This is a genomic window from Hyphomicrobium sp. LHD-15 (assembly GCF_031157355.1).
Lineage (GTDB): Bacteria > Pseudomonadota > Alphaproteobacteria > Rhizobiales > Hyphomicrobiaceae > Hyphomicrobium_C.
In genome coordinates, this window is record NZ_JAVIFT010000002.1 from 394276 (window position 1) to 451946 (window position 57671).

Genomic DNA, 57671 nt, shown 5'->3' on the forward strand with positions numbered 1-57671 from the left:
ATGACCACGTACACCGACTATCTCAGAGACAGGGTTCTGGCTGCATCCGTCAGCGATCAGGGGCAGCTCGAACAGCTGATCCATGCCGAGCGGAATATCTTCTGGCAGCGGCTGGTAACTAACCCCGCGTACGACGAGCGCGGCCGCCTGACCGCGCTGGCTGCCTTCGACGAGGCGGCTGGCGTCGTGTTCGCCGAGCAGACAGCCCGTTTCAGCAGGACTTTATCTCACGGGTCTCTCAACAGCGGGCCGCCCGGTAACGGGCAGCCGCGCCATCTCCATCCCCACAATGGCCCTCTCCAGGGCGCGGGGGCTGGGCAGACCCTGCGGCCGCATGCAGCCGCGCCAGCTGGCGAGCCCGAAACATACTCGGAGCCAGAGCCCGGCCGCGGGCGATCATTCCTGCGGGATCTCGTGTTTCTGCTGATCGGAATTCTGATCGGATTCGTCGCGGCCTACTTCGTGCTGGGCGGGCTCACGCGCGTGTTCGCTGGCGGCTCAACCGCCACTCCGGCCGTGGACGGCCTTACGGCCTCCCAGAAGTCGTTCAAGTTTGTGAAGAGCAACCCGAGCGACCTCGTAGGTGAGGTCAAGGTGGACTATGCGAGTGGTGCGCGGCCGAAAGGCTACAAGTGCAAAGTTGAAGCAACCAACAAGCAGATCCTGGAATACGTGCAGTTCGACAGCGCCTGCCAGACGGTGTCGTTCAAGTTTCTGCCGCTGCCGACGCTTTGGGATAACTTCAATTATCTAGAAGGCTATATGGTCTTCTCGACCACCATAACATCCGCCGCGGGCAAGTCCTGGGAAGGGTCCGCCAGCGTCTATTTCAAGATTGATGGAACGGCATAGAAAAACGGCAGCGCCGATTTCGGAACTGCCGCCTGGGTCTTGCTAATGGATCCTAGGTCAGATCGACGAGAATCTGACGTGGCCATGGTCACTGCATGTAAGGGCTATCGCCGCCGTGCGGTGCGTTCGGCGACGAGAAGAAGAAGCCGCTGTCGAACGGGCCTGCCCGAGTTTGCTCGGTGTAAGTCGGATCGGTGAATTTGCGCGTGTTCGTGCCCTGCAGGTACTTGTAGGAGTACCCGCCGCGCTTCGGCGCCGGACGCACGACACCGCGCAAAGCCTTTTCCTTCGCCCCGGATTGCTGGGCGAGAACCGTGCTCGGTGTAGCGGGAAGCGCAAGCGCTGCCGCGACAGCCATGATTTTGAAGAGAGCGAGTTTTTTCATGGCGCTAACTTAACCCAGGTTGGGGGTGCATGTCGATGTGGGGCGTGCTGCAGACAGGCTTTCGATTGCCGAGTGTGGCTTTCAAATCCTCGGCTTGACCAGGATGATGCTTCTGCCCACCGAGGATCGGTGATTGGGCGTTGAGGAGCCGTTAACGCGGGTGCAATCTCCTCTGTTCCATGATGGTCGCGTCCGTGATGATCGCCAGGATCGGAACTCTTTGTTCTGGCTCGTGGCCTTGACCATTGGCGTTCTGCTCCGATATTGAGGGCACGTCTTTGACCGTGGTGATTTGGCCGGCCGGCTTGCAGCCACGTTAAATAAGTCGCTAAATGGGCCGTCGCGCACCCGAAACATATATCGGATGAGCCGGCCCCAATTCAGGGCCGGTGTCGAGAGCCCGCGAAAATGCGGGTCGGGAGCACGCGAGGCATGGGCACGTTTTCTGCGTCGTCCGAGGGGCTGGACCGTAACGGGGAGCCTAAAAACGAGCCGTGGCTGTCCGAGGTGAGCCGGCCGTCGAGCGCGATCGTGACCTTTCCCGAGGCCGCGCCGCTCAAGCTCGAATCTGGCCAGCTTCTGGCGCCGCTCTCAATCGCCTACCAGACCTACGGCACGCTCAATTCCGCGAAATCGAACGCCATCCTGATCTGCCATGCGCTTACCGGCGATCAGCACGTGGCGAACGCCCATCCCATCACCGGCAAGCCGGGGTGGTGGGAAACTCTGGTGGGCCCCGGCAAGCCCATCGATACGGACCGCTTCTTCGTCATCTGCTCGAACATTCTCGGCGGCTGCATGGGCTCGACGGGACCTGCGTCCCTCAATCCGAAAACCGGCAAACCCTACGGGCTCGATTTTCCCGTCATCACCATCGGCGACATGGTCGACGCGCAGGTGCGCCTCATTGATCATCTCGGCATCGACCAGCTGTTCTCGGTGGTCGGCGGATCGATGGGCGGCATGCAGGTGCTCGAGTGGGTTGCGCGACAGCGTGCGCGCGTCGCGACTGCGATTCCGATCGCGGCCGCGCCCTGGCATTCGGCCCAGAACATCGCGTTTCACGAGGTCGGCCGGCAGGCAGTGATGGCGGACCCCGATTGGCGCGGCGGCAACTATTACGAGTTCGGCGTCGTGCCGAAGAACGGCCTCGCGGTCGCGCGGATGGCGGCTCATATCACCTACCTTTCCGAGAAGGCGCTGCAAGGCAAGTTCGGCCGCAACCTTCAGGATCGCGCGGCGCGCTCGTTCTCGTTCGACGCGGATTTCAAGATCGAGAGCTATCTTCGGTATCAGGGTTCGACGTTCGTCGATCGGTTCGACGCCAACAGCTACCTCTACATCACGCGGGCGATGGATTATTTCGATCTCGAAAACGCGCACGGCGGCAAGCTCGCCAACGCGTTCGTCGGAAGCGAGACGCAGTTCTGCGTGGTGTCGTTCACCAGCGACTGGCTCTATCCAACGCGCGACAGCAAGGCGATCGTCAAGGCGCTCAACGCTGTGGCGGCGAACGTATCTTTCGTCGAGATCGAGAGCGACAAAGGGCACGATGCCTTTCTGCTCGAGGAGCCCGAGTTCCACGCGACCGTGCGCGGGTTTCTCTCGGCGGCGGCTGCCAAACGCGGGCTTCACCTCGCGGGAAGGGCATCCTGATGCAAAAAGCCGTTCCGTTTACCGGACAGCAGCGGGCCGATCATCTGCTCATTGCCGAAATGGTGGCGCCCGGATCGCGGGTGCTCGACGTCGGTTGCGGCGACGGGGCGCTGCTGCAGCTGCTTGCTGAAACGAAGGGCGTCGATGGGCGCGGGGTCGAGCTTTCGCGCGAGAAGGTCAATCTGTGCGTGAAGCGCGGGCTTTCGGTGATCCAAGGCGACGCCGATCGGGATCTGGCCGACTATCCGGATCGGGCCTTCGACTATGCGGTGCTGTCGCTCACCATCCAGGCAACGCGCGATCCCAAAACGGTGCTCGCGAACCTGTTGCGCATCGGCGAGCGTGCGATCGTTTCGTTCCCGAACTTCGGGCATTGGCTGATCCGCGCGCAGCTTTTGTTCACTGGGCGCATGCCGATGACGCCGAACCTGCCGGAGCCTTGGTACACGACGGCGGATGCGCACCTCTGCACGATCAAGGATTTCGTCGATCTCGTCGCGCTGGTCGATGCGGAGGTGGAGGAGGCGGTGGCCTTCAACGCCAAGGGGCAGCGGCTTCCGATCCGGCGGTCGCTTTCGCTGCAGAACCTGCTCGGCGAGAAGGCCGTGTTCAAGCTCAAGCGGCGGGCGTAGCGCGCTCAACGACCGTCACGCGCGTTTCTGTCTTCTTTCCGCCCGCGCGGCGAAGCTGCGTCAGCGAATGGTCACCAGGTCGCGCAGGGCCTTGGCGCGGGCGGGCTTGCCGCCGACAGGAGCCATCATCTCCTTGCTGGCCTCGACCATCAGCACACCGCCGAAGCCGGGACACAGACGCGCGCCGACGCGCTCCCAGGCGGTGGCAGAGCGCACGAGAATGCCGCGATCGAACGGCGGCAGAAAGAGCGCCGTCGACCAGTTTTGCGGTGTGAACAGAGATTGACGCAGCAGGTCGTCGAGCTGGGAACGGCTGTAGGGGCGGCCGTAGCCGAAGGGGGTCGTGTCGACGTGAGCCCATAGGCCTCGCCGGTTCGGGACGACGACGAGCAAGCGCCCCTCGGGTTTCAGAACACGCCACAGCTCACGCAAAAGCGGCGTGACCTGCTCGGCAACCTCCAGGCAATGGACGACGAGCAGCCGATCGACCGAATTGTCCCGGAGCGGGAGCGAGCCCTCTTCGACTAACGTCGAAAGCACCGGCGAGGAGGACGGCCAGACCAGCGCGCCCTGGCTTTCGGGCATCAAGGCCGTGACGGACGCTGCTTCGTTTCGGTAGGCGCCGAGGAATGGCGTGCCGAAACCGAGGCTGGCGATGGTTGCGCCGGTTGCGGGCTCCCATTGCGCGCGGATGCGGACGGCAAGAAGCCTCCGCGCGATCTGGCCCAGCGGCGTCGCGTAGAAGTCTCTCAGAGCTGCAACATCGAGATGCATTCGTCTCCGCGGATCCGGATTCGCGCTCTCTTTTCACCCGATCGGGGCCGAAATGACAAGGCGATGAGCAGGGTCGCCTCGTTTGCGTGTTCTCGCCAGCTCTTTGTTTTGTGGTCTCGCCGACCGGAAAACCGCTTTACACCATCGCCTTTGGGGGCACATGCTTTTCCGGACGCGCTCTGTGGCGCCATTCGATCCTATGGTTCGGATGGAATGCGCCGGTCGATGTAAACGCGCTCAACGGTCTAGACGTACCCTAAGTTGCCGCCCGGACCAACGGGTGGGCCAAGGAAACATGACTCAGCTCGAAATTCATCAATTCCCCTGTCTCAAGGACAATTATGGCGTTCTCGTCCATGACGGGGCGAGCGGCGTTACGCTGTCGATCGATGCGCCAGAGGCAGACGCCGTCCGCCGGGCCCTCGATGAGCGAGGCTGGCAGCTCACGCACATTCTCGTCACGCACCATCATGCCGACCATACGGCAGGCATCGCGCCGCTCAAGGCGGAGACGGGATGCCTGGTGATCGGGCCGCGCGACGAGGCGCAGCGTGTTCCCAACCTCGACCGGACCGTCGCCGAGCCGGATGTGCTTTCGCTCGGTGGGATCGAGATCAAGGTGCTGGATACTCCAGGGCATACCCTGGGCCACGTTACGTATTGGCTCGAGACGGCGAAGGTCGCGTTCGTCGGCGATACGTTGTTCGCGATGGGGTGCGGGCGCATCCTCGAGGGGACGCCCGAAATGATGTGGCAGTCGCTCAAGAAGATCGCGGCTCTGCCGCGCGACACGCTTCTCTATTGCGGGCACGAATATACGGTGGCGAACGCCAAGTTCGGCGTTTCGATCGAGCCGGACAACGCCGCGCTTCGAGAGCGGCTGGCCGAGGCGGAGGCCAAGCGGGCGGACGGGCTCGCTACGGTTCCGACGCGCGTGGATCTCGAACTCGACACGAATGTTTTCCTGCGGGTCCAGCGCCAAGAGGTGCGAGAGCGTGTCGGCTTGCCGCTGGCGGGAGACTGCAAGGTGTTTGCGGATTTGCGCGAGCGCAAAAACCGGTTCTGATACCGGCTCAGTTCCGCACGTCTCATTTCAGCAAATCACTTCGGCAAATCTTGGGGGCTGCATGGACGCCGATCAGATCATCGCTGCGCTCGGTCTCGAACCGCATCCCGAGGGTGGATACTTCAAGGAAACATTTCGTGACGGGGAGCCGGAGGGAGCCCGCGCGCATTCGACGGCGATCTATTTTCTACTCAAGGCCGGAGAGGTTTCCCGCTGGCATCGCGTGGATGCTGTCGAGATCTGGCATTGGCACGCCGGTGCGCCGCTCGCGCTCGCCATCGCGGCTCCGGGCGGCGCGAGCGAGACGTTGCGGCTCGGGCCGGCCATTCTCGACGGCGAGCGGCCGCAAGGCGTGGTGCCGAAGGGGCATTGGCAGCAGGCGTGGTCGCTTGGCGCGTGGACGCTCGTCGGCTGCACGGTGGCGCCGGGCTTCGAATTCAGCGGGTTCGAAATGGCTGCGCCGGACTTCACGCCGCTTTAGGCGGTCGATGGATCCCGGAAAAACGAATCAGCCGCGTGCGTTGCGCAACGACGTTTCAAGCTAAACCCGTCCGGGTTTGGGCTGGAGCAGAGTTTTCCACCATTCATTGTGTGAGCTCGCGGACCGCAGAACGTTGTTTTTCTTTTCCTTCAAGCAATTCCTGGGGACCGGCACCCGGCCACGCTTGCCGCTCAAACACGACTCGTAAAGAGTGCGAATCAATTGGGGAATGCGTGCGCGCAGCGGGGGTTACTAAACATGAAGGTGGAGTCCACCGGGGCTGTTCTCAGTACGGTATTTGTCGACTACGACAACATCTACCTGTCGCTGAAGAGGAAGAACGAGGAAGCCGCGAAGCGGTTTGCCAAGGACGCGGCTGTCTGGCTGCGCGAGATCGAGAGCGGGCGCCTGATCACACCGACCAACGGGTCGAATTTCACTGCGCCGCGCCGCATCGTTATGAGCCGCTGCTATGGCAACCCGGTTCCCCGGCGCAATCAGAACGACAATTCGACGGACATGAACTCGTTCCCGTTCGTGCGCCATCACTTCCTGCGCGCCGGGTTCGAAGTGGTCGATTGCCCGCCGCTTACGGCCCAGCTCAAGAATTCCGCAGACATCCGCATGGTCATGGACGTCCGCGACTTCCTCAACCACGAGACGCGCTTCGACGAATTCATCCTGCTTTCGGGGGACGCGGACTTCACGCCGGTTCTGCATCGCCTGCGTGCGCACGCGCGCCGCACGGTTGTGTTCGCCAACGATCACACGGCGCAGCCCTACACGGCGATCAGCGATGGCGAGATCCGCGAGGCTGATCTCATTTCGCTGCTGCTCGATGGCCGTATCAGCGATGACGTCAAGACGGGTGGTGAACTGCGTGCGCCGACGGCTGCAGAGCTCGAAGGCGTGCGCAAGTCGATCGTTGCGGAGGTCGTGGACACGGTTCGCGGCGCGCAGCAGCCGGTGGCGCTCGAAACGCTTGCGGATCGGGCCGTACGCGCGCTCGGACACGACAAGACGGTGGGCTGGGGCTGGGGTGGCGCAGGCGGGTTCCGCGAGCTGCTCACCCGGGCCCTTCCCAAGGACATCAAGCTGACGGATCAGCCGCCGTACTTCGCTTACGAGCCGAGCCGGCAGATCGCGCGCGATATCGAGACGCGCGCCGAACCGCAGGTGCCGCGCGAGCGCGCCCCAGAATTGCCGGAAGCTCGTTACGAGCCACGGCTGGAAGCTCCGCAGGCGCGGCGTCCGGAAGCCCGCCCCGAGGCTGCCAAGGTTGCCCGGCCGGATCCCCGCTTCGATGCGCCGAGCGTCGAGCCGCGTCAGCAGTTCGACCGCGAGCCGCGCGCGCCGGAGGCCAGGTTGGAGCCGCGCTACGACGAAGCGCGATATGCTTCGCCGCGTGACGCGCGCAACGACTTCGGGGTGCCGCAGCGGGAGCCCTTGCAGGCGCCGGTCGATCGTCGGATCGAGGCGCCGCTTCCGCGTGCCGATCGCGCTCCGGCGCCGAGCCGGGCCGATGCTGTGCCGCCGCCCTACAGCTCTTCGTCGTTCTTTGCGCCTCCGCCGGATCGCACGCAGCTCGGTGCCCCGCAGGCTCCGCAATCCGCGCCGCGCGCACCCATTGCGGAGAGCGATGCGCCGCACCAGCAGGCCCCGGCTGGCTACGGTTCCCGTCTTGCTGCCCCTCAAGCTCCGGCGAATATGGAGCCGGTAGGTGTGCCTCAGCAGGCCGCTCCCGCGCGGCCGCCGGCAAAGACCGTCGATCAGGCTTCGCAGATCCAGCAGTCGATCGCGCGTATTCACGAGGCTTGCCAGGCCCCGCCGTTGTCGCCGCCGGAGTATCGCGTGCTGTTCGAGGTGATGGCCGAGGAAATCACGGCCAACAACCTTTCCGGCCAGCAGACGTTGATCAACATCGTGCAGCGCGCCCGCGAGATGGGTCTCGAGGTTCGTCGCGACGACGTTCGCTTCGTGCTCGAAGTCGTGAGCGAAGCCGATCCGTGGTTCGAGCAGGGCGCTTCGGCAAACCTGTTCGCCAGCCGGTTCCGCAATTTCGTGGTGGCGCGTTGCCGCTCGCAGAACCTCAACCTGTCGGCTGACGAGATCGATCTGATCGATGCGTGGTTCGGCGGTGCGCCGGCTTCGCAGCGCACGGCCGCTCCGGCTCAATCGCAGGCGCCTCAGCGCGCCCCGGCTCCGCAGAGCTATGTGCCGCCGCCGGCTCCTCCCGGTGGTGATCGCTGGCAGGCTCAGGATAGCCGCACGTTGCCGGGTGGACCGCAATCGGCGTCCGCATTCGGCAGCGAGCCGGACGACGAGTTCCCAAGGATCGTGCGCTCGCGGCTGCGCGGATAAGCGCGCTTCGGATGCATTAGAACAAAAGCCGGCGGTTCCGAGAAGGAGCCGCCGGCTTTTTCTTTGGCGATCGCAAGATCGATTGCGGCGCAAACAAAAAAAGGCCGCGAAGGGGTTTCCTTCGCGGCCTTTCGATTTCGAAGCGTGACGTGCGATTAGACGGCGATGTAGTGGCCGCCGTTGACGTCGAGGCAAGCGCCGGTGATGAAGCCGGCTTCGTCAGCAGCGAGGAAGGCAACTGCGCGCGCGATTTCCTCTACGGTGCCGAGACGGCCAACCGGGATCTGCGGTAGGATCTTGGTTTCGAGAACTTCCTTCGGCACGGCGGCGACCATCTCGGTGTTGATGTAGCCCGGCGCGATGGTGTTCACGGTGATGCCCTTGGAAGCACCTTCGAAGGCCAGCGCCTTGGTGAAGCCGTGCATGCCGGCCTTGGCGGCGGAGTAGTTGGTCTGGCCCATCTGGCCCTTACGGCCGTTGATCGACGAGATGTTGATGATGCGGCCGAAGCTGCGGGCGCGCATGCTGTCGATGACGTTGCGGCTCATGTTGAAGACCGAGTCGAGGTCGACGTTGACCACTTCGCGCCACTGCTCGGGCGTCATCTTGTGGAGCATCGCGTCGCGGGTGATGCCGGCGTTGTTGACGACGATGTCGATGGGGCCGAGGGCCTTGGTGATTTCGGCAACGCCTTTAGCGCACTCGTCGAAATTGCCGACGTTCCACTTATAAACGGGGATGCCCGTCTCGACCTGGAACTGCTGAGCTGCCGTATCGTTGCCTGCGTAGTTCGCGGCGACACGATAGCCTTTGTTCTTGAGTGCGATGGAGATGGCGTGGCCAATGCCACGTGTGCCACCGGTTACAACAGCGACGCGCGTCATGAGTGAAGTCTCCCTAGAGCAAGCTTCTGATTGATTGCGGGTAGCGGTGAATAACCTCACTGCTCACGGAGCGTGAAGCGAACAAAATGAAGCAGGGTTTACGGGCGGGATCGGGCGGCGTTGAACGGGTAGGCGAGGGCTCCCCCTGACGGGTAGGAAAGAGCCCTCGGGCTGTACCTTAGTCGCGCGCCACGCTCATTCCTAATCGCGTTCGACGCAGAGTGCGACGCCCATGCCGCCGCCGATGCAAAGCGTCGCGAGGCCCTTCTTGGCGTCGCGGCGCTGCATTTCATAGAGCAGCGTCACGAGAACGCGGGCGCCGGACGCACCGATCGGATGGCCGATGGCGATGGCGCCACCATTGACGTTTACCTTGTCGGTATCCCAGCCGAGGCCCTTGTTGACCGCGATGGCCTGGGCGGCGAAGGCCTCGTTGGCCTCGATGAGATCGAGGTCATTGATGGTCCAGCCGGCCTTTTCCAGCGCCTTCTTCGAAGCGGGAATGGGGCCGGTGCCCATGATCGACGGATCGACGCCGGCGTGAGCCCAGGAGACGATGCGGGCGAGCGGCTTCACGCTGCGCTTCTTGGCTTCCTCGGCGGTCATCAGAACCACGACGGCGGCACCATCGTTGATGCCGGAGGCGTTGGCCGCGGTGACGCTGCCTTCCTTCGGATCGAAGGCGGGGCGCAGTTTGGCGATGCCGTCGATCGTCACGCCGTCCTTGATGTACTCGTCGGTGTCGACGACGACGTCACCCTTCTTGCCCTTGATGGTGACGGGCGCGATCTCGTCCTTGAACTTGCCGGCCTTGCGGGCGGCTTCGGCCTTGTTCTGCGAAGCGACGGCGAACGCGTCCTGCTCGGCGCGCGTGATCTGCCACTGCTTGGCGACGTTCTCGGCCGTGGTGCCCATGTGATAGTTATTGAAGGCGTCCCACAGGCCGTCCTTGATCATGGTGTCGACGAACTTGACGTCGCCCATCTTGGTGCCGTCGCGCATGTGAGCGGCGTGCTTCGCCTGGCTCATGCTTTCCTGGCCGCCGGCGACGACGATCGAGGAGGCGCCGGTCTGAATCTGCTGGAGGCCGAGGGCGACGGCGCGCAGGCCCGAGCCGCAAATCTGGTTCATGCCCCAAGCCGGTGCGTCGACCGGAATGCCTGCCGCGATCGAAGCCTGGCGTGCGGGGTTCTGCCCCTGACCGGCCGTCAAAATCTGCCCGAGAATGACTTCAGAAACTTCGCCCGGAGCGGTCTTGGCTCGCTCGAGGGCAGCGGAAATTGCGACCTTTCCGAGCTCGTGGGCCTGAAGGGACGAGAGCGATCCGTTGAACGAACCGACCGGCGTTCTCGCTGCACCGGCAATGACGATTGTGGTGTTATCCGCACTCATGAGTGCTTCCTCCTCGGGGGGTAATCAGGGCGTTTCTTGGAGTTAGAGTGAACAAGTCGTCTTTGACATGCATCAAGGAAATGACGACCCGTCTGCACGATAGCAGCAGCGCGTCCTTGCCCGCAATTACGTCTTTGCGGCAAAACTTTGCTTGGCAGGTATGCAGTTAGGTCTGGATGCTCGTCTCAGGACTGTGCTACGATGACGCACCGCAAAGAGGTACAAGTTGATGGCCCAGCCGATGCTCAACAAATCTGAAGCCCTGCCAGAGAAAAAAGAGTCGGTCGTCATCAAGAAGTATGCGAACCGGCGCCTCTACAATACCGAAACCAGCACCTACGTGACGCTGGAAGATCTGGCGCAGATGGTGCGCAACGACAAGGATTTCGTCGTCTACGACGCAAAGTCGGGCGACGATCTGACCCACGCGGTTCTCACGCAAATCATCGTCGAGCAGGAAAGCCGGCAAGGCGGGCAGACGCTGCTTCCGATCCCGTTCCTGCGCCAGCTCATCCGCTTCTATGACGACAATATCGGTTCGATGGTGCCGAGCTATCTGCAGTTCAGCCTCGAGAACCTCGTCAAGGAGCAGGAGAAGTTCCGCACGATGTTCGCGAGTGCGTTCTCGAACCCGGCGGCTGCGTTCGAGGCCTATCAGGACCAGGCTCGCAAGAACATGGCGATGTTCGAGCAGGCCATGAGCATGTGGACGTCGTTCGGCGGAGCCGCCAATTTTCCGGGCAAGATGAGCGAGCTGCTCAACGAGGAGGCGGCTAAGGCTGCTGCCGCTGCGTCGTCGGAGGCGCCCAAGGGCGAGATCGACGAACTCAAGGCGCAGCTCAGCGCCATGCAGCAGCGTATCGAGCGGCTGGCCAAAGACCGCGACTGAAGGCGCTTTACGTCAGTTCCGAAACCGAGATGGGCATCCCGTGAAGATAGCCCTGCAGGTATTTGATGCCCGCAGCGCGTAGGATGTTCGCCGTTTCCTCGTCGCGCACCCATTCGGCAACGGTTTCCAGACCGAAAGCGTCGGCGATGTCGATGATTGATTTGACCAGGGCGCGGTTCTGGTGGTCGCGTGGCAGGCCGGACATGAACATGCCGTCGATCTTCAGCATGTCCACCTTCAATGTCTTGAGATGGCGGAAAGACGTGTAGCCGGCGCCGAAGTCGTCGATCGCGACCTTGCACCCGAGCGCATGCAATTGACCGACGAAGATCGCGATCCTGTCGATGTCGTGGATCATCGCGGTCTCGGTGATCTCGACCGTGAGACGGGAGGCGAGGTTCGCGGTATCGGCGGCGGCGCGTTGGAGTGCCGCGAGCCAGCTTTTGTCGCCGGCTGTCTGGCTAGAAATGTTGAGCGACAGTTTGAGCGAGGGGTGGTTGCCTAGCACGGCGAGCGCGAGATCAAGCGCCCTGCGGTCGAGCAAGCGCGCGAGCCCGAGCTTTTCGGCGTCCTCGATGAATTCGACGGCCGCGACGAGCGTGCCGTCGCGCTTTTCCATGCGCAGGAGCACCTCGTAGAGAGCGGGCTTTCCGCTCGAAGCTTCGACGATCGGCTGCAGCACGATCCGAAACCGGTTTTCCTCCAGCGCGGACAGGATATCGCTCGATACGGATCTCTCGTGCCCGGCGCTTTTTTTGGCATCGTGTTCCGCATGGTGCGCGACGAAGCTGCCCGGTAGGCGTTTGGCGTCATCGAGCGCGGCGAGCGCGTGAGATACGGCTTCGCCAACGGCTGTCGCTCGAGCGGGGATCGCGACGCCGCCGATCGATACGGTCGCCCTAAACGGGGCAGCGGAGATTTGAAACGTCGTGTCGCCGACGGCCGCGATCAGGCGTTCGGCAATGCTTTCGATATCTGCTTCTGCGCAATCGTCGATGAGGACTGCGAAGGTGTTCGAGCCGTAGCGCCAGATAGAGGCGCCTTGTTCGAGTTTCGATTTCAGGAGATGGCCAACTGCGGCGATCAGTTCGTCTCCGGCATCGAAGCCGATCTCGACGTTGATGGCGTCGATTGCGTTGGCTGCGATCATCAGGAGGGCAAAGGGGCGGCGCGTCGGCTCGGCGCGACCCAGCAGGGCGCCGACCGCCTCGAACACACGTGCCCGCTGAATACCCGCCGCGTCATCGCCGGAATAGGATTTCAGCAGGCGCTGGTCTTCGAGATCGTTCGCCGCTTCAAGAAGATGCGATGAGGCGCCCGGCGGGATATCGGAATTGGAGGCGCCGTTCACGAATGCAATCCATGACCATCATCGGACGGCTGGTCCGATGGTGCGCACATGCGGTGGGACACTGGATTGCCCGTCAAATCGATATCGGTTGTCGCCACGTGGGTGGTCCGAGCTGGAACCAAATCAACGGTTCGAACGGTAGCTCTATCTTGCCGATCCCACAATGAACAACGTGTGCGAATCCCGATGGGGACCGCACACGCTGAAATCCAGGCGGGTGATCGAGGCTGGCTTAGTCGGCGCTGCCGAAGCCGATGTCACGGCGGGCGACGCGGATGCCGATGGTGAAGCCAGCGATGACGTCGATGAGGAGCGCAACCAGGAACAGGAAGAACACCGAGGTGCCGGCCTGCGGAACGACGATGAACTCGATCAGGGCGGCAACGAACACGATCATCGACAGGCCATGGTCGACCAGCGAGGAGGTGGACGTATAGGTGGCTTTCAGGATCTCGATAAAGAGAATGATGAGCGTGAGGATGAGGATCAGGTCGCCCCAGGTGAAGAACCAGCGAGCGCCGCTGATCATCGGGAGGCTGAACAGCTCGGTCGCGAGAAGTGCGCGCGCGGCCGCTGCGCCATCGCTTGCGACTTCCGGCGCAGGCGCGCCGGAAAACAGAACGATGAGGTTATAGAGAATGAAGGGGATGATCGTGACTGGGATGGCGCGCAGCGACATGGTTCTCTCCTGATGGCCTACGACGACGATAGGCTGTGGCCTATCCTCTGAAAGTTTTCGAGGGACCTCAAGATAAACGACGACGCCCGTTTGGTAGCAGGCTCACCCCGTAGCCCCCGCCCGGGGCGCTTCCGATCCATTGGCTGGTTGTCGGACGTCCCGGGTTATGCTCGCTGCGATCTTCGCCGACGTCTACGACAATCTGGTGTCCGCTTTGCAGCACCAGGATGTCGGACTCAGACGTCCGACTTCGGCGCCAGGATCTGGCGGCCGTTGTACTTGCCGGTCTTGAGATCGATATGGTGGGGACGGCGACGCTCGCCGCTCTCCTTGTCCTCGACATAGGCGGGAGCAGTGAGCGCATCGTGCGACTGGCGCTGACCCTTCTTCATCGGGGTCGTCTTTTTCCTAGGAACAGCCATCGGTTAACTCCGGTCATCTCGGCGCCTGTGGGCGCAAATTCGATCTTTGCAGGTGGTTACGTTGGATGGAGCCTTAGACTTGTTCGTTCCGGCTCGCCCGCAACAGATGCCAGGATCCGAAACGATGGTAGCTTGCCGCCAAAACAAACGCGACGTCCAATCGAATTGACCGGGCGCCGCAGGCTCCAAATCCAAATATTGCGGGCCTTATACCGATAATCCCGGGCTTGCGCTAGTGTGATTCAGAGCGTGGACCTGGCGACGCAAGGGCGCCGCTGAATGCGTCGCAGGCTCGATTGGTCCGCGCTATATCATTGAAACTGATATAAAATAATCGTTAGTTTCCGAAATTCAGGATTGGCGCCCAGTCGTCCACCTTCTTCTTGGGCGGCGGCGTGCGCCGTGGTTGGGCGCGAAGGGGCTGGGGCTTGCGAATGTTCGGCGTTTTGGCCGTCGCCGGGGTGGCGGCCGATGAGGGCGCGACCACGCAGGACGCCACGGCACCGTAGGCCTTCACGCGGGACTGGATGACGCGCGCTTTCCGCGAGGTCTGCGAACCGGGGGCACCGGCGACGCGAACGATCGGGTTCGGAAGCACGGCCGCCAGCAACGCCGCCTCGCGCTCGTCGAGGCGTGCGGCGGATTTGTTGAAGTGGTGACGGGCGGCCGCTTCGGCGCCGAACACGCCCGGCCCCCACTCGGCGATGTTGAGATACACCTCGAGCACGCGCTGCTTGGGCCAGAGCAGCTCCATGATCAGCGTCAGCGGGATTTCGATGACCTTGCGGAGGTAGCTTTTCGCGTTCCAAAGGAAGAGGTTCTTGGTCACCTGCATCGAGATGGTGCTGGCTCCGCGTGGGGCGCCGCCCGCTGCGCGCTCGATGGCTTCCTTCATGGCCTGGGTGTCGATGCCGCCGTGCTCGCAGAAGCGTCCGTCCTCCGAGACGATGACGGCGCGGACCAGGGCGGGGGAAATCTCGTCGAAGGAAGCCCAGGTGCGGTCGATCGAGGTGCCGGTGAGAAGCTGCGTCAGCATCAGCATCGAGCCGGGCGGATTGACAAAGCGGAACAGGACGATCAGCACCAAAACCAGCGCCAGATAGCCCGCAACGGCGAGCCCTGCGTAGCGCGCGATCGTGTAGAGGCGGCTCTTCCACGTTGGTTTTACGGCGGTTTCGGTTTTCGGCTCGATGACCGGTGCCGTGGGGCGTGGAATGCGCAGAGACGGATCGAGCCTGCGGCCGAGGGTAACGAGATGGGTCTCATCGCCCGGGCCGCTTGCGGGGGGCCGGAACAGCCCTTCGGCGGCATCGGTAAAGGCCGTGGCGACAGCTTCTTCATGCGATGGTGCGGCCGGTTCGCCCAGCGTGGGCTCGGGTGCCGGAGCGGCGGCCTCGTCCCAAGTCGCCTTGTCCGCGGTCGGCTCGGCGACGGCTTGTGGAGGCTGCTGCTCTGCCAGCTCATTTGCCGGAGCGGCTTCCGTGGTTTCGGGCTGCGTCAGAGCTTCGGCGATAGCGGCGTGCCAAGGCTTTTCGTCTGGAGGCGACAAGGCCTCAGGCTGTGATTCGGCTGACTGTTCCGGAGTGCCGGGTGCGAGATCGCTTGCCGGTGTCTCTCCCAAACGGCGCGGACGGGTGGTGTCAGGCTCTTCCGGCAGCTCCAAGGCGCGAGATGCGGGGCCGCCTTCCGTGCGTGGGGCATCGGGCAGAGACAGCGGATCGCTGCGCGCTTCCAAGTCGTAACGGGTGTCGTTGTCCGCCACGGATGCTATATCCCGCGCCACTCGTGGTTTCCCTCAGTCAAATTCGGGTGTATCGGCCGCTTTTGAGAGCGACCCAATCCCCGGGATCTTTGACTGCACCTGCTCCTCATCGGAAAGTCGGTTCCGTCCCGTTCCCTCATCATGCAGAGCCGGTCCTTGCCATGGTGCCCGGACATAGGCGCTCAGCACTGCTTCTAGGTACTTCGTCTATGACCTTCACGCAAAGGCTCGATCGGATCGCAGGGCTAACGGACGTTCGCCTCGCAGCGTTAATCGGCTCAAAAATCGAGCAATCTGAAGGGGCCACCCCCGTTCCAGCCCGCCTGCTCGATGCCCTTCGTCATGCGACGCTCGGGGGCGGCAAAAGGTTCCGGCCCTTTCTTGTCATCGAGAGTGCGGCTCTTTTCGGGCTTAGCGAAACCCAGGCTTTGGATACCGCGGCGGCGCTCGAGTGCGTGCATTGCTATTCGCTGGTGCACGACGACCTGCCGGCCATGGATAACGACGCGGTGCGGCGGGGGCTGCCTACGGTGTGGAAGGCGTTCGACGAATGGACCGCGATCCTGGCCGGGGACGCGCTGCTGACGCTGGCCTTCGAGATTCTGAGCAGGGTAGAGACGCATCACGACCCTGAAACGCGGCTCGCGCTGATTTCCGGGCTGGCCAAGGCGGCTGGAGGGGCGGGGATGGTCGGCGGGCAGGCGCTGGATCTCGAGGCTGAACGGCGGCCGGGTGGCGCGCCGCTTTCACTTCCCGAGGTGCTTCACCTGCAGAGCCTCAAGACTGGTGCGTTGATCCGGTTCGCATGCGAAGCGGGCGCCGTTCTCGGGGGGGCGACGGCCGATCAGCGCGATGCGCTTCTGCGCTATGGCGCGCACGTCGGCCTCGCGTTCCAAATCGCGGACGACCTGCTCGATGCGGAAGGCGATGCGGCGACTGTCGGCAAAGCGGTCAGCAAGGATGCGGCGGCCGGCAAGGCGACGCTGGTTTCATTGATGGGGCTCGAAGCCGCGCGGGCCGAGCTGCGCCGTGTCGAGGCAGCGGCCATCGAGGCTTTGGCGTTGTTCGGCGCGAAGGCTGAGCCCTTGATCGAGGCGGCGCGATTCGTTGCGCGGCGGGACCGCTAGAAAGTCCTGTCGTGATAGGAGACCTGCGCTGGATTCCGGCTCTGCGCTCGGCGTCTTAGTAGAGGCCGTCGCTTGGCCGGAATGACAGCGTAGGCTCAGCGGGCGCGGAATTCGTTGGTCGAGCGCGCCTTGACGATGGTGTTGGCTGGAACCGAGCTCGTTAGCGTGGTGCCGGAGGCGATGATGCAGCGGTCGCCGATGGTCAGATACGGCTCGATGCCGACATGCATGCCGAAGCGGATCGAATTGCCGATCGTTACGCGGCCGCAAGCGGTGCAGCGGGGTCCGAAGGCGTTGTGATCGCCGACCTTCGAGTGATGCTCGATGACGTTGTGGCTGGCGAAGAAATTGTTGTTTCCGATCTCGACGCTGTGGGCAATGAAGCCGTTCGACATGATGGCGTTTCCGACGCCCATTTTCACGTCGGTGCGGATCTGCACCGACGGGTCGATGACATTGGTCATGCGGACGCCGGCCGCGACGAGGCTGTTGAACAGCTCGGTGCGGTCGTCGATGTCGTCGGTGAAAAGGATGATGGCGCCGTCGAACTGGCCGTCTTTCCAGAGCGCGGGGATGGATGTGCGGTCGCCGAGCACCGGCACGCCGTGGATGATCTGGCCGTGGGTTTTGGGGTTGGTGTCGATGATGCCGCCTGGGCGCTGGTGAGAGGTGCGCAGGATCGCTTCGACGGCGAGGGCACCGGCGCCGCTGGCGCCACCGATCAGTAGAATGCGCTCGAAGTGCTGGCCGAATGCGAGGCGAGGAGCGGTTGCCGGTTGAGGCGCGAGTGAAACGGGGACCGGGGCCGCGGTTGCGGCGGCTGGAGAAGGTTGCGGGGCGCCGCTCTGGGCGGCCAGCACGTCAGCTTCGGTCAGCGTAACGCCGGGCTTCGATTTGGCGAGCGCGTCGATGTCGATGCCGAGGCGGCGAGCGACGATCGCGGCTTTCTTGGTCCAGCGCTTCTCGGCCTCCGATTTTCCGGCGCCGGCTTCACCGGCCAGGGCGGCGGCGTGATCCAAATCGAGGCTGGCTTTGATCACGGCGATCGGAACGCCGACCGATTGGCTGGCACCGGCGGGCGCGAGGGGAACTAGAAAGCCATCGGCTTCGGCCTCGACCTCGACTGCGCTTTTTGTGGTCTCGATCTCGCAGACAAGCTGGCCCTTCTTGACCGGTGCGCCTTCGTCGACGATCCAGCGCACCAGCATGGCGCTGTCCTCGTTGGCGTTGACGCCGGGCATGCGCATCACATGGATCATTTAGGCAAGCTCCTCGTAGACGGCAGCCTCGATGTCGTCGGCGCTGATCAGGGTGGCGGTTTCGCCGTCCTTCGACGTCGGAATGATCTGAGGCTTGGAGGCGAGGCGGCGCACGGGGCGGTCGAGCTTTCCGAACAGCGTCTCGTGCAAGCGGGCCGCGACCTCGGCACCCCAGTCGAAACCCTGCATGCCTTCCTCGACGACGAGCGCGCGGCGGGCACGGGCAACTTCTTTCGCGATCGGTGCGATATCGAGCGGGGAGATGACAGCCGGCAGCACGATGGAGACGCTAATCTCCTCCTCGGCCAGCTTCTCGGCGACTTCGAGCATGAGAGGTGCGACGCCGCCGTAGCCGATGAGCACGGCATCGGGTTCGCCGGTCTCGAAGTTGCGAACGATGCGGGTGGCGTAGGGATCGGCGGAGGTCGCCTCGACGCTCAGCAGTTCGTTGCCGTTGAACAGCGGTAGCGGATAGAGGCTTTTGTATTCGATGAAGAGCACGGGTTGCGTTTCGTTCGCGATGGCCGTACCGAGCAGATCACCCACGCCATGAACGTGGGACGGTGAGATGACCTTTAAGCCCGGGATGCCGAAGAAGTGCTTTTCGATGCTCTGACTGTGGGTGGGGCCGTAGCCGCGGCGTCCGCCCATCGGCGTGCGGATCACCATCGGAACCGCGATCTCGGTTCCGTACATCGTGCCGAACTTCACGGCGTGGTTCATGATCTGGTCGAAGGTCAGCGTCAGGAAGTCGCCGAACATGATCTCGACGACCGGTTTCAGGCCGCGCAGCGCCATGCCGCTTGCGAGGCCGGTGATCATGCCTTCGGAGATCGGGGTGGTGTGAACGCGCTCGGGGAAGCGGGTCGAGAGACCGGCCGAAACCTTAAAGGCGCCGCCGTATGGATCGAGCACGTCCTCGCCGGCGAAGTGGACGCGCTCATCAGCGGCCATGGCGGCGTGGAGGCCGCGGTTCAAGCTTTGCAGGTAGGTCGAGGGCGGTGAGGTTTCAGGGGTCATGTGAGCGCTTCGATGATGTCGCGGACATGGGCGGCGACGGCCGCGTCGACGGCGTCGCAGAAATCGGGGGCGAGCTTGGCGCGGGCGTTTACGAGCGGCTCGCGCGTCCAGGCTTCGGCAATCTCGGCTTTGTCGCGGATGTCGTCGCCCTTGGAATGAGGCGCGAGGCGGTAGGTCGTGCAGTAGAGAACGCCGGGGCCATTGCCTGATCTGATGTGCTCGGCGAGCGTCTCGGCGGCTTCGTGGACGGCTTCCGCGTCGTTGCCGTCAGCTTCGATCACGCGAATGCCGAAGGGCTTGGCGCGATCGGCGAGGCGGCCTGCCTGCTCGAGCGCCTTCGGCGTGCTCTGGGCGTAGCCGTTGTCTTCGACGACGAGCATGTACGGCAGCTTCCAGAGCGCGGCCATGTTGAAGGCTTCGTAGAACGCGCCTTCGGCGAGCGCGCCGTCGCCAGCGAACTGGACGACGATGGCGCCGGATTTCCGGGTTTTCTCGGCCATGGCCATGCCGACGGAAACGGGCGCCATGCCGCCGAGGATGCCGTTCGAATAGAAGTTTTTCTTGTGAAGGTGCTGGCTGCCGCCGACGCCTTTGCAGACGCCGTCGGCGCGGCCCATGATTTCGGCGATGAGGCCGCGGGCGTCGCCGCAGTAGGCGAGGTAGTGGCCGTGGCCGCGGTGGTTCGAGCAGAGGACGTCGCGGTCCGGATCGAGGGCGGCGACGACGCCGGCGGCGATGGCTTCCTGGCCGATGCCAGTATGCACCGTGCCGCGCAGCTTGCCCTTGCTGAAGAGATCAAGAAGGCTGGTCTCGACGGCGCGGATCAGGGCCATCGTCTCGTACATGGCTCGAAGTGAGCCTCGTGGGGTGAGGGCTTTCTGCATCCTTGCGCGCTCGTCCGTCGATGCAACTCGTGTCGTGCACACAGGCGTAGGACGCTGAGCTTTCAGGGAGCTTACGTAGGGATCAGCAACTCGATTGACGGAGTTTTTCGTCGGGCCGCGTCAGACCGCTTCGCGCTTCTGGCCGACGCCGAAGCGGCGCTCGATGTAGTCCTCGACGAGAGTCTTGAAGTCGGCGGCGATGTTTGGGCCGCGTAGCGTCATCGCCTTCTTGCCGTCGATGAAGACGGGGGCGGCCGGGCTCTCGCCGGTGCCGGGCAGCGAGATGCCGATGTCGGCGTGTTTCGATTCTCCCGGCCCGTTGACGATGCATCCCATGACCGCGAAGTTCAGCGTCTCGACGCCCGGATAGCGGGTTTTCCAATCGGGCATCCGATCGCGAATCATATTCTCGACGTCGCGGGCCAGTTCCTGGAACACGGTGGAGGTGGTGCGGCCGCAGCCGGGGCACGCCGCGACGACGGGCACAAACGAGCGGAAGCCCATCGTCTGCAGGATTTCCTGGCCGACTTTCACTTCGAGCGAGCGGTCGCCGCCCGGCTCGGGCGTCAGCGAGATGCGGATGGTGTCGCCGATGCCGTCCTGCAGCAGGATGCCGAGCGCGGCGGTCGAAGCGACGATGCCCTTCGAGCCCATACCGGCTTCGGTGAGCCCGAGATGCAGCGCGTAGCGGCAGCGGGCGGCCAGCATGCGGTAGACGGCGATTAGATCCTGAACGGACGAGACCTTCGCCGAGAGGATGATCTTGTCGGCACCCATGCCGAGCTTCTCGGCCTGCTCGGCCGAGATGAGCGCCGATTGCACGATGGCTTCGTGCATGACCTGGCGCGCGTCCTTGGGATTGGGCGAAACGGCATTCTCGTCCATCAGGCGCGTCAAGAGATCCTGGTCGAGCGAGCCCCAGTTAACGCCGATGCGCACCGGCTTGTCGTGCTTCAGGGCAATCTCGATGATGTCGGCGAACTGCTTGTCCTTTTTGTCCTTGAAGCCGACGTTGCCGGGGTTGATGCGGTATTTGTCGAGCGCTTCGGCGCAGGCGGGATTTTCCGCGAGCAGCTTGTGGCCGATGTAGTGGAAGTCGCCGACGAGCGGTACGTGCACGCCGCGCTTCAGAAGCTGCTCTTTGATGTGGGGCACGGCCTTCGCGGCTTCGTCGCGATCGACGGTGATGCGCACCAGCTCGCTGCCGGCGCGGGCGAGGGCTGCCACCTGGGCGACCGTCGCGGCGATATCGGCCGTGTCGGTGTTGGTCATGGACTGAACGACGACCGGGGTCGATCCGCCGACCACGACGCCGCCGACGTCAACCGGGATCGACCATCGGCGCGGGACAATCGAATTTTCGTCGATATCTATCATTGGTGCTTTGGGTGTCGTCAGAGGGCTTCCGCGCCCTTCATTTAATAGAGGTTGGCCGGTTCGGCCAGCGGGGTGCGCTCAAGAGCGCCTCGCGAATGCCGCCGAGGCGACCGAAATGCCGGCAATCAGCGCCATGAACAGGACGATCGAGGGCCCCCCCGGCACGTCGAAGTTCAGGGAGAGGGCTATTCCGAGTATGACGCTCAATACCGCAATGGCGGCGGCCAGCAGGGCCATGCGCTCGGGTGTCGAGGACAGTGGGCGGGCAGCCACGGCCGGGACGATCAGGAAGGCGATCACGAGCAGCGCGCCGACGATCTTGATGGCAATGGCGATGGTAAGCGACAGAAGGACAATGAAAGCGGCCTTCACAAGGTCCCGGTTGACGCCCTCGGCGGAGGCCAGCTCCTCATGTACGGCGAGGCGCAGCATGGGCTGCCAGAGCCAGGCCAGGACGCCGAGCACCACGGCACCGCCGCCGTAGATCCAGTAGAGGTCGGTGGTGGTGACGGCAAAGATGTCGCCGAAGAGGTAGCCCATCAGATCGACGGCCGGGCCGCGCAGGCTCAAGGTGGCGATGACGCCGAGCGCCAAGGCGCCGTGGTGCATGAGGCCCAGGATGGCATCGAGCGGCACGACCTTCTGGCGCGAGAGCAGGATCAGGAGCCCGGCGACGACGAGGGTCACGAAAATGACCGGGGCGGTGATGTCGGTGCCGAGGGCGAGACCTAGCGCGATGCCGATGAGGCTCGCCTGCGAGATGGTCTCGCCGAAGTAGGCCATGCGGTTCCAGATGACGAGCGAGCCGAGCGGGGCGGCGACGATGGCGAGCGCGAGCGAAGCTGCGAGCGCGCGCAGAAGAAACGGCTCGAGGGTGCTCACTTTTGCTCGCCTCCGGCAAGACCACTCTGCGCACGTCCCGCAGGTCCACCGAGCCTGCCTTCAGCAGGGGCCGTCTCGCCGCTCAGATCGTGGCGATGATCGTGGTGGTGCTGGTATACGGCGAACGTGCGCGCCTCCTCGGGGCCGAACAGGCGCGTATACTCCGGGTGCTGGGCGACGGTTTCCGGAATGCCGGAGCAGCAGACATGCCGATTGATGCAAACCACGCGGTCGCTCTGCGCCATGACGATGTGAAGGTCGTGGGAGATGAGGAGCACGCCGAAGCCGTGGCTGTCGCGCAGGCTGCCGATCAGCCCATAAAGCTCCGCTTCGCCGACGTAGTCGACGCCGCTCACCGGTTCATCGAGCACCAGCAGCGCGGGATCGTTCAGGAGCGCACGCGCGAGCACCACGCGCTGCAACTCACCGCCGGATAGCTCGCTCAATTGCTGATGAATGACGTGGGAGGCGCCGACCTCATCCAGCACGCGGGCGATCCGGTTTTTTCGTGCGCCCGCGCCGAGGGACAGGAAGCGCTCGACCGTCATCGGAAGTGTGCGGTCGATGTCGAAGCGTTGGGGAACGTAGCCGATCGACAGGCCGGGGCGACGGGCGACGATACCGCCGTCCGGGCGTTCGAGGCCGAGCAGGGCGCGAACGAGGGTCGTTTTGCCAGCGCCGTTCGGGCCGATGAGGGTCACGATCTCGCGCGGGTGAATGTCGAGGTCGATGTCGGACAGGATGGTGCGGTCCGAGCGGACGATCTTGAGGCCGCGGGCGCTGATGAGAGCGGTGGCATCGAGGGGGCGGGCCGCGGGCGCGCCATGACTATGGCCGGAGCAGCACGAGCCATCCAGTTTATGGACGTGTGTGGTGTGAGAGGAGGCGTGGGGTGGCGCCGGAGCGACGCCCGCAGGCCCCGCCGTTTCTCCGGGTCGCTCGGTCATGCGAGAACCAGCCTAATCTTCTTTTTTCTCGTCCGCGGCGCAGCGCGGGCAGAGGCCCTGAACTTCGACGAACTTAACACGGGCGACGAATTTCGCGCTATTCGCCGCTTCGCCGATCAGGTCGAAGATGTGCTGGCCGTCCACTTCGCCGACGGCCCCGCATTTCTCACAGGAGAGGAACAGCGGGCGGCGGCCAGTCCGGTGATCCATCCGGCGGCAGGCGAAGAAGGCGTTCTTGCTTTCGAGGCGGTGGATGACGCCGGCTTCGAGCAGGGCGTCGATGGCGCGATAGATCGAGATGGGGGCGACGCGTGTGCCTTTGTCGGCGAGGCGGGCCAGGATTTCATAGGCGCCGATCGAGGCGTAGGTGGCCGCGATCTCCTCGTAGACCATCTGGCGCAATTTGGTGAAGCGCAGGTTCTTGGCCGCGAACTCCTCTCCCGCGCGCTCGACGGCCTTGGCCAAGCGCTTGCCATTGGATTTGTCCGGTGGGGGAAACGCGGTGCGATTTGCGACGTCAGACATCGGGACCTTTGTTCGTTTCTTTTGTCCGTTTGCAACAGAATATCATGACGCTTCCTCCTGCCTAGAGAAATCGCCGCAGCTGGTTTTCCGTCCGCTGAATTGATTGTGATGTGACATGTAAAGGTACAGCGGACATCGGCAGTTGGCGTGTATAGTAACAGTATTACACTTACCCGGTTTTTGCCATGTTTCTGTAGTTACTAGCGCCCATCGCTAGACCCGCATGCGTTTCGGTTGGGTTGCGTTTCTTCTTGCGGACAGCATTTCTCGTCTATGCCTTTCTCGTCCACCTACATCATCGCGGCCAGGCGTTCAGCTCTCGGCAGAATTGGCGGCTTGCATCGAAGCCGGCGGATCGCTGACCTCGCTGCCCCGGTCATCCTCGCCGCGCTCAAGGATAGCGGCTTGCAGCCGGCCGACGTCGACGAGCTGATTGTCGGAAACGCGTCAGAAGGTGGCAATCCCGCGAGGCTGATCTCGCTGGCCTCGGGGCTTCCAGAGACGGTTGCCTCCCATTCCATCGACCGGCAGTGCGCTTCGGGGCTCGATGCGATCATCGCGGCGGTGCGCGTCGTCCAGGCGGGCGAAGCGGACGTGGTGGTCGCGGGAGGGGCGGATTCGCTGTCGACGGCGCCGTGGCGCGTCGCCAAACCCAAGAGCCTCTATCAGCTTCCACATTTCCTGCGGGTCGAGCCGGCAGGCGACGAGACCTTCGACGACGCGACCCCGTTCGAGATTTCCGAGCTCTTGCCGCGCCGTCTCGGGATCACGCGCGCTCGGCAGGATATGGTTGCGATGCAGTCCCATCTCAAGGCGGAGGCGGCTCGCGTGGCGCGCCGGTTCGCCGGCGAGATCGTGCCGATGCGCGCCAATGCCGAGGAGAACCGCGACCAGAGCGCGGTCGAACCTCAAATGGACGACCTTGAGGAGATGCAGCCGTTTGCGCCGCCGCATGGAACGCTAACGCCCGGCAATACCAGCGCTCTGCATGATGGCGCCGCGTTCGTTGTCGTCGTCAGCGAGCGGATCTGGCGGGAGAAGGGGAAGCCGGCTGCCATGCGGCTCGTCTCGGCGGCCGCGCAAGGCGTTGCGCACGACAACGACGGCGAGGCGCCGATCGAGGCAATGCAGAAACTTTACAGTCGCCTCAACGGTTTCAAGCGCGACGAGATCGGCGTGTTCGAATTGAGCGAAAGCTCGGCGGCGCAAGTGATTGCGCTGTCTGAACTCTTGAACATAGACCTTGCCAAAATCAATCCCGATGGCGGCGCTGTCGCGCGCGGGCACCCACTTGGGGCGGCTGGTGCCGTGCTGGTGGTTCGCTTGTTCTCGACCCTGGTGCGCGCCGCCGGCCCTGAGAAGTCGAAATACGGTGTCGCGACGCTCGGCGCGATCGGCGGTCTCGGGCTCGCGGCGCTGTTTGAAGCCGTGCGGTGAGGGGGCAGCGGGCGACGGAACCAAAGCGCCGCTTACGTTTTCAGCAGACATTAAATAGCCTTCATGTGCTCCGATCGCCGTAATCCCGCCGCGTTAAAGCCCGGGAATGGTAAGGAATGCGCATAAGGATTCTGCGCGAAGGCACGATACTTGTGCCGCCTGCGCTCCGGGCTGGAGCGTGAGATAGGATTTGAGAGTATGGGCTGGGACGTCAAGGCTACGGCGGACGGAGTCGTTCAGTCACTTCCGTCATTTCCCAATGTCGGTCAGGACCTCTCGCTGCCGCAGGCGGCGAACTGGATCATCATGGGGCTTCTGGTGCTGGCGGTCGCAAGCGCGCTGGTGCGGTTGCTTCCGAAGCTCTGGACGGCCATCGAACAGACGCTGTTCACCAACTGGCGGCTCGCTCTCATCGGCGGCTCGGCGCTGTTGCTCTCGCTCGCTGGCGGCTGGACGACGTGGGACGGCATGCGGAACTTCACCGGGGAATCGGTGCTCTCCGCAATGTTCACGTTCGGCATTCACGGCGTGATGCTGATCGTCGCGTGGCTGATCGGCGAGAGCTTCGCGACCGGAATGAACCAGGTGCGCGGCAAGTCAGGCCGGAGCGTGAGCCCGCCGCTGGTGGCGCTTTCGGTTCTGGGCGGCGGGTTTGTGCTTGCGGCCATCACAATCGCGATCGTCCATGCCGGGGTTTCGAGCGATCAGCTGCTTTATGGATTTGCTGCTGCTGGTGCGGTGCTGCTCGCCGTTTCGGCGGTGATGATGTTCTCGACGAGCGATGTCGTGCAACCTTACGCGCAGGGCATCCGCATCGTCGCCAAGAACGCGATGCTGTGGGTGATGTTCATCGCCTGCATGGCGACGAGCGTGTTCTTCTCGTTCGACAGCCGCTTCAACGTCATCTTCCCGAAGGACCAGCGCGAGCGCGCGGCCGAGATCCGCACCAAGAACCAGGTGGCGGGCGTGGTCGCCGATATCGGCGAGACTATTTCCAGCCGCCGGATGACGGAAGCCGAGCACCTGTTCCAGAGCGAAGGCTGGAACGCCTATGAAACGCAGCTCGCAAATCTCTCGAAGGCCTCGGAAGGGGCCGAGTCGGAGATCGAGACGCATTTCACGAAGCAGATGGAGGCGCATCGCTCGTCTATTGCCGTGCAGCAGGAGCGGATCGCGACCGCGACCAGCGGACAGGCCGGGCTTGCAAACAAGAAGAACGTGCTCACGGATGAGCTGTCGCGGCTCAAGGCCGACCGGCCCGGGCTTGCGGCTGATCTTTCGGGCAAGAAGTCCGAGCTCGACACGCGCGCCAAGGAGGTCGATGCGAAGCGCGTCGAAGCCATGGCCGAAGACAAGGGCGTCGAAGGCACGCTCAAGGAAGGCAAGGGTCCAATCTATCGCCAGCGCGTGGCGGAGATGGGCAAACTCAAAGAGTACTACAAGATCGGCGAGGAGCGCGTGCGCGATGCGCAGAAGCGGCTAGATGCCGTCGATACGCGCGTGGCGCAGATCGAGCGCGAGCTTGCCGGCGTGGACGGCGAACTTGCCAAGCTCAAGGGCGAGGCAGTGACGGCCGAACAGCGTATTCAGGCGGCGGAATCTTCGCAGCTTGGCCAGGAAGGCCAGAAGGTGGATCCGGCGCGCGTGCGCGCGGCGTTCGAGCGGGCCCGCGCAGATTTCCGGCAGCAGCCCAATGCGGAGCAGCTGGCTTCGCTGCATCAACATTGCACGCAGCTCTATGATGCGATGATCAGCACGGCGGCGACCAAGGATCGCGTGCGCAACATCGATTGCGATCCCAAGCAGGCGGTGGAAGCGGCAGCGACGATTTTCGCGCTCAACGCCGGTCTCAAGGCATACGAGACGAACTGCGCGGGCGGCGACAAGGTGCCGACAACGGGCGGTGTCGATCCGCTGCTGCAGTTCGGGCGCAAGTGCCTGCAGGATTCCGGTTTGCCGAGCGGCGATTCCTCGGTAATGGGCGCCAAACTCTCGGCAATCGACCTCAATCGCGACGACAAGGCCCACAACTTCGTGGTGTCGCTCAACGCGTTCCAGGACGGCAACAGGCTTGCCTATCTCGCGCTCGCCATCGCAATCGGCATCGACAGCCTGATCTTCATGACGGGCCTGTTCGGCGCCAACGCCGTGCGCTCGCCGCTGTCGGACGTGCCGAGCATGAAGGCGCGCAACTCTCAGGAGCTAAACGCGATGATCGAGACGGCGCTGCTGCCGGACATGTTCCGCAAGGCGCGGCTCGTGTCGCAGTCGATGCATCCGATCGAGAACGTGGAAGGCTTCTCCAACGAGGTGCGGCTCGACGAACTCGATCCGGAAACCGCCGTGCAGGTGCGCGAAGTGCTGAACGCGGGCGCGATCATCGGTGCGGTGCGGCGCGGCGAGCGGCCGAGCCATTATCTCGTGCGTTCTGAGCTTTTGGAATTCCTGAATACCGTCATCAAGCGCGAACTCGAGACCAACCGCGAGAAGGCCGAGCGCGGTTTGACGCTCGATCAGCTCGAAGATCAGGTGGTCGTCGCGCTCTTGCCGGAGGTGGCGGCCAATTGCGAGGCCGTGCTTGCCGAACTGGTGCCCATCGACGATCCGAAGCAGACCGGCTTTACCTCGGTCGTTGCCCTCGACGAGGTGATGGACGAAGCCCGCGCACCTATTCTCAACGTGTTGAACACCGGTGCGACGTTCTCGGTCGTGCAGCGCGAGAAGGGCACGGACAGCTACTTCGTGCACAAGGATCTCTACAAGACGCTGGCGCGTATCCGGGCCCGCGAAGTGGCGCGGGGCGGCTATCGGCTCGAAGGCCCGGCTGCGGGGCGGCGGCGCATTGCAGCTTCGGCTGCCGGGAAAGCCGGCTATGGCGGTTCGCTCACGCCGGCAAACCCGGCGCTGACCGATCAGACCCGCAAGGACAAGCCGGCGCCCGCGCTTTCGGCCGAGCCGACGGCGGGATATCTCGAGCCGCTGCTCGGGGCGCTCGGCGTTCAGCCCGACGACTTCATGACGCTCGAAGGCATTGCGTTCGAAGCCGCGTTGCAGGCGGCGGAAACGCTTTCGAACCTGCGCCACAACAACCGGCTTCTGAATCAGTCCCTCTCGGATCGCGACGAGGAGGAGCATGCGCGCGTCACGCGGGCGTTCGAAGCGCTCGACAAGATGCTGGCTCCGGAAGACGATCTGAGGCGCCAGCATCTGGTTGCCGCCTCGGAGGAGATCTCGCAGAACTGGCAGCTGATCATGCTGTTGCCGAAAGGGCCGTACGAGCGCGAGCTTGGCGAGCTGGTCGAAGATCTCGAACCGCAGAACGGATCGGGCTCGCTCCGGAACGAGGAGCAGGCGCTGATGATCGTGGCGCGGCGGGTTTTGGGTGATCTTGCAGCCAATCCGCGCCGGACTGACAAGGACTGGATGCATCTCGATTCGAAGTTCCAGCAGCTGCTGCTCGGTTCTCAGCAGCAGGCGGCCGTTCGCGACGCCAAGCGCGCCTTGAACTAGCTACCTACCTTTCCTGAGATACGAGGCCCGTGCCGGTTCAGCCGCACGGGCCTTTTCTTTTTTTTGACACTGCTCCTGCGCCGTTCCGTCACCAGTTTCGCGTTATTCCGCCCGCGGGCGATTTTATTCTGCGTGCTCATTTTGATGAGGAGAATTTCATGTCGCCTGTGCGCACGCTTTCTTCCTTGTTTGGTTCGGCTTCCCTTTTCAGTCTGGCCGCGTTGTGCGGCGCTTTCCTTTCCCCTGGCTCCGAAGCCCGCGCCGCCGACGTTCAGATCGGCGCCGAGCTTGGCCATTCCGTGATCGATACGAAGAGCTCCGATCGCGTTTACCTGCGGCTTTCGCTCAAGACGCTCGCGGCCAAGGCGCGGAAGGATCGCGCGCCGATCAACGTTGCGATCGTCGTCGATCGCTCAGGTTCCATGAGCGGAGATCGGCTTGCGGCGGCGAAGAAGGGCGCGCAGGTGGCGCTCGACCGGCTCGGGTCCGACGATGTCGTTTCACTGGTGTCCTACAATCATGAGGTGGAGGTGCTGCGCGAAGCGGGCAAGGTCGGAAGCGATCGCAGCAAGCTTGAGCGCGCGATCGAATCCCTCAGTGCGAGCGGGACGACGGCGCTCTATGCAGGCGTCAAGGAAGGCGGCGAGCAGGTCAAGACGTTCCGCTCCGATCTTCAGGTCAATCGCGTCGTGCTGCTGTCGGATGGGCTTGCGAACGTCGGGCCGAGCACGCCGGGCGAGCTGGCGAACCTCGGCCGGGAGCTTGCGGCAAAGGGCATTACGGTTTCAACCATCGGCCTCGGGCTCGAATACAACGAGGACCTAATGCAGCGCCTGGCGGCGGCCAGCGACGGCAACCACGTGTTCGTCGAGCGGCCGAGCGATCTTGCAGAGATCTTCGATCGCGAGTTCGGAGATGCGCTTTCGATCGCGGCGCGCGACATCATCATCAACATCGAGTGCAAGGACGGCTTCAAGCCGAAGCGCGTGCTCGGACGCGAAGGGGACATTTCCGGAAGCCGCATCACGCTGAAGCTCAACCAGCTTCAGGTCGAGAACGAGCGTTATGTCGTGGTGGAGCTGGAGGCGCCGACCGGCCGTTCCACCAGCGCGAGCGACGGGGACGTCGCGAACGTCGAGGTCGACTATCTCAATCTCGAAAGCGGGACGCGTGCGTCTGCCAAGACCAACGTCCGCGCGCGGTTCTCGGATGATGCCAAGGAGGCCGAGGCGAGCGTCAACAAGGGCGTCATGAGCCAGGTTACGGAGCAGGTCGCGACCGAGAACAGCGAACGGGCGGTGGAGTTGCGCGACAAGGGTGACGTGGCGGCGGCCAAGAAGGCGCTCGAAGAGAATGCCTCCTATCTCAACCGGCAGAAGGATGTGCTGGGCTCGGGCGCGGCGGCGGCTCCCAAGGCTTCGATCTCGACGCTCGACAAGCTCGAGGAAAAGAGCCGGGAGGCGGCCGCGAGCCTCGAAGGCGAGAACTGGGAGAAGACGCGCAAGGTCATGCGCCAGGACCAGCACAAGTCGAAGGTCCAGCAGGCCTATTGATCCCGTTGGGTATTGTTCGGCGAAACCTGTCTGAACGACGGCGGAGCGGCAATGCCGCTCCGTTTTTTCAATTGGGATGTCGGATATGGGCCAAGAGCGGACGTCGACCGTGGAGCTCGCCCCCAGGGACGAGCAAAGTGTCCAAAAGAGCACACCGAGAGCGGAGCTCCCTAAGGCAACCTTAAGATTGCGTGTTCAAACTTGATCAACGCTAACCAGGACTGGCATCAAACGGGGATCACTCTTGTCAGATAGATCGACAATGCCGCTATCAACTGTACTGCGTGTGAGGCTTCCCGGGACTATAGCGATAGCGGCTGTATGCGCGCTGATGGCGCTGAGTGTCGACGCCAGCGCAAAGGCCGCACGCCCCGTCGAGGAGACGGCGCCACGCGATGCCGGCGAACCGATCATGGCGATCGTGTCGATCAAGTCGCAACAAGTCACGTTCTATGATGCCGACGGCTGGATCGTAAAAGCACCGGTTTCGACCGGCACCAAGGGACGCGAAACGCCGGCCGGCGTCTTCGCTATTCTCCAGAAGAATGCCGACCATCGCTCGAACCTCTACGACGATGCGCACATGCCGCACATGCAGCGTCTCACCTGGAACGGTATCGCGCTCCATGGCGGCCCACTGCCTGGGTATGCCGCCTCCCATGGCTGCGTGCGGATGCCGTACGGCTTCGCGGAGAAGCTGTTCGATATGACGCGTATCGGGATGCGCGTGATTGTTTCCCCCTACGACGCGACGCCGGAAGCGTTCTCTCACCCGGCGCTGCCGGTGCCGAACGCGGAGGCTGTCTCTGCCGCTCCGGAGCGTGCTGACCAGCTTGCACTCGAAGCTGCCGAGGCCGCCAAAGCCGCTGATGTTTCAAAGAAGGCGGCTGCCAAAGCTGCGCGCGAGGCGTCATCGTCCAAGGCGGCGCTGCGCAAGTCGGAAGGCGTCAAGTCTGCGGCCGACGGCGCGCTTGCCCGCGCCGAAAAGACGCTCGCTGCCGCGAAGACCGACCAGGCCAAGGCAAGTGCCGAGGAGCAGAAGCTCAAAGCCGCGACCAAGGCCGCCGAAGCGGCAGCGAAACTCGAAGCCGCTCAAGCCGATGCGACGGCAAAGATCGACGCGGCAGCCAGCGCGCAGGAGGCTGCCAAGGACGCGGCCACTCGGAAGCCCGAGACTGCCAAAGCTGCGACAGAAGCGAAGCTCGCGCTCGAGCCGGTCTCGATCTACATCAGCCGCGCTACGCAAAAGCTCTACGTGCGGCGGAACACGCGCAAGCCGTGGCCGGATGGGGGCGAGGTTTTCGATGCGACCATCGAGGCTCCGGTCACGATCCGCGATCCTGACCTGCCCATCGGTACGCATGTGTTCACTGCGATGGCGTCCGACGGCGCCGGTCTTCGTTGGAGCGCGGTCTCGATCGACGCTGGTGACGATGCTAAAAATGCCCTCGATCGCATCAGCATTCCGAGCGAAGTGCTGGATCGCATCGCCCCGACGGCGCTGCCGCGATCCTCGATCATCGTCTCCGACGAGCCTTTGAGTAAAGAAACCAACTATCGGACCGAGTTCGTTGCGGTGTTGAGCAACCAGCCTCAGGGCGGCTTCAAAACGCGCAAGCCGACACCCCCTCCCGTCGTCAAGCCCTGGGAAGGCGGCGGCTTCTTCAGCTTCTTTGGTCCGCCGCCTCCGCCACCGGACGCCAAACGCGGGCGCACAAGACAGGTGCAATCAAAGTGGGCTTGGTAGCCCGGCCCACGCCGACGATCGGCTACCTTGTCGCCGCGTCGAGGGGGAATGGGCGGCTTGCCGGAAATTCCGTACGGTTTTGATGTTCCGTCTTTGGCATGTCCGCTAAGGGTCAGAAATAGACATCGGTCTTGGGGCTTGATTGACCCACAAAATGAAAACGGCAGCGCTTGGCGCTGCCGTTTAATCGGTATCAGGACTGGTGCGCGGCCTTACTTCGGTGCGAGCACCATCACCATCTGACGGCCTTCGAAGCGCGGCTCGGATTCCACCTTCGCGATCGGCTCGACGTCGGTCTTGACGCGAACCAGCACGGCCATGCCGAGCTGCTGATGCGCCATTTCACGGCCGCGGAAGCGCAGCGTGACCTTGACCTTGTCGCCTTCCTCGAAGAAGCGCTTGATGGCGCGCATTTTCACGTCGTAGTCGTGATCATCGATGCCGGGTCGCATCTTGATCTCTTTGATCTCGACGATTTTCTGATGTTTGCGGGCTTCGGCAGCTTTTTTCTGTTCTTGGTATTTGTACTTACCGAAGTCGAGAATCTTGCAGACCGGCGGCTCGGCGTCAGGGGAAACCTCGACCAGATCCAGTCCGGCCGCTTCAGCCCGCGCAAGCGCATCTACTTTCGATACAACACCGACATTCTGTCCGGTTTCATCAATGAGCCGCACATCGCGGGACCGGATCGCATCGTTGATCTTCGGGCCGGTGGGCTCGCGCTCGGCGGCGCCTCGCATAGGTTTGCGGATGTTCAATCTCCATCAATTGTTTCGGTCGGTCCGGCAATAGCTACGGCAGCTTCCCTCAGAAAACAACGGCCTCGCCCCAAAAAGGGCGTGCCGTTCCGTGGACTGCCGGACCATTTGGCCGGAGAATTGAGAAGAACGGGCCCCAAGTCAAGTCGCGTTGGGTTGATGCAACGCAGAGCCATGGGGATGAGTTAAGAAATTCTGGGGTAGGACGCCTGCAGGCGCGTGCCCAGTAACTTGTCGTAAACGCCGAGTGTTTCAAGGCGCATGGTGTCGAGGCTGTAGTTGCCGAGCACCCGGGCCCGTGCGCGGGTCCCGAGCGCCTTTCGGGCCTCCGGGACGAGGTTCAGGGCTTCCGCCATGGCTTCAGCCAGTTTTACGGCGTTGCCCGGGGGAACTAGCCAGCCGGTGGCGTCCTGTGGCGCGGCGTACGGCGGGGCGGCAATCGTTTCGGGCGGAGCGCCGAGGTCGGTCGCGATGACGGGGCAGCCCATGACCTGGGCTTCGGTCGCCACCCGGCCGAAGGCTTCGGGCTCGGTCGAGGCGACGACGGCGAGATGAGCGATGGCGAGGGCGGCCGGGACGTCCTCGACGTGACCGGGCAGGATCACCTTGCCGGTGAGGCCTGCGTCACGGATCTCGGTTTCGAGCTTTTCCCGGTACGCGTCGCGGCCCTGGGCGTCGCCTGCTAGCACGATCAGCGTCGGGCCGAGGCGGCCTTCGGTTTCGAGGAGCCGGGCAGCCTCGATCACCGTGCTTTGGCCCTTCCAGGCGGTGAGGCGGGCGAGCTGGAGAACGATGCGCGTATCGGGGGCGGCTTTCCACTGCGCTCTCAGCGCCGCCTTGCGTTCCGCCGATATGGCCGCCGGATCGAACTTGGTGCCGTCGACGCCGCGATAGATGACGCGAATTTTGCCTGGCTCGGTTCCGTAGCGCTGCTCGATGAGCTGTTTCGTGTAGCGGGAGTTGGCGATAACGACATCGCCCTTGGCCATGACGGCATTATAGGCGCGCTTGAGGCTCGTTTTTTCATTGTAGGCGCCGTGGTAGGTCGTGACGAAGGGCTTGCCGGCTCTGCGGGCCGCAATCATGGCGCTCCAGGCCGGGGCGCGGCTGCGGGCATGGACGAGATCGACGCCCTCACGCTCGATCATGCGGCGAATGACGCGCGCGTTCCAAAGCAGGCGAATGGGGTTCTTGGTGGCGGCCGGAAAGGGGACGAACTCTCCGCCGGCAGCGGCGATGCGTGGCGCCAATCGTCCGCCCTCGGATAAAACCAGGGCGCGCCCTCCCGCACGGACGATGGCATCCGCGATCTCGACCGCTGAAAGCTCGGCCCCGCCGGTGTCGAGCTCCGGGATGATCTGAAGTATGGTGGGGCGCTTTTGGGCCAAGCCGGCCTCCGATCCATTGGCGCACTGGAGCGTGATTGCTCGATTAGTATCAATCACGCTCCGGCTTTTTGATGAGACCGATGATTCACGCTTCAGACTGATAGGGTCTGAAGCGATCATGGCGATCTTTAGTGAGACCGATGATTCACGCTTCAGGCTGATAAGGCCTGAAGCGATCATGGTCTAGAGAGCAGGATAGGTTTCATAGGATGGGCGAGAGCGATCCGCAATTCATCACGGTGGGCAGCGGCGCGAAGGCCCGCAGAATTGCCTCTCTCGCGCGGGCTCCCGACGCCGAGGGCAAGCCGGGGCTGCTGTGGCTGATCGGTCTCAAGTCCGATATGGGCTCGACCAAGGCGGAGGCGCTCGCGGCCTGGACGGCGGAGCGCGGCCTCGGTTTTACGCGGTTCGACTATTCGGGGCATGGGCGTTCTGAGGGGCGCTTCGAAGATACGACGATCAGCGATTGGCTGGAAGAAAGCGCGGCAGTGTTCCGGACGTCGACGCGCGGGCCACAGATCCTGGTCGGATCGAGCACGGGGGCGCACCTCGCCCTCATTCTGCTACGCCACCTGATGGAGACCGCACCGGAGGAAGCAAAGCGTGTGCTCGGTCTCGTGCTGATCGCGCCGGCCTGGGACCTCACCGAAGAGCTTATGTGGAACCAGTTCTCCGACGAGATCAAACGCGAGATTGCCGAAACCGGGCGCTGGGTGCGGCCTTCGGACTACGATCCCGCAGGATACGTCATCACGAAAAACTTCATCGAGGATGGGCAGCGGCACCTTCTCAAGGGCGCGGGGTTCGATCCGAAGCGACCCGTGCTGGTGCTGCAGGGGGCCGAGGACCGCGACGTTCCGATCAGCCATGCGCGGGCGCTGCAAACGGTGCTGGCGGGCGACTGGGTGAGGATCACCGAAGTGCCGGACGGCGAGCATCGGCTGTCGCGGCCGCAGGATCTTGCGAAGCTGTACGCGCTTATCGAAGAACTGCTCTAGGCTGTGAACTCACTATGGCTGGTGCATTCTCGTCATCCCGGCCAAGCGATGGTCTCCTCTAGGAGGCCGAGCGCCGAGCCGGGATCCAGCGAAAGGCTCCTATCGCTTTGGGTCTTTTGTGTCTTCGACGACTTTTGTGCTGGGTTCCGGTTCTCGTGCGCTGCGCTTACTTCGCCCGGAATGACAAAGAGGGGGGATCGCTCTCAGATCTGTGGCGTGGCGGGTGAAGGCGATGCCTCAAGCCATAGGGCGCTTGATGTTGGCCAGGATGAAGAGGTTCAGGCCTTCGAGGCGGCGGGCGGCGTACCAGTTGAAGGCCGAGGCCGCGGTAACGGCGCTTGCGGTCGCGATCGCGGCGCCGGCAACGCTCCAGAGCGGAATCAGGATCAGGTTCAGCGTGACACACAGCGTGGCCGCCAGCGCGATCGAAAGGGCGCTCGCGCGCTGGTGGCCGAGCATGTTGAGGATCGTGTCGGCCGGTCCGGTGGCGGATTTGGCGAGAATGCCGATCGACAGGATGAACATCAGCGGATAGGCGTCGGTGAAGCCCGCGCCGAAGCTCGCGAGAACCGGATATCCGACCAGTAGAATGCCGACCGTGACCGCGGCCGAGGGAATGAAGGTCCAGCGCACGGCGTTGCCGACGAGGTGCCTGACGGCAGCGTCATCTCCGAGCGCGCGCGCGGCGGCAATGCGACCCGCGTAAGCGGACCCCACGGCATAGTGCACGAACAGCGCGAGGCCGGCCGTTTTGGCGGCGGCGTAATAGATGCCAATCTCGCTCGAAGGGCGGAAGAGGTTCAGCATCAGGACGTCAGCGTTCTGGATGACGAGATCGCAGATGCCCCCGGCCAGCAGCGGCAGCGAGATCTTGAGCCACTTCGAGAAATCGTAGGTCGGCGCGATCGCGGGGACCGACTTTTCGACGCGCCGTTCGATCAGGACGGTTTGCACCACAGCGGCGGTCAGGGTCGCCGTGAGTGCGATGGTCATGCCGGTGACGGCGTTGGCCGCGTAGCCCGCCATCGAGACGAGGCCGACGAGGAGCAGCAACACGAGTGGCCGCGCAATGTACGGCGGTCCGATGGCTTCCACGGTCCAGCCCTGGCCGCGGCCGAGGCCATCCTGCACGTCGGTCAAGGCGTAGAGCGGTAGGCACAGAAGCGCCAAAGCCATCGGGACGGCGAGGGCGGAGCCGCTTTGGCTGCTCGCGATCCAGAGGCCGGCGAGGCCGATCCCGGCGATGGTCGCCGCCGAGGCGATGGCGATAAGGCGTCCGCCGTTGAGCAGGCCGCGGAAGGCCGCATAGTCTGCGTTGGCGTGGTATTGCGGCGCGAGGCGCATCATGGCGACGTTGAAGCCCAGATGCGAGATGCCACCGACGACAAGCACACAGGTCCAGGCCGAAACGTAGAGGCCGAATTCGGACGCGCCCATCCAGCGGGCCAGCACAATCTGCGTCAGGAACAAGAGGCCGGCGCTCGCCGCGCGAATGGCGAACACGCCGATGGCGCTCCAGCTCTCGGAATGGCTCGTGCGGCTGTTCCACAAGGTATCGAGCGCGTTCTTGATGACGCGTGTGAGGTCGCTTTGGGGCGCGCTCCTGGCTTCAATCATTGCGGCGCCTTTCTGTATTCGGTTTAGGCGTTTCCGCGTCGACGAGGCCCCAGATCAAGGCCATCAGAATGAAGAAGTGGCGCCAGTGGTCGGTGTCGATGACGAAGCCTTCGAAGGCGAGGCCCGCGAACGAAGCTGTGGCGATAATGATCGGTCCCTGCAGTGCGCTTCGTCTGCGGATGGCGTAGAAGCCCGCAGCGAGCGTAAGGGCGACCGAGAGCGCATAGAGCGTTCCGCCGATCCAGCCCGCGTTCATGAACTGGCTCAGGTAGACGTTGTGGGCTTCCTCGTGATGGTAGGTGTCGCGGAAGCTGTGGGTGCCGATACCGAACGGGTTTTCGAGAATGAGCGCGACGGCCTTGGCCTGGCCGCCGAAGCGGCCTTCGGGGCCTTCGTCGTAGGATTGGTCGAGGTTGGCGCGCTCCTTGAACAGATCCTGGACGGCTTCGAGTTGGATCGCGGTGCCGAGAGTGGCGACGAGCGCGAACGTGCCCAGTGCCGCGACCGCGATGAAGCGGCGATAGTCTGTTGCGCGGCGCGTCGTGACGAGGGCGAGCCAGACGGTGATGAGCAACGAAAGGGCGGTCGAGATCCAGGCGCCGCGCGAGAACGTGAGCAATAGCGCCATGAACAGGGGCAAAGCCACGGCGGCGGCGATGGCGGCTTGCTTGAGCGGCGCGCGCAGCGTCACCCAAACCGTGGCGACGATCGCAGGGGCAAGCGCTGCGCCAAGAACGTTCGGATCCTTGAAGGTGCCGCGTGCGCGGCCGTAGTTGGTGAAGAGATCATAGGCTTGCGGGATGATGCGGAAGTAGCCGGCGAAGGCTGCCGCCGCCGCGATCAGGCAGCCCACCACATAGAAGATCATGACGAGCTTGAAGCGCGGCTCCGGATCGGCCGAGATGTATCCGGCCAGGATGAAGGCGCCGAGTGCCAGGAACAGCGTCACGAATTGATGGGTGAGGGCGGTGTCCATCGTCGTCGCCATTGCGCAGCCGGCGAGGGCGAGGGCGACGTAGACGAGCCACATCGAGAAATTGAGAAGCGCGGCGTTGCCGAAGCGGGTGACGCCGAGCAGCGGCAGCCCGACGATGACGGCACCCATCAGAACGTCGGCGATGGCGGGCTCGGAGAAGACGATCGAGCTTGTTCCCATCGCGCCTGCGACGGCGATGGCGGCGAGGAGTGCGACCGAGACCTTCCAGCCGGACGCGGACGTTCCGGCGGCATCCAGGGTGGGCGCACGCAAAGGAAGAGCCGGCCGGCGATTGCCGATCGACCCTCCTTTCGCAGGCCACGATGAAAGCGAAACGCTCGACACGGTTTCGTGCTCCGCTAGTACGCGTTCTTGCCGGAAAGCAGAGCGAATGGGGTCGCGGCGATGATGTAGAGATCGAGCAGCAGCGACCAGTTGTCGATGTAGTGAAGATCGGCATCGACGCGGCGCTGGATCTTTTCGTGTGTGTCGGTCTCGCCGCGCCAGCCGTTGATCTGAGCCCAGCCGGTAACGCCGGGCTTGACGCGATGGCGCGCGAAATATTCCGCAACGACCGTCTGGTAGAGATCCGAGCTGGCCTTGGCTTCGGTCGCGTGCGGACGTGGGCCCACGAGCGACATCTCGCCCTTGATGACGTTGATGAGCTGGGGCAACTCGTCGAGGCTCGTGCGGCGGATGAAGCGCCCGACCGGGGTGACGCGCGGATCGTCCTTGGTGACGAGCTTGCTCGCGGTGGCGTCGCTCTTGTCGGTGTACATCGAGCGGAACTTGTAGACTTCGATCAGCTCGTTGTTGAAGCCGAAGCGGCGCTGCTTGAACAGGATCGGCCCCTTGCTATCGAGCCGGATGGCGATGGCCGTCGCCGCCATGATCGGGGCGGCGAGAAGAAACAGAAGCAGGCCGATGACGCGGTCTTCCAGGTTCTTGATGACGCGATCCCAATCGGTTAGCGGGCGATCCATCAGCGCGAGCATCGGCACGCGGCCGATGAAGGAATAGGATTTCGTGCTCAGGCGCAGCTTGGAGCTCAATGCCGAGATCTTGATGTCGACGGGCAGCGCGAACAGAAGCTGCAGGATCTGAAGCAGGCGCTTTTCGGCCGTGATCGGCACGGTGACGATCATCAGATCGACGGCCTCCCTGCGGCAGTAGTCCGGAAGCTGGTCGAAGGTGCCGAGCTTCGGGAAGCCCGCGATGCTCGCGGCCGAACGCTCGTCGTAGCGATCGTCGAACACGCCGAGGATCGCCACTTCCTTTCGGCCGTCTTCCATCAGCGCCGAGATCAGCGCTTCGGCATCCGGCCCGCCGCCGACGATGATGGTGCGGCGCACGAGACGTCCGGTATCGGTCAGTTCTTCGAGCAGATGCGCGAGCGGAAACCGCACCGCGGATATCAGCGCGATGGAAGCTGCGAGCCAGACCAGGCCGGTCGTGGAGGTGAAAGGCGGCACGCCGAGGAGATAGCCAGCGCCGGTAGCCGCGCAAAACACGATGAGCACGCTTTTTGCGATCTTGCCGATCTGCTCGACGGGCTGGCGCAAGGCCTGGATCGAGTATGACCAGTTGCGCCGCAGTTCGAGCGTGGTTGCGAGCGCGATGAGGATGCTCCAGACGGCAATCGCGAAGCCGCTCTTCGGCTCTGCGCCGAGCGTCGCGAAGGTCAGAACGCCAGTCGCGATAATGATTGTCGCGTCGAAGAAGCTGGTCGCGAACAGGAGTTTCGGACGCGATACGTTGCGGCGCTTGTCGCTGAACGCGCCGTCGATCACGCGCGAGATGGATGCAAGCCCGCGCGAAAGGGGCGCGCGCGATCGGAAGGAGCCGTATGCACCGGCGTCGCCAGTCAGATCGTCGGGATGCTCGTGAGAGAGGATAGCCATGGCCGTGCTTTCGCCTGCGCAAAATTCCGGCCTCAACCATGAGGAAGCTTTGTCTCAAACCCGTAAAATTCTGCGCGTTCAGGGTGCGCTATCCGCTAAAGGCGCCTTAACTCGGAAGTGATGGTAAAGAAAAGTTTCCGCTGTGTGCCGGGATGAACGGCCAGAATTTGCGGTGGCCATCAGCCAGCGTTCCGCTTTTTCGTTCACTGTTCGCGGGGGCGTTTTCGGCACATGGAAATGCTGCGGATGTCGAACCAAACTTTAAGGGGTTCCGCCGATATTCGTCTTCTTTCTGGCCGCCCTATCGGCAGAAACCTCACGGGAGAGCAGCAAGGTGCTCCATCGCAATAATTTTCTGGTTGGACACGGGCCCGCTCGCGAGCAGGAGCGCGTTGCAGCTCTTGCCGATCTCCAGGTGGTGGACGGCGGTCCCGAAGAAACCTTCGACCGCATCGCGCGGCTTGCGAAGGCGAGCCTCGGATTTCCGCTTGCCTACGTCTCGTTGATCGATCTCGATCGGCAGATCTTGAAAACACACATGGCTGAGCCGGTTTGCGATGGAAGCCGCAACACTGCATTTTGCTCCGTCACCATCGAGACGCAGGACGTTCTCGTCATTCCCGATACGCTCGCGGATGACCGCTTCTCGGGCTTTCCGCAGGTTGTCGGCGAGCCCTACATCCGCTCCTATTGGGGCGTGCCTCTGACGACCCGAATGGGGTTTAATGTCGGAGCCCTTTGCGTGCTCGATCGCGTGCCGCGCGATCCGCGAGATGGAGACCTCTCACTCCTCAAGGAGCTGGGACGACTTACCGTCGAGTGCATGGAGTTGCGCGCTCAGGCGACGACGGACGTGCTGACGGGCGTCCAGTGCCGCCGCTCGTTCTTTGCCGAGGGAGAACGCCTGTTTGCAACCCGTCATCCCGAGCGTGAGCCGCTGAGCTGCGTCGTTCTCGATGTCGATCATTTCAAGCGCATCAATGACGAATTCGGCCATGCCGTAGGAGACGAGGTGCTGCGCACGCTCGGTGACCTGCTGCGCAACGAGCTTCGTCCCGATAGTGTCGCCGGCCGGATTGGTGGCGAGGAGTTCGCGATCCTGCTCCCCGGTGAAGGCATTCAGGCGGCTTTCGCCGTTGGGGAGCGTCTGAGAACCAAGTTTGCCGATCTCGGTGGTCACAGATTGCCGCCTGTTTCGGCGAGCTTCGGGTTGGCGGAGCGATCGGATTCGGATGTTGTGCTGGGCGACCTCGTCCGCCGTGCGGATCAGCAGACCTATTTGGCGAAACGGGCTGGCCGCAACTGCACGTACCCCAAATTGGTCTCGGCTGCCCCGGCGCAAACCGCTGCTCTCTGCCTGGAGATTTCAGAAGTCTCCGACGTGCGATGATCGGTTGCTAAAATCGCGGAGCGATCAGGGCTGCAGACGGGCGCTCGGAGAGGCGCTCGGCTAGGGCGGCCTCAAGGGCGGCGGCGCCCGCCTCCTTGGCCAAAGTTTCCGGCACCACCCAGGCGCGCCAGGAGCGGGCGGTGAATGTCCGCTCACATGTCAGCGCGCCGCTTGCCGACAGCCGGCAGGTGGGGTCGGCTTCGAGCGATAGAGGCTCGCGCCGGTCGTGGCGCATGATGCGCAGATCGATCGGCTGGATGTTGGCCGAGAGCGTTTTCAGATCCACATCACGGAATACGCAGGCGAGATGCTGGTTGCAGGCGGCGGCGCGGCGGCCGAGCGTGTTGCCGGGACCGAGGGCGGTTCCGCGGTTCATCGCGGTGGCGCTGCGCTCGTTGCCGGTGCTGATCCAGCAGGTGGGGCCGGAGCAGATTACCGGATCGGCTGTTTTCCTGCCGTAGCGGCGGATGCCGTTGGTGCCCGATTCCATGGCGAGCAAGATGGTTACGCGGGTTGTCGGCGTCGTGGCCTTGGCAGGAGCGGACGGGCTCGGTAGAGCTGCCGCGGGTTCAGGCGTGGTTAGCCGCTGATGGGTGGGGGCAGGTGCGCCCAGACCCATTGGTGCGTTTTCAGTCAGGCGCTTACGCTCGTTGCGCTGCTGCTCGAGCCTGAGTAAGCGCTCGGTGAGGCGCTGATGCTCGGCTTCCCGCGCGGCGGCGAGCGCTTTTTGCTGCTCGGCGGCAAGTTTTTCCGCGGCGACTATGCGTTGCTCGTCTTCTAGCTTGCGCTGTTCTTCATCGGCGCGCTTCTGCTCCGCCACGCGATTTTCTTCCGCGATGCGGTGTTCTTCGGCTTCCTTTTCGCGCTGCTCCGCAGCCTCCCTCTGGCGCTGCTCCGCGGCTTCCTTTTCGCGCTGCTCCGCAGCGACACGACGTTCTTCGTCGGCTCGCTTCTGTTCGGCGAGGCGATTTTCTTCCGCGATCCGGTGCTCTTCTTCCGCGCGCTTCTGTTCAGCTAAGCGCTTTTCCTCTGCAGGACGTGCCTCTTCAGCGACCCGACGCTCCTCATCCGCGCGCTTTTGCTCGGCAACGCGTTTTTCCGCGGCCTCTTTTTCGCGCTGTTCCTCGGCGACACGGCGTTCGTCGTCAGCGCGTTTCTGTTCAGCGAGGCGTTTCTCCTCAGCTTCCTTTTGGCGCTGCTCCGCAGCTTGTTCTTGGCGCTGCTTCGCAGCGACACGCCGTTCCTCGGCGATGCGACGCTCTTCTTCCTCTCGGCGGGCTTCGAGGGCTTCTTCCTCCGCGCGGGCCTTGTCGGCTGCGGCCTTGCGCTCGTCCGCTTCCGCTCGGGCGCGCGCCAGCATGTCGGTTTCTTCGGCCGCCCGGCGCTTTGCCTCTTCGGCTTTGCGCTGCGCCTGCTCCGCCTTTCGTTTGGCTTCGGCTGCTTTCTTTTTGGCCGCTTCCTGGTCGGCGCCGCCCGCGAACTTCTCGGCGAGCGCGTGTGCGGCCTGGTCGTTCGCGACCGCCATGCCGGCGGTGGTCAGGTAAACCCCCACCATCATCGCCAAAAGCGGGAGGGTTCCTCGGCCTGTCATGGGCGGACCTGCATGGGTGAAAGGGCGCAAACAGCAAACGGTTCAAGATGGGCGATAGATTGCCCCGCCGAACTTGAACGGCAGCTGAATTCGTCTTCCACGATTTCGGCAACAAAGCGGATGGCGGCCGCCCGCTTCCCGCCGAATATCTCTATGTACCGGCGAATATCCCGGCCATGCCTTCGCGGTAGGTCGGAAAGCGGAGCGTCACGCCGAGATCGTCATGGAGACGCCGGTTGCTGACGCGGCGGTTGTCGGCGTAGAAGCTGCGCCCCATCGGCGTCAGCTCTGCCTGTTCGAACGGAATTTCCGGCGGCGGCTCCAACCCCATGAGGTCTGCAGCGTAGGCGATGACATCCTGCGACGGGCTCGGCTCGTCGTCGGTGACGTTATAGATCGTATGCCGGCCGGCGCCGTTGGCGGCTGCAAGGAGAACGGTGGCGATGTCGTCGACGTGGATGCGGTTGAAGACCTGGCCCGGCTTCACGATCCGGCGGGCGGTGCCGTCGCGCAGGTCGTCGATCGCACTGCGACCCGGTCCATAGATGCCGCCGAGGCGGAAGACCTGAACGCGCTTGCCATGAGTCTCGGCAAAAGTGAGCCAATCGGCTTCGGCCTCGAGCCGGCGCTTCGTGCGCTGGACGCCGGGCTTGGGCGTGGCCGTTTCGTCGATCCATTGGCCGTCGGAGTTGCCATAGACGCCGATGGTCGAGAGGTATCCGATCCAGCCGAGACTGGCGGCGTTGGCCAGATCGCCGCCATGCAGCCGAAGCACCGGATCGCCAAGTTCGTCGGGGCTGGCGGATATGAGAACATGAGTGGCGTCGGCGAGGGCGTCGGTCGCTTCGGGCGCGGGCGAGTGGCCGTCGAACCGGATGGCGCCGTAGCCGAGGGCGGCGATGCGTTCGACGCCGTCGTCGCTGCGCGCGGTGCCGGTGATCTGCCATTCGGCCGGAGACAGGCGGCGCGCAAGCGCCTCGGCGCTGTAGCCGAGGCCGAAACAAAACAGCTTCTTCATGAGGATAATCCGGAGTTCCATTCCGCCCGGACGTCGGCGTCGGTTTCGTCCGCGTAGTTTGCCGTACGTGCGGCCGAGACGGCATTGGCCGAAGCCAGGCGCCGAAAGGCCCACACCGCCATGGCCCGTACCATCGGGGAGGCATCGTTCAAAAGCGAAGTGACGTGAGGAAGCAGGCTCGGATCGCGGGCATTGCCGGCGGCGATCAGACAATTGCGGACGACGCGGTCGCGGCCGGTGCGCTTCACAGGCGTGCCGCGAAAGCGCAGCCGGAAGGCGGCGTCATCGAGGGCGAGCAGCTCGGCCAAGGGGGGATTGTCGAGTTCGTGTCTCATTTGCAGGCGCGTCTCACGTGACTGCTCCGCGAACTTGTTCCACGGGCAGACGGCGAGGCAATCGTCGCATCCGAAAATGCGATTGCCGATCGGTTCGCGGAACTCCTCGGGAATGTGGCCTTTGTGCTCGATGGTGAGGTAGGCGATGCAGCGGCGCGCATCGAGCTGATAGGGCGCGGGAAAGGCCTTCGTCGGGCAGGCGTCGAGGCAGCGGGAACAGCTTCCGCAGTGATCGCGCTCAGGCGCATCGGGTTCGAGATCGGCGGCGCTCAGGATGGCGCCGAGGAACAGCCACGAGCCGTCGTCGCGCGAGACGAGATTGGTGTGCTTGCCTTGCCAGCCGATGCCGGCAGCGGCGGCCAGCGGCTTTTCCATCAGGGGGGCGGTGTCGACGAACACTTTGACCGGGGCGCCGCTCTCGCGTTCGAGACCGGATGCCAGTTCCTTCAGCTTGCCCTTCATGACGTCGTGGTAGTCGGCGCGCTTGGCGTAGGTGGAGACGACGCCCCGCATCGGCTCGGCGAGCGCGTGCATCGGGTCTTCATCGGGGGCGTAGCTCATGGCGAGCATGATAACGGAGCGCGCTTCCGGCCAGAGATGACGCGGATCGCGGCGGCGGTCGGCGTTCGCTTCCATCCATCCCATGGTGCCGTGGCGGCCTTCGGCGAGGAAGGTCAGCAGGCGGTCGCCCGCAGCAGGGATCGCCTCGGGGCGCGTGATGCGCATGGTCGCGAAACCCAGAGCGCGGGCGCGCTCCCCGAGCATGGCCTTGAGGGTGCCGCGGCGCGTCTTCGCTTCGCTGGTGTCCTGCTCGATATCCGGGGTGATGACCGACACGTCGCGCGCTCCTCAGAAATCGAGGTTGGCGTAGACCGGCGCGGGCGAGATGCCGGGCATGCGATCGGCCAGCAGGGCGCGGAACGCCGGGCGCGACTTCATGCGCGCGTACCAGGATTTCGCCGACGGATACTCCTCCCAGGGTATCTCACCGAGGTAGTCGATCGAGGAGAGGTGTCCGGCAGCTGCCATGTCGGCAAAGCTCATGTCGTCGCCGGCAAGCCAGCGGCGCTCGTGGGCCAAATGATTCACGTAGCCGAGGTGATAGCGCAGATTGGCGCGAATGGCGCGGAGCGCATCCGGGTCGGGTCCGTGTGAGCGATACGGTGTCAGGTGGCCGTAGACGCGTTCGTAGAGAAGCTCACGCGTCACCTCGCGGTCGAGCTTGCCGTGGAACCAGTCCACCAGCCGGCGCTGTTCGGCCCGTTGCTCGATGCGGCCGGGGAATAGCGGGGCAGGCCGGCCTTCCTTTTCGCGGTCCTGGAGGAGGCTCGCGAAATGTTCCGAGATGGCGTAGGCGCCGCAAAGGATGAGCCCGCCTTCGAGCGCCAGGACTGGAAGCTCGCCGGCAGGATTGAGGGCCAGAAACGTCTCGCGCCATTCCCAGGGACGCTCCTCGGCAAGCTCCGTCTCGACGCCGATCTCCGCGAGCGCGAGGCGGATCGAGCGCGATTTCGGGCAGAGCCTGAAGTGCGTCAGAGTGTTCATGGCGGTCCATGGCCGCAAAGCGGCCAAGCTATCGTTTCAGGTTCCAGTCAGTTTGCTGGTGCAGGGTCTATCGCCGTGATCGGTCTATGTTGTGTCATAGGCCCACAGCAGTGAAACCGTATCCTCGTTCGGGCAAACGTGCTACCGAGCGGCAATCTTAAGGTCCTCCCCTCTTCTGGTCCATTTCTTGGGTCTGACCATCTCACCTCATCTCAAATCGGAGAGCATTCGGCATGGCGGTCTGGCAAGCCATTCTGCTCGGATTCCTGGAAGGACTTACGGAGTTCCTGCCCGTCTCATCGACGGGGCATATCCTTCTGGCCGGACACTTCCTGGGCTTCGATAGCCCCGGCAAGACGTTCGAGGTGCTGATCCAGCTCGGGGCCATTCTGGCCATCGTTTTCGTCTATTTCCAACATCTTTGGCAGATGGTGTGCGCGCTGCCGAGCGATCCGCGGATCCAGCGGTTCGCGGTCGCGCTCGCGGTGGCTTTCCTGCCATCGGCGGCGCTCGGCGCGCTGTTTCACGGCTATATCAAGGGTGTGCTGTTCGAAACCCCGGTGCTGATCTGCGCCATGCTGATCCTCGGCGGGTTCATTCTTCTGGCGGTGGATCGGCTGAAGCTCACTGTCCGTTACGACGAAACGACGGATGTTCCGCCGTCGCGCGCTTTCGGCATCGGTCTGTTTCAATGCCTGGCGCTGATCCCGGGGGTGTCGCGGTCCGGCTCGACGATCGTCGGCGGGTTGTTGCTGGGCGCCGACAAGAGGACGGCTGCTGAGTTCTCGTTTTTTCTCGCCATGCCGACGATGGCCGGCGCATTTGCGCTCGACCTTTACAAGAACTGGGGTCTGCTTTCGGTTGCTGACGCGCTGCCGATCGGGGTCGGTTTCGTGACGGCGTTCCTGACGGCTGTGGTCGTCGTGAAGTTCGCGCTCGAATTCATCGGGCGCCACGGCTTCAGCCTGTTCGCCTGGTGGCGCATCGTGGTGGGGGCGCTGGGGCTCGCGGCGCTGGCGATCTACGGATAGAGCTCGCGGACCCGGTTAAGGGTTTTGGTGCCTCAAACCGAGGCAATATGCTGACTGGCTGCGCGCTAAAAAATTTCAGCCAGTCAATGGCATCAGGGATGTTTCTTTACGTCATAACTGAGCTACCGAGCCGGATCGGCCCGGTATCCTCAGGCGGCGTGCGAGGTTGCCGGAAGCGTCAGCGCGCGCTTCAGCGCGGCCGTGTCCTTGGCAGTCCTCAGGCGCTCCAGGGCGGCCGGCTCGCGTACGAGGCGTGAAATGCGTGCCAGGGCCTTGAGGTGGTCGCCGCCGGCGTGATCCGGGGCCAGAAGCAGGAAGATCAAATCGACCGGCTCGCCATCCTGACTTTCGAAATCGATCGGCTTCGCGAGGCGTGCGAACAGGCAGACAATGCCGGAAATGCCGTTGATTTTGACGTGCGGAACGGCAATGCCGCGGCCGAGGCCAGTGGAGCCCAGGCGCTCGCGCTGAAGCAGCGTGTCGTAGATCACGCGGGCATCGAGGCGGGTGGCCTCAGCCGCCTTGGCGGAGAGGTCGAGAAGCGCCTGCTTCTTACTTGTGGCTTCAAACGCGGGATAGATCCCGCCCGGTGCCAGAAGATCGCCTAAATCCATGTGTCCGGTCCCATCGGGTCAGTGATCGGCACTATTTCTGCCGCCGATCAACGTTGCTTCCTTCATTGCTTGGCTTGCCCGCGACTTCCGTGGGCCCTGCCTCGCGTCTCTCCGCTCAACATTCGATTTGCATCGAATTATGCACCAATCGTGCCGCTCGGCTCGCCGATGCGGCCCAATCGATGCCAGCAGTCAGATCCTCAGAACGCGCTGCCCAACATCAACTCTCAACGGTGCTTGGCTACTCTCTCGCACGCCCGCCCATCAGAGGCTCGAGCCCCTTTCGCGTGTGCGGCTTTCCCCCAGCTCTCAACCACTTCCATTAGCGGTGTATTTTGACAGTTACACCGTTCAACTCGGTCTTGGCGCACGCCTTACCCACCGCCAGTTCGGGCGGCTTCTGTAACAGCGAACTCATGACCCGGTTCCGTTTTCGAGCGATCCAATCTCGTCCGGCCGGTCAGCCGATCATAGCAGTGTTCGCAAGCGGCGTCCTTCGATCATCTCCCGTTCTCTACCGGCAAAAGCGGGCTACTTCCGGGCAGCAAGACGAAGTTGTTTTCTTTAATTATTCCAATTCTTTGCACGGATTGCGCCGGGCGCTGCGCCGTGATTTCGCGCAAGCTAGGCTGGGGCGTTCGGGGTGTCAATCTTGCGGTGCGATCGGGGGGTGGGGGCAGTTCCGTCCCGCGTGAGGATCGGACGAAACGGGTGCCCGCCAATTGGCGCGCGGAGCCATGGGGTTGCGTGGAAGTGTGTACAACTTTTCGCAGCGCATTATCTGCGCCTTGGCGGCGGCGACCGGAGGGGTAAAAAAATTTCTAGAGCGTGTTTGCTTATCGCAATCCCGCTCTAGATTTTTGATGAGACCGATGATTCACGCTTCGGACCCTTCCTGCGCTGCCGATTCACGCCGCGCCCGATAGGGGACGCGACGATCGGAGCTCGTTTCCGGCGCTGCCGATTCACGCCGCGCCCGATAGGGGACGCGACGATCGGAGCGCGTGGGTCCGAAGCGATCATGGTCTAGCGTGCGATGCGCTCGGCGAGCTGCTTTTCGCGGCGGCGCTGCACCGAGGACGGGATGCGCATCGCTTCGCGGTACTTGGCGACCGTGCGGCGTGCGATGTCGATGCCTTCGGCCTTCAACTTCTCGACCAGCTTGTCATCGGACAGGATCGACTTCACGCTTTCGCCGTCGATCATCTGCTTGATGCGATGGCGCACGGCTTCCGAGGAATGGGCTTCGCCTTCGCCGGCCGACTGAATGGCGGACGTGAAGAAGTACTTGAGCTCGAAGATGCCGCGCGGGGTGGCCATGTACTTGTTCGAGGTCACTCGAGAGACGGTCGACTCGTGCATCGAAATGGCGTCGGCGACGGTCTTGAGATTCAAAGGGCGGAGGTGCTGGACGCCGTAGGTGAAGAAGCCATCCTGCTGGCGGACGATCTCTTCGGCAACTTTCAGAATGGTGCGGGCGCGCTGATCGAGGCTTTTGACCAGCCAGTTCGCGGTCTGCAGGCATTCGAGAAGATAGCCTTTGTCCTTTTCGGTGCGGGTCGTCTTGTTGACCTGCGCGAAGTAGGTGCGGTTGACCAGCACGCGGGGCAGCGTGTCGCTGTTGAGTTCGATGAGCCAGCTGCCGTCGGCGGCCTGACGGACGAGCACGTCGGGGACGACGGGCTGCAGCTGAACGGATCCGAACTTCAAACCCGGCTTCGGGTTGAGGTGCTTGATCTCCTCGATCATCTCGGTGATCTCGCTCATGTCGGCGCCGATCGCCTTGCGCAAGGCGGGAAGATTGTGGCTGGCGAGAAGGCCGAGATTGTCGAGAAGTGCCGCAATTTGCGGATCGTAGCGGTTCTGGTCCTTGAGCTGGAGAGCCAGGCATTCCGCAAGCGAGCGCGCAAACACACCGGGTGGATCGAGTGTCTGGAGCGTTTCGAGGACACGCTCGACCATGCCGAGCGGCGCGCCGAGTTTGATGGCGAGCTGCTCAAGATCGGCGTGCAGGTAGCCCGCCTCATCGACCATGTCGATCAGGTGCTGGCCGATCAGCCGCTCTACGTGGTCGTGCACGGCGAGCGGCAACTGTTCGCTCAGGTGATCGCGCAACGACGGCTCGCTCGAAACGAAAGCCTCGGGGTTGATGTCGTCGCCGGAAAACGAATTGGTGCGCTGGCGCACGTTCGCCCAGCCGGAGTCTCCGCCGTCCTGTCCGCTTGGCGTTGCGCCGGTGTCGGGAAAGCCGCCTTCGTATTCGCCGTCGAGGCCACCGTCGGACTCCGCCACCGGCTTGCCGAGGTCGAGCCATTCGTCGTCGCTCGTGCGCTCATTGCGCTCCGAGGGATGTTCCGCTTCCGGCTCGCGTTCAGCTTTGGAATGGGCGTCGGGGGTTTCGTCCATCTCAAGCAGAGGATTGCGCTCAAGCTCGCTTTCCACGAACTGGCCCAGCTCGAGGTTCGAAAGCTGAAGCAGGCGGATGGCCTGCTGCAACTGGGGTGTCATCACCAGTTGCTGGCCTTGCCTCAGCTCGAGCTTTGCGGTTAGCGCCATACTCTAACTTTCAAATCCGGATGGTGCGGAGCGCACGGCCGGCCGTGATCGGTTCGAGGCATCCGACAGCCACGTGACGAACCCATGTGTCAAGCCGGATCGGAGGGGTGTCGTGTGCCACTCGCGATGCTTATGCATCGTGACCTCGCCGAGCGCGAGGGCCCTTTGGTCGATCCAGGATCATGCTGTCCGTTCCACGGTGAGCCTGCGACCCAGGCTATACTCAACGTGTGTTAACGAACATATCCCCCAGATAGACGCGCCGGACATCTTCGTTGGCTATGATTTCCGCGGGCTTACCTTGTGTCAAAACCTGACCATCGTAGATGATGTAGGCACGATCGATAAGGCTGAGTGTCTCACGTACGTTGTGATCCGTGATGAGGACGCCAATCCCGCGGTCCGTCAAGTGGCGAACGAGCTGCTGAATGTCGCCCACGGCGATCGGATCGATACCCGCGAACGGTTCGTCGAGCAGAATGAACGATGGCCGGGAGGCCAGGGCGCGGGCGATTTCGCAGCGCCGCCGCTCGCCGCCGGAAAGCGCCATCGACGGCGATTTCCTGAGCCGGGTGATGTGAAACTCCTCGAGCAGGCTGTCGAGCTGTTCTTTGCGCTTCTTGCGGCTCGGCTCCACGAGTTCGAGCACGGCCATGATGTTCTGCTCGACGGTCAGGCCGCGGAAAATCGAGGCCTCCTGCGGGAGGTATCCGATCCCGAGCCGAGCGCGCCGGTACATGGGGAGACTGGTGATGTCCTGGCCGTCGATGGAGATACGTCCGGCATCGGCCGGGACGAGGCCGGTGATCATGTAGAAGGTGGTGGTTTTGCCGGCGCCGTTGGGGCCGAGCAGCCCGACCGACTCGCCGCGTCCAACCGCAAGGCTGACGCCGCGGACCACCATGCGCTTCTTGTAGCTCTTCTGGATGTTCTCGGCGACGAGCCAGCCCTGGTGGGCGGCCATGTACTGGGCTTCCTCGGCCGAGGAATAGCCATGCATGCCGCCAGCCCCGCTATGCTCTACGTAGGGGTCGGTTTCCTGCTCAGCGCGTGCTCTCAGGGGCCACAGTTTCATGCGGGCAATCTGTCGTGCTCAGGGTGAGGGGAGCGCGTCGCGCGCTCCGGTGCAGGGCATTCGAGCCGGTTTCGAGGGTGCATGTCAATTCGCCGGTGCCCCGGCCGAGCCGGGTGAAGCTGTCGCAGACCAGCCGTCGACCGCGTTTGCGGGCGGCTTCGCCGTCGCTTTTTTGCGTGCGCTCTGGGCTTCCTGTTCCTTCTCGAGATCCTGCGGGAAGAACACGGCGCTGGCGCGGCCTTTGATTTCGGGTGTTGCAGGTTCGGCGGGCGCGGTCGTCGCCCAACCACCGCCGCCCGGGTTGGTGACCGTGTTTTCGGGGGCCGTGTCGATCTTGCTTTCGCCGGTCGTCATGTCGATCAAAAGGCGGGTGCCGCGAACCATGTTTTTGCCGCGCGAGAGCACCACGTTGCCGCCCATCACGACCTTGTTGGTCTTGGTGTCGAAGTCGGCCCAGTCGCCGGTTGCCGTCTGGCCGTCTTTCGAAGTGACGCGGACGTCCTTCCTGGCTTCGATGCGGGTCAGCTCGGTGCTGGTCTTGGGCCCGTTGTTGGCTGGTGCGTTGGAACCAACAGCATCCACGAGGCCGGCTTGTCCTTTGTAGAAGGCGGAAAGCTGGGCGCAGCGGATCTTGAACGTGTCCTGGGTCGCATCGACGTCACCGCGGAAGATAGCCACCTTGCGCTGATCGTTGACGTCTAGAGAGTCGGCCGACACCTCGACGGGGGCCTTGGGATCGGTCTTGAAGCTGGTCAGAGGATTGACTTCCTCTACGGCTGCGGCGACGCCGGTTTTGGCTTTGCCTTGGGGCTGCTTGCCAGGCGTGCGTACGAGACGCGCGCTGATGCGGCCGGGGCCAAACGAGGCTTCGGGCGGCGAGGTCAGCTCGGCCGAGCCGTTCTTGCGATCGATGGCGAGGCGCCCGCCGCGCAGCTCGTTGTCGCCTTGTGCGACGACGACATCGCCGGTGAGCAGAACAGTGCCGGCGGCTTCGTCGATTGCGATGCGTTCGCCGGATGCACGACGATCGGTGCCGGAGGTCATGATGACCTCGCCGGTGAGGAGCGCGGTCTGGGCTTGGGCATCGAACTCAGCGGTGTCGCTGGTTACCACGTCGCCGTTGGCGCGCTTCATGACGACGGGTTTCTTGGCGAGGATGCGGCGTACCTTTCCGGACTGAGACTTCGCTGCTCCGGCGGCGGGTTCGGTCGCAGCCCCGGTTCCTCCCATCATGCCCTCGCCCTCGTAGGAGACTTCGAGCTCAGGCGTGGTGAGATAGGATTCGCCCTGCCGGGCGCGCACGCTGCCGGTAAAGAGCGCGGTCTTGCTGCCGTCGTTGAGATCGAGGCGTTCGGCGTCGATGTTGATCGGGCCGTTCTCGGGCGTGAACAGGGCGCTAGCGTCGGTGCCGTTCGCGGGTTCGGCCGCCGGCTGCTTCTGCTTCTTTTCGTCGGCGGGTGGCGAAAGCTCCACCATCACATCTTCGGTGAAGGTTGCCTCGCGCGCCTTCTGGCGCATCGACATCTGCTTCGCGCGGACGGAGCCATTCGGAAACTCGACAACGACCGGCTCCGGCGAGGTCAGCAGATCTTCCTTGGTGAGGATCGTGGCGCGCGTCAGCTGTGCCTTGAGGCCGCTTTGCGACGTCACGTTGATCTGGTCGTAGAGTTCCAGAATGTTCTTGGTGTGATGAAAATCTCCGCGGGCGGCGGAGATGTCGGTGCGCGTCTTGTCCGCTTGAAAGACTTCGCCGGTGATCGCGTTGAGAACGATCACGTTCGGATCTTTCGGGCTCTGCTGAGCGGTCTTGGCGGTGAACATGTAGCTGCCGCCGTCCTTGGCGAAGCCCTCATAGCGCGGGTTCTTCATCGTGAGGTCTTCGGGGAGAAGCTTGCGGACTGCAAACTCCTTGAGCGCGTCGCTGTTGAGCCCGCCCGCGGTCCGCACGATCATCAGCGCGTAGACGCCAAGCACACCGACTGCCAGTATCGGGAACGCGACCCGCATCAGGCGGACAGCTGTGGTGCGGCGCCGGGCCCTTCGGAATTCACGCGTCCGGTCCACGGCCATCACCAAGCCGTCGCCTGCGCGGCGGCCCGTGGTGACGTTCATGTCTCGGTCGGCAGTCATGACCATCGGAATTCCAGGTCCCCGCACATCACGAAGCTACGCCGCAGGCGAAGCCGTCGGAACCGTTGGGACAAAAGCCGTGTTGCACGTGCGAAGGCTGGCGGACAATTGCCTGAAATTGGGGTGAGATTGGGACTGCGGCAAGCCGGGGTCCGGCAAAAAACCGTGGGACTGTGGCGTTCCGGCTCGTCGGCATGCGCGAACCCCAGTCCCAGCATCAGTGCGCGAAAATGTCGGTCTCGCCGTATCCTGCAAGATCGAGTTTTGCGCGCGTGGGCAGGAATTCGAAGGCGGCCTTGGCATAGGCAACACGGCCCTCGCGCTCCAGCATGGTGTCCAGCTTCGCCTTGAGCGCGTGCAGATGGAGAACGTCGGCGGCGGCATAGGCGAGCTGCTGCTGCGTCAGGGTCGGCGCCGCCCAGTCCGAGCTCTGCTGCTGCTTCGACAGCTCGATGCCCAAAAGCTCTGCGGTGATGTCTTTCAGGCCATGGCGGTCGGTGTAGGTGCGGACCAGCTTGGAGACGATTTTCGTGCAGTAGACGGGCGCAACCGTGACGCCGAGGTACTTTTCGAGGACCGCGAGATCGAAACGGGCGAAGTGGAAGATCTTCACAACCGTAGGGTCCGTGAGCAGCGCCTTGAGGCGCGGGGCGTCGTAGGTTGCGGGATCGGGCTGGATCAGGTGAGCGCTGCCGTCACCGGCGGAAAGCTGCACCAGGCAAAGCCGGTCGCGATGCGGGTTGAGGCCCGCCGTCTCGGTGTCGATGGCGACGCTGCCTTTGAAGGAGAGGCCGGCGGGCAGATCGCCTTTGTGAAGGGTGACGGACGGAGCGGACATGGCGCGGGCCTCAGCGGGATGGCGGCTTTCCCTCTTCGGGTCAACCCATTGAAAATAATCGCGTATTTATCATCTTCTTGATCGCGGGTTTAGCGGTTCTGGCCAGTAAAAGCAAGGGAATGCGGGGTTTTTGTCGCTAAATCCCTGTGTGTGCGCACTTATCCTCCGTGGGATGGGGGCAGCCATAGTGGGATCCAACATCCCTTCGGACGAGCATCCCGCCCCATGGATCAGACCACGAAGCTGAAGCTTCCCTACATTCTCGCGGCACAGTCGCAGAAGCATGTCACGCACAACGAGGCATTGCGCGTTCTCGATGCGCTGGTTCAGCTCGCGGTCGTGGACAAGGATCTCAGTGCTCCGCCTGGGTCGCCCGCCGAAGGGCATTGCTACATCGTCGGAGCGAGCCCGACTGGAGCATGGGCAGGGCACGCCGGCCGCGTCGCGGCATTCCAGGATGGAGCCTGGGCGTTCTATCCGCCGCTGGAAGGGTGGGTCGCCTGGGTGAGCGATGAAGACACCCTCTATGCGTTCAACGGTACGAGTTGGGTCGTGGGCGGATCGGGCGTCAATCCGGTGTCGCTCGTGGGCGTCAACGCCACGGCCGATACGACCAACCGGCTATCGGTGGCGAGCACGGCTTCGCTTTTCAATCACGCAGGCGCGGGCCATCAGCTCAAGATCAACAAGGCGGCGGCAGGCGATACCGGAAGCGTGCTGTTCCAGACGGGCTTCTCGGGGCGGGCGGAGTTCGGGCTCGCAGGCGACGACGACTTCCATGTGAAGGTCAGTGCCGACGGCAGCGCCTGGCACGAGGCGATCGTCATCAACAGATCGAACGGGACTTTGAAAGGCGCCGGCATCCGCGAAAAGCTCGTCGCGAACCGCACCTACTACGTTCGCACCGACGGCAGCGACAGCAATACCGGCCTCGCCAACACGAGCGGCGGCGCTTTCCTTACGATCCAGAAGGCGATCAATACCGTCTCGGCTCTCGATCTTTCGACCTTCAACGTCGAAATCGTCGTCGGGGCCGGCACGTACGGCGCGGGCTTTACGATGAACGGGATGTGGGTCGGCTCCGGAACGGTTCAGCTCACCGGTGACGTGACCACGCCGTCGAATGTGACGATACAGGCGGCTTCAGCCAACCTGTTCCAGGTTACAGCGCGCGCAAAGATCTTCGTGCGGGGTTTCAAGCTGGTCACGACAACGACCGGGTCCCTCATTCGATGCCAGACAGGGCACATCGTGCTCAACGGCAATATGGAATACGGGCAGTCCGGCTTCTATCAGATCGAGGTTCGGGATGGCGGTTTTGTCGAAATCACCGCGAACTACAGCATCACCGGCAACGCCGGTATTGCGCATTGGAATGTGAACACCAATGGAATGCTCTACTGCGTGGCACGCACGATCACGCTTGTCGGCACGCCGGCTTGGACGAGCTCTTTCCTGGATGCCACCCTGGGAGGGGTTGCGGAAGTGCACGCCAACACCTTCTCCGGCAGCGCAACCGGTAAGCGGTACGACATTTCGCGTAACGCGGCCGCTCGCGCCAGCGCCAGCGCAACCTACTTTCCGGGCGATGTTGCGGGCACTACGGCAACCGGGGGGCAGTACGGAGCATGATGGGCTCGTTCAATCCTGTTCGGCAGGTTGGCTCAGCGCTTTGAAGTGTTCGGTTGCGTGCCGAGCGACCGTCCGGCAGGATCGGCAGCGGACGGTCTCAGCTCAAAATTTGGAACGTTTCGCCGAGCTGTGTCCGGCCACAACGCCAACCCGCGCGACAATCGGCACAACACAATGGACGTCCCGCAGTTTACCGAGGAGCAGCGCCGCCGCATCCTTTGCATCGGCGACAGCTATCAGCGGCTGACGGGCCGTCCCCTCGTTTCGGCCGAAGGCGATCGCGTCGCGGCGCTCTGGTCGGCTCCCCTTGCGATCGTGGCGCACGGTACGGAGGCCGATCCGATCTTCTATTTCGGGAACCGTATGGCTTTGACGCTTTTTGAAATGGCGTTCGATGCGTTCACGCGTTTGCCATCGCGTTTCTCGGCCGAGCAACTGGTCCGCGAGGAGCGCGCCCGCCTCCTCGAACGCGTGACGCGGGACGGCATCATCGAGGACTACGCGGGTGTGCGCATCTCCCGGACCGGCAGGCGCTTTCGCATTTCGAATGCGTCGGTGTGGAACCTGGCGGATGCAGACGGCACCGCCGTCGGTCAAGCCGCCGCATTCGCGGAGTGGGTCTACGTAGCCTAGTCTCGTTGCAATGCCTGAACTGGTGGGAGAACTCACTCAACATGTTCGTCGGCATACGCCAATACGACGGCGATTGAAGTGCGTCGAAAGTCTGTTGAGGATAACTTGGGAGTTTATCCTATGGCTGACTATTGGATGTGCCATCCTATGTGCGTACCAATAAGCTCGCTGGGCGATACCGAGACGGCCTCATAAAGCAGTCCGCAAAGTACGGGTCGCAGATGCTTCTGGTGCAGCGAAATAGACATCCGATCGGCGGCTTGTCCAAGCAGCTCAATTACATCGATGGTCTTCGCGCTCTTGCGGTTGCAAGTGTGTTGTTCTACCACGCTGGCTTTAATGTGCCCGGGGGATACGTTGGTGTCGACGTCTTCTTCGTTATTTCTGGGTTCCTGATATCGCGTATCGTCTACGCTCAGATAGATGCAGGCACGTTTTCACTAAGCACTTTCTATATTCGGCGAGTTCGCCGCATTGCGCCGGCATTGATTGCGGTAACCGCAACAACGTCGGTGGCGGCGTCCGTCATTCTACAGCCAGTCGAACTCGTCAATTTTGCAAAGGCTGTGATAGCCACAACACTTCTTCTTCCCAATGTTTTCTATTTCGCTGTTACGGGCGACTATTTTTCGCCGGACGCGGCCGAGCTGCCGTTGCTTCACTACTGGTCGCTGGGGGTCGAAGAGCAGTTCTATGTCCTCTTTCCATTGATCGCCCTTCTCAGTTCGCACCGTCGTTTCGTGGTTGTGCTGGGCGCGTTACTTGGATCGTTGATCGCAGCGCAGATCGCTTTGGCTAGCAACCCATCAGCTGGTTTTTTTCTACCGGGTGCAAGAGCCTGTGAACTGCTGCTTGGGTGCCTCATCTCACTCCATCGAGAGCATTCTCGAATTTATCCTGCGATCGGCGCAATCGCAGCGACGCTTGGGATGGGCTGCATCGTTTGCGCGGTATTTGTCTACAATGACGAAATCCTGTTCCCAGGACTTGCGGCTATGCTGCCTGCGGGAGGCGCAGCACTTGTTTTGTGGGGGTGCCTGCAGCGAGACAACATCGTATCAATAGGGCTCGGCGCATTCCCTCTCGTGTACGTCGGACGTATCTCCTATTCACTCTATCTCGTGCATTGGCCGATTGTGTTTTTCGCCGCTCGTCTATTTCCGGATGCGGACCCGACAACGCGCGGAAGTTTGGTTGTCCTGCTGTCGACCGTGTTGGCCGCCGGTTCCTATGAATTTATCGAGCAGTCGTTCCGTCAGAATTTGAGGCTCTGGACGCCTCCTCGTCTGGTGTTGGCTACCGGCATCAGCGCAATTGCGATTTTTGCGTTCGGCGGCTTCGTGGTCCGTAGCGACGGCTTTTCGAGAGAACTGGAGGGTAGCGCTCAGGCGCTGGAATCCTTCAAGTACGACTACAAACCGCATTTCAGAGAGGGAAGTTGCTTTCTGAAAACGGACCAAAGAGGCAACGAGTTTGACGCTGTGGCTTGCCTGCCTGGATCGAGTGAACGGCCGAAAGCGTTTGTGTGGGGAGACAGCTCGGCGGCAGGCATCTTTTTGGGGATTTCTCGGGTTTTGACCGACGCCGGGTACGTCACAGGCCAACTCACCGCGGCCGGTTGCCCGCCGGTCGTTGATTACTCCTCTGGCAAGCGTCGGTATTGCAGGGAGTTCAACGATATTGCTTTCGCCCGCATCGTTGCCGAGCTGCCGGACCTGGTGATCGTTTCAGCGATGGGTTGGCCCCTAGATGAAGATGGTGAAGCTCTGACGAGGGCGACGCTTGATCGGC

General features: G+C 63.2%; 47 protein-coding genes and 1 riboswitch (1 of these 48 running past the window's edge). Of the genes, 18 read left to right on the plus strand and 29 right to left on the minus strand.

Features of this window, described 5'->3' with window-relative positions; genetic code table 11:
- A complete protein-coding gene (locus RCO24_RS08555; RefSeq protein WP_308961425.1) occupies positions 1 to 852 on the plus strand; it encodes a hypothetical protein in 852 nt (283 codons plus the stop codon).
- A gap of 88 nt (positions 853 to 940) precedes the next feature.
- On the opposite strand, the gene RCO24_RS08560 is transcribed toward RCO24_RS08555, so the two are convergent.
- Entirely contained in the window at positions 941 to 1237 is a 297-nt protein-coding gene (locus RCO24_RS08560) for a hypothetical protein (RefSeq protein WP_308961426.1), read from the minus strand.
- 274 nt (positions 1238 to 1511) lie between these two features.
- Positions 1512 to 1590, plus strand: a riboswitch (SAM riboswitch).
- Between the two features lie 79 nt (positions 1591 to 1669).
- Between RCO24_RS08560 and RCO24_RS08565 the strand changes: the two genes are divergently transcribed.
- Together RCO24_RS08565 and metW are read left to right on the plus strand one after the other, a co-directional pair.
- Positions 1670 to 2893, plus strand: a complete 1224-nt coding sequence (locus tag RCO24_RS08565; protein WP_308961427.1) for a homoserine O-acetyltransferase — start codon at positions 1670 to 1672, stop codon at positions 2891 to 2893.
- Positions 2893 to 3525 (plus strand): methionine biosynthesis protein MetW, encoded by a 633-nt coding sequence (metW, locus tag RCO24_RS08570; RefSeq protein WP_308961428.1) that lies wholly within the window; start codon positions 2893 to 2895, stop codon positions 3523 to 3525. The genes RCO24_RS08565 and metW overlap by 1 nt, the downstream gene beginning before the upstream one ends.
- Before the next feature lie 60 nt (positions 3526 to 3585).
- Here the strand turns inward: metW and RCO24_RS08575 are convergent, their stop codons facing one another.
- Positions 3586 to 4299: a class I SAM-dependent methyltransferase gene (locus RCO24_RS08575; protein WP_308961429.1), complete on the minus strand. Its 714-nt coding sequence runs from the start codon at positions 4297 to 4299 to the stop codon at positions 3586 to 3588.
- Between the two features lie 295 nt (positions 4300 to 4594).
- Here RCO24_RS08575 and gloB point away from each other — a divergent pair, with 295 nt between their 5' ends.
- The 3 genes from gloB to RCO24_RS08590 all read left to right on the plus strand — a co-directional run bounded on the left by gloB (position 4595) and on the right by RCO24_RS08590 (position 8207).
- Positions 4595 to 5365, plus strand: a complete 771-nt coding sequence (gene gloB, locus RCO24_RS08580; RefSeq protein ID WP_308961430.1) for a hydroxyacylglutathione hydrolase — start codon at positions 4595 to 4597, stop codon at positions 5363 to 5365.
- Positions 5366 to 5426: 61 nt separating this feature from the next.
- The gene (locus RCO24_RS08585) at positions 5427 to 5846 is read left to right on the plus strand and encodes a cupin domain-containing protein (protein WP_308961432.1); all 420 of its coding nucleotides are present in this window, start codon (positions 5427 to 5429) and stop codon (positions 5844 to 5846) included.
- A 258-nt stretch (positions 5847 to 6104) separates the two neighbouring features.
- A complete protein-coding gene (locus RCO24_RS08590; protein WP_308961433.1) occupies positions 6105 to 8207 on the plus strand; it encodes an NYN domain-containing protein in 2103 nt (700 codons plus the stop codon).
- Positions 8208 to 8362: 155 nt separating this feature from the next.
- Here RCO24_RS08590 and phbB read toward each other — a convergent pair whose 3' ends face one another.
- Both phbB and RCO24_RS08600 read right to left on the minus strand, forming a co-directional pair.
- On the minus strand, positions 8363 to 9091 hold the full coding sequence (gene phbB, locus RCO24_RS08595) for an acetoacetyl-CoA reductase (RefSeq protein ID WP_308961434.1): 729 nt from the start codon (positions 9089 to 9091) through the stop codon (positions 8363 to 8365).
- A 201-nt stretch (positions 9092 to 9292) separates the two neighbouring features.
- On the minus strand, positions 9293 to 10483 hold the full coding sequence (locus RCO24_RS08600; RefSeq protein WP_308961435.1) for an acetyl-CoA C-acetyltransferase: 1191 nt from the start codon (positions 10481 to 10483) through the stop codon (positions 9293 to 9295).
- A 229-nt stretch (positions 10484 to 10712) separates the two neighbouring features.
- Between RCO24_RS08600 and phaR the strand changes: the two genes are divergently transcribed.
- The gene (gene phaR, locus RCO24_RS08605) at positions 10713 to 11372 is read left to right on the plus strand and encodes a polyhydroxyalkanoate synthesis repressor PhaR (RefSeq protein ID WP_308961436.1); all 660 of its coding nucleotides are present in this window, start codon (positions 10713 to 10715) and stop codon (positions 11370 to 11372) included.
- A 7-nt stretch (positions 11373 to 11379) separates the two neighbouring features.
- On the opposite strand, the gene RCO24_RS08610 is transcribed toward phaR, so the two are convergent.
- The 4 genes from RCO24_RS08610 to mtgA form a co-directional block, all read right to left on the minus strand.
- Entirely contained in the window at positions 11380 to 12723 is a 1344-nt protein-coding gene (locus RCO24_RS08610) for a bifunctional diguanylate cyclase/phosphodiesterase (RefSeq protein ID WP_308961437.1), read from the minus strand.
- Positions 12724 to 12955: 232 nt separating this feature from the next.
- Complete coding sequence (locus RCO24_RS08615; RefSeq protein ID WP_308961438.1) at positions 12956 to 13402, minus strand: hypothetical protein; 447 nt, start codon at positions 13400 to 13402, stop codon at positions 12956 to 12958.
- A 236-nt stretch (positions 13403 to 13638) separates the two neighbouring features.
- Entirely contained in the window at positions 13639 to 13824 is a 186-nt protein-coding gene (rpmF, locus tag RCO24_RS08620; RefSeq protein ID WP_308961439.1) for a 50S ribosomal protein L32, read from the minus strand.
- 337 nt (positions 13825 to 14161) lie between these two features.
- Entirely contained in the window at positions 14162 to 15586 is a 1425-nt protein-coding gene (gene mtgA / locus RCO24_RS08625) for a monofunctional biosynthetic peptidoglycan transglycosylase (protein WP_308961440.1), read from the minus strand.
- Positions 15587 to 15795: 209 nt separating this feature from the next.
- Between mtgA and RCO24_RS08630 the strand changes: the two genes are divergently transcribed.
- Positions 15796 to 16713: a farnesyl diphosphate synthase gene (locus RCO24_RS08630; protein WP_308961441.1), complete on the plus strand. Its 918-nt coding sequence runs from the start codon at positions 15796 to 15798 to the stop codon at positions 16711 to 16713.
- 95 nt (positions 16714 to 16808) lie between these two features.
- Here RCO24_RS08630 and RCO24_RS08635 read toward each other — a convergent pair whose 3' ends face one another.
- From RCO24_RS08635 to RCO24_RS08665, 7 genes are all read right to left on the minus strand, one after another.
- Positions 16809 to 17972: a biotin/lipoyl-containing protein gene (locus RCO24_RS08635; RefSeq protein WP_308961442.1), complete on the minus strand. Its 1164-nt coding sequence runs from the start codon at positions 17970 to 17972 to the stop codon at positions 16809 to 16811.
- Complete coding sequence (locus tag RCO24_RS08640; RefSeq protein WP_308961443.1) at positions 17973 to 18992, minus strand: transketolase C-terminal domain-containing protein; 1020 nt, start codon at positions 18990 to 18992, stop codon at positions 17973 to 17975.
- Positions 18989 to 19876, minus strand: a complete 888-nt coding sequence (locus tag RCO24_RS08645) for a thiamine pyrophosphate-dependent dehydrogenase E1 component subunit alpha (protein WP_308961444.1) — start codon at positions 19874 to 19876, stop codon at positions 18989 to 18991. Before RCO24_RS08645 ends, RCO24_RS08640 begins: the two co-directional genes overlap by 4 nt.
- A gap of 120 nt (positions 19877 to 19996) precedes the next feature.
- Positions 19997 to 21253, minus strand: coding sequence for a flavodoxin-dependent (E)-4-hydroxy-3-methylbut-2-enyl-diphosphate synthase (gene ispG, locus RCO24_RS08650; RefSeq protein ID WP_308961445.1), 1257 nt, complete (start codon positions 21251 to 21253; stop codon positions 19997 to 19999).
- Positions 21254 to 21331: 78 nt separating this feature from the next.
- Positions 21332 to 22135, minus strand: a complete 804-nt coding sequence (locus RCO24_RS08655) for a metal ABC transporter permease (RefSeq protein WP_308961446.1) — start codon at positions 22133 to 22135, stop codon at positions 21332 to 21334.
- Positions 22132 to 23082, minus strand: a complete 951-nt coding sequence (locus tag RCO24_RS08660; protein ID WP_308961447.1) for a metal ABC transporter ATP-binding protein — start codon at positions 23080 to 23082, stop codon at positions 22132 to 22134. The genes RCO24_RS08655 and RCO24_RS08660 overlap by 4 nt, the downstream gene beginning before the upstream one ends.
- Positions 23083 to 23094: 12 nt before the next feature.
- Complete coding sequence (locus RCO24_RS08665; RefSeq protein ID WP_308961448.1) at positions 23095 to 23607, minus strand: Fur family transcriptional regulator; 513 nt, start codon at positions 23605 to 23607, stop codon at positions 23095 to 23097.
- 273 nt (positions 23608 to 23880) lie between these two features.
- On the opposite strand from RCO24_RS08665, the gene RCO24_RS08670 reads away from it, so the two are divergent.
- The 4 genes from RCO24_RS08670 (at position 23881) to RCO24_RS08685 (ending at position 31854) form a co-directional block, all read left to right on the plus strand.
- The gene (locus RCO24_RS08670; RefSeq protein WP_308961449.1) at positions 23881 to 25044 is read left to right on the plus strand and encodes a thiolase family protein; all 1164 of its coding nucleotides are present in this window, start codon (positions 23881 to 23883) and stop codon (positions 25042 to 25044) included.
- Positions 25045 to 25242: 198 nt separating this feature from the next.
- Positions 25243 to 28554, plus strand: a complete 3312-nt coding sequence (locus RCO24_RS08675; RefSeq protein ID WP_308961450.1) for a hypothetical protein — start codon at positions 25243 to 25245, stop codon at positions 28552 to 28554.
- 158 nt (positions 28555 to 28712) lie between these two features.
- Complete coding sequence (locus RCO24_RS08680; RefSeq protein ID WP_308961451.1) at positions 28713 to 30107, plus strand: VWA domain-containing protein; 1395 nt, start codon at positions 28713 to 28715, stop codon at positions 30105 to 30107.
- A 262-nt stretch (positions 30108 to 30369) separates the two neighbouring features.
- On the plus strand, positions 30370 to 31854 hold the full coding sequence (locus tag RCO24_RS08685) for a L,D-transpeptidase (RefSeq protein WP_308961453.1): 1485 nt from the start codon (positions 30370 to 30372) through the stop codon (positions 31852 to 31854).
- Between the two features lie 212 nt (positions 31855 to 32066).
- Here the strand turns inward: RCO24_RS08685 and infC are convergent, their stop codons facing one another.
- Together infC and RCO24_RS08695 are read right to left on the minus strand one after the other, a co-directional pair.
- Positions 32067 to 32594 (minus strand): translation initiation factor IF-3, encoded by a 528-nt coding sequence (gene infC / locus RCO24_RS08690; protein ID WP_308962400.1) that lies wholly within the window; start codon positions 32592 to 32594, stop codon positions 32067 to 32069.
- A 203-nt stretch (positions 32595 to 32797) separates the two neighbouring features.
- Entirely contained in the window at positions 32798 to 34000 is a 1203-nt protein-coding gene (locus tag RCO24_RS08695) for a glycosyltransferase family 4 protein (protein ID WP_308961454.1), read from the minus strand.
- Between the two features lie 209 nt (positions 34001 to 34209).
- On the opposite strand from RCO24_RS08695, the gene RCO24_RS08700 reads away from it, so the two are divergent.
- Positions 34210 to 34998, plus strand: coding sequence for an alpha/beta fold hydrolase (locus tag RCO24_RS08700; protein WP_308961455.1), 789 nt, complete (start codon positions 34210 to 34212; stop codon positions 34996 to 34998).
- Between the two features lie 237 nt (positions 34999 to 35235).
- Here RCO24_RS08700 and RCO24_RS08705 read toward each other — a convergent pair whose 3' ends face one another.
- From RCO24_RS08705 to RCO24_RS08715, 3 genes are all read right to left on the minus strand, one after another.
- Entirely contained in the window at positions 35236 to 36615 is a 1380-nt protein-coding gene (locus RCO24_RS08705) for a lipopolysaccharide biosynthesis protein (protein ID WP_308961456.1), read from the minus strand.
- A complete protein-coding gene (locus RCO24_RS08710; RefSeq protein ID WP_308961457.1) occupies positions 36608 to 37864 on the minus strand; it encodes an O-antigen ligase family protein in 1257 nt (418 codons plus the stop codon). The genes RCO24_RS08705 and RCO24_RS08710 overlap by 8 nt, the downstream gene beginning before the upstream one ends.
- 86 nt (positions 37865 to 37950) lie before the next feature.
- A complete protein-coding gene (locus RCO24_RS08715; RefSeq protein WP_308961458.1) occupies positions 37951 to 39492 on the minus strand; it encodes an undecaprenyl-phosphate glucose phosphotransferase in 1542 nt (513 codons plus the stop codon).
- Positions 39493 to 39826: 334 nt separating this feature from the next.
- Here RCO24_RS08715 and RCO24_RS08720 point away from each other — a divergent pair, with 334 nt between their 5' ends.
- On the plus strand, positions 39827 to 40882 hold the full coding sequence (locus tag RCO24_RS08720; RefSeq protein ID WP_308961459.1) for a sensor domain-containing diguanylate cyclase: 1056 nt from the start codon (positions 39827 to 39829) through the stop codon (positions 40880 to 40882).
- A gap of 7 nt (positions 40883 to 40889) precedes the next feature.
- On the opposite strand, the gene RCO24_RS08725 is transcribed toward RCO24_RS08720, so the two are convergent.
- From RCO24_RS08725 to RCO24_RS08740, 4 genes are all read right to left on the minus strand, one after another.
- Complete coding sequence (locus RCO24_RS08725; RefSeq protein ID WP_308961460.1) at positions 40890 to 42473, minus strand: hypothetical protein; 1584 nt, start codon at positions 42471 to 42473, stop codon at positions 40890 to 40892.
- 151 nt (positions 42474 to 42624) lie between these two features.
- Positions 42625 to 43491 carry an SDR family oxidoreductase gene (locus RCO24_RS08730; protein ID WP_308961461.1) on the minus strand — a complete coding sequence of 289 codons (867 nt, stop codon included), beginning with the start codon at positions 43489 to 43491 and terminating at the stop codon, positions 42625 to 42627.
- Positions 43488 to 44663: a tRNA epoxyqueuosine(34) reductase QueG gene (gene queG / locus RCO24_RS08735; RefSeq protein WP_374990939.1), complete on the minus strand. Its 1176-nt coding sequence runs from the start codon at positions 44661 to 44663 to the stop codon at positions 43488 to 43490. The genes RCO24_RS08730 and queG overlap by 4 nt, the downstream gene beginning before the upstream one ends.
- A 12-nt stretch (positions 44664 to 44675) precedes the next feature.
- The gene (locus RCO24_RS08740; RefSeq protein WP_308961462.1) at positions 44676 to 45371 is read right to left on the minus strand and encodes a glutathione S-transferase family protein; all 696 of its coding nucleotides are present in this window, start codon (positions 45369 to 45371) and stop codon (positions 44676 to 44678) included.
- A 233-nt stretch (positions 45372 to 45604) separates the two neighbouring features.
- Between RCO24_RS08740 and RCO24_RS08745 the strand changes: the two genes are divergently transcribed.
- On the plus strand, positions 45605 to 46402 hold the full coding sequence (locus RCO24_RS08745; protein ID WP_308961463.1) for an undecaprenyl-diphosphate phosphatase: 798 nt from the start codon (positions 45605 to 45607) through the stop codon (positions 46400 to 46402).
- Positions 46403 to 46551: 149 nt separating this feature from the next.
- Here RCO24_RS08745 and RCO24_RS08750 read toward each other — a convergent pair whose 3' ends face one another.
- The 5 genes from RCO24_RS08750 to RCO24_RS08770 all read right to left on the minus strand — a co-directional run bounded on the left by RCO24_RS08750 (position 46552) and on the right by RCO24_RS08770 (position 53615).
- Positions 46552 to 47016, minus strand: a complete 465-nt coding sequence (locus tag RCO24_RS08750) for a PTS sugar transporter subunit IIA (RefSeq protein WP_308961464.1) — start codon at positions 47014 to 47016, stop codon at positions 46552 to 46554.
- A gap of 1026 nt (positions 47017 to 48042) precedes the next feature.
- Positions 48043 to 49572, minus strand: a complete 1530-nt coding sequence (rpoN, locus tag RCO24_RS08755) for an RNA polymerase factor sigma-54 (RefSeq protein ID WP_308961465.1) — start codon at positions 49570 to 49572, stop codon at positions 48043 to 48045.
- A 223-nt stretch (positions 49573 to 49795) separates the two neighbouring features.
- Positions 49796 to 50647: an LPS export ABC transporter ATP-binding protein gene (gene lptB / locus RCO24_RS08760; protein ID WP_374990940.1), complete on the minus strand. Its 852-nt coding sequence runs from the start codon at positions 50645 to 50647 to the stop codon at positions 49796 to 49798.
- Between the two features lie 84 nt (positions 50648 to 50731).
- Positions 50732 to 52777: an LPS export ABC transporter periplasmic protein LptC gene (lptC, locus tag RCO24_RS08765; RefSeq protein WP_308961466.1), complete on the minus strand. Its 2046-nt coding sequence runs from the start codon at positions 52775 to 52777 to the stop codon at positions 50732 to 50734.
- Between the two features lie 217 nt (positions 52778 to 52994).
- Positions 52995 to 53615, minus strand: coding sequence for a ribonuclease H-like domain-containing protein (locus RCO24_RS08770; protein ID WP_308961467.1), 621 nt, complete (start codon positions 53613 to 53615; stop codon positions 52995 to 52997).
- Positions 53616 to 53840: 225 nt separating this feature from the next.
- On the opposite strand from RCO24_RS08770, the gene RCO24_RS08775 reads away from it, so the two are divergent.
- From RCO24_RS08775 to RCO24_RS08785, 3 genes are all read left to right on the plus strand, one after another.
- Positions 53841 to 55247 carry a DUF2793 domain-containing protein gene (locus tag RCO24_RS08775; RefSeq protein WP_308961468.1) on the plus strand — a complete coding sequence of 469 codons (1407 nt, stop codon included), beginning with the start codon at positions 53841 to 53843 and terminating at the stop codon, positions 55245 to 55247.
- 174 nt (positions 55248 to 55421) lie between these two features.
- Positions 55422 to 55880: an MEKHLA domain-containing protein gene (locus RCO24_RS08780; protein ID WP_308961469.1), complete on the plus strand. Its 459-nt coding sequence runs from the start codon at positions 55422 to 55424 to the stop codon at positions 55878 to 55880.
- Between the two features lie 221 nt (positions 55881 to 56101).
- Positions 56102 to 57671: the 5' portion of an acyltransferase family protein gene (locus tag RCO24_RS08785; RefSeq protein ID WP_308961470.1), read on the plus strand. The gene runs 344 nt beyond the window's last position; only the first 1570 of its 1914 coding nucleotides appear in the window; it begins with the start codon at positions 56102 to 56104; the stop codon falls past the right edge of the window.

Bases quoted from the DNA above. Each gene is read 5' to 3' on its own strand.
- RCO24_RS08555 (WP_308961425.1), top strand. From the start codon at position 1: ATGACCACGTACACCGACTATCTCAGAGACAGGGTTCTGGCTGCATCC.
- RCO24_RS08560 (WP_308961426.1), bottom strand. From the start codon at position 1,237: ATGAAAAAACTCGCTCTCTTCAAAATCATGGCTGTCGCGGCAGCGCTT.
- RCO24_RS08565 (WP_308961427.1), top strand. From the start codon at position 1,670: ATGGGCACGTTTTCTGCGTCGTCCGAGGGGCTGGACCGTAACGGGGAG.
- metW (WP_308961428.1), top strand. From the start codon at position 2,893: ATGCAAAAAGCCGTTCCGTTTACCGGACAGCAGCGGGCCGATCATCTG.
- RCO24_RS08575 (WP_308961429.1), bottom strand. From the start codon at position 4,299: ATGCATCTCGATGTTGCAGCTCTGAGAGACTTCTACGCGACGCCGCTG.
- gloB (WP_308961430.1), top strand. From the start codon at position 4,595: ATGACTCAGCTCGAAATTCATCAATTCCCCTGTCTCAAGGACAATTAT.
- RCO24_RS08585 (WP_308961432.1), top strand. From the start codon at position 5,427: ATGGACGCCGATCAGATCATCGCTGCGCTCGGTCTCGAACCGCATCCC.
- RCO24_RS08590 (WP_308961433.1), top strand. From the start codon at position 6,105: ATGAAGGTGGAGTCCACCGGGGCTGTTCTCAGTACGGTATTTGTCGAC.
- phbB (WP_308961434.1), bottom strand. From the start codon at position 9,091: ATGACGCGCGTCGCTGTTGTAACCGGTGGCACACGTGGCATTGGCCAC.
- RCO24_RS08600 (WP_308961435.1), bottom strand. From the start codon at position 10,483: ATGAGTGCGGATAACACCACAATCGTCATTGCCGGTGCAGCGAGAACG.
- phaR (WP_308961436.1), top strand. From the start codon at position 10,713: ATGGCCCAGCCGATGCTCAACAAATCTGAAGCCCTGCCAGAGAAAAAA.
- RCO24_RS08615 (WP_308961438.1), bottom strand. From the start codon at position 13,402: ATGTCGCTGCGCGCCATCCCAGTCACGATCATCCCCTTCATTCTCTAT.
- rpmF (WP_308961439.1), bottom strand. From the start codon at position 13,824: ATGGCTGTTCCTAGGAAAAAGACGACCCCGATGAAGAAGGGTCAGCGC.
- RCO24_RS08630 (WP_308961441.1), top strand. From the start codon at position 15,796: ATGACCTTCACGCAAAGGCTCGATCGGATCGCAGGGCTAACGGACGTT.
- RCO24_RS08635 (WP_308961442.1), bottom strand. From the start codon at position 17,972: ATGATCCATGTGATGCGCATGCCCGGCGTCAACGCCAACGAGGACAGC.
- RCO24_RS08640 (WP_308961443.1), bottom strand. From the start codon at position 18,992: ATGACCCCTGAAACCTCACCGCCCTCGACCTACCTGCAAAGCTTGAAC.
- RCO24_RS08645 (WP_308961444.1), bottom strand. From the start codon at position 19,876: ATGCAGAAAGCCCTCACCCCACGAGGCTCACTTCGAGCCATGTACGAG.
- ispG (WP_308961445.1), bottom strand. From the start codon at position 21,253: ATGATAGATATCGACGAAAATTCGATTGTCCCGCGCCGATGGTCGATC.
- RCO24_RS08660 (WP_308961447.1), bottom strand. From the start codon at position 23,082: ATGACCGAGCGACCCGGAGAAACGGCGGGGCCTGCGGGCGTCGCTCCG.
- RCO24_RS08665 (WP_308961448.1), bottom strand. From the start codon at position 23,607: ATGTCTGACGTCGCAAATCGCACCGCGTTTCCCCCACCGGACAAATCC.
- RCO24_RS08670 (WP_308961449.1), top strand. From the start codon at position 23,881: ATGCCTTTCTCGTCCACCTACATCATCGCGGCCAGGCGTTCAGCTCTC.
- RCO24_RS08675 (WP_308961450.1), top strand. From the start codon at position 25,243: ATGGGCTGGGACGTCAAGGCTACGGCGGACGGAGTCGTTCAGTCACTT.
- RCO24_RS08680 (WP_308961451.1), top strand. From the start codon at position 28,713: ATGTCGCCTGTGCGCACGCTTTCTTCCTTGTTTGGTTCGGCTTCCCTT.
- RCO24_RS08685 (WP_308961453.1), top strand. From the start codon at position 30,370: ATGCCGCTATCAACTGTACTGCGTGTGAGGCTTCCCGGGACTATAGCG.
- infC (WP_308962400.1), bottom strand. From the start codon at position 32,594: ATGCGAGGCGCCGCCGAGCGCGAGCCCACCGGCCCGAAGATCAACGAT.
- RCO24_RS08700 (WP_308961455.1), top strand. From the start codon at position 34,210: ATGGGCGAGAGCGATCCGCAATTCATCACGGTGGGCAGCGGCGCGAAG.
- RCO24_RS08705 (WP_308961456.1), bottom strand. From the start codon at position 36,615: ATGATTGAAGCCAGGAGCGCGCCCCAAAGCGACCTCACACGCGTCATC.
- RCO24_RS08715 (WP_308961458.1), bottom strand. From the start codon at position 39,492: ATGGCTATCCTCTCTCACGAGCATCCCGACGATCTGACTGGCGACGCC.
- RCO24_RS08725 (WP_308961460.1), bottom strand. From the start codon at position 42,473: ATGACAGGCCGAGGAACCCTCCCGCTTTTGGCGATGATGGTGGGGGTT.
- RCO24_RS08730 (WP_308961461.1), bottom strand. From the start codon at position 43,491: ATGAAGAAGCTGTTTTGTTTCGGCCTCGGCTACAGCGCCGAGGCGCTT.
- RCO24_RS08740 (WP_308961462.1), bottom strand. From the start codon at position 45,371: ATGAACACTCTGACGCACTTCAGGCTCTGCCCGAAATCGCGCTCGATC.
- RCO24_RS08745 (WP_308961463.1), top strand. From the start codon at position 45,605: ATGGCGGTCTGGCAAGCCATTCTGCTCGGATTCCTGGAAGGACTTACG.
- RCO24_RS08750 (WP_308961464.1), bottom strand. From the start codon at position 47,016: ATGGATTTAGGCGATCTTCTGGCACCGGGCGGGATCTATCCCGCGTTT.
- rpoN (WP_308961465.1), bottom strand. From the start codon at position 49,572: ATGGCGCTAACCGCAAAGCTCGAGCTGAGGCAAGGCCAGCAACTGGTG.
- lptB (WP_374990940.1), bottom strand. From the start codon at position 50,647: ATGAAACTGTGGCCCCTGAGAGCACGCGCTGAGCAGGAAACCGACCCC.
- lptC (WP_308961466.1), bottom strand. From the start codon at position 52,777: ATGACTGCCGACCGAGACATGAACGTCACCACGGGCCGCCGCGCAGGC.
- RCO24_RS08770 (WP_308961467.1), bottom strand. From the start codon at position 53,615: ATGTCCGCTCCGTCCGTCACCCTTCACAAAGGCGATCTGCCCGCCGGC.
- RCO24_RS08775 (WP_308961468.1), top strand. From the start codon at position 53,841: ATGGATCAGACCACGAAGCTGAAGCTTCCCTACATTCTCGCGGCACAG.
- RCO24_RS08780 (WP_308961469.1), top strand. From the start codon at position 55,422: ATGGACGTCCCGCAGTTTACCGAGGAGCAGCGCCGCCGCATCCTTTGC.